Below are 56558 nucleotides of genomic sequence, written 5' to 3'. Positions count from 1 at the left end.
CTGCCCGGTCGTGGCTGGATCAGTGCGGCGGCGTTGCTGATGCTGATCACGGTGATTGCCGGGGTGGTGATTGCGCATTACACCCGGTTCGGGCGCAATGTCTATGCCATTGGCGGGGACCGCCAATCGGCGGAACTGCTGGGCATTCCGGTGCAGGGCACGATCATCCGGGTTTATACTTTGTCGGGCTTTTTCAGTGCCTTGGCCGGTGTTGTTTTCGCGTTTTATACCGCGTCGGCCTATCCGCTGGCGGCGGTCGGGGTGGAGCTTGACGCGATTGCGGCGGTGGTGATTGGCGGGACGCTTCTGACCGGGGGCATGGGCTTTGTGGTCGGTACGTTCTTTGGCGGGATCATCATGGGGGTGATCCAGACCCTGATTGCGTTTGACGGGTCGCTTAATAGCTGGTGGACCAAGATCATGATCGGGGCGCTGCTGTTTGGCTTTATCGTGCTGCAACGCCTGATTACCCGGTCATTTTCGGGCATGCGGGCCGGGGCGGGGTGACCTGAAACTGGTCACGTCATAGCGTAAAATTCGGGCCGGGGCGGTGTTGCTGCTTCGGCCCGAATTGTTTTCAGGGGCGTTTATTCCGGCGGTCAGAATGCGGCTTTGCGATCCGGTTTTTTATGAAGTTATTTTTCATAATCAATCCGATTTTTCATTTTTGGTGAATAATGGATCGGCGACGGGGTTGGCGAAGATCGTGACCGTCCGTTTCGGACACAAAAAACCGGCTTTTATTTGTGTGAGGAATACGGGTTTTGGCCGTTATGAGACGAAAAACGGCTTTTTATTTGTATGAGGAATGCAAAAGGGGCCGTCCTGATGACAGCCCTGTTATTGTGTTTTTCCGCTGTCTGGGGGCGATGACATCGCCGGGTCCGTGAGGCAGGATCAAAGCGATATCCAAAGCGATATCACGGACCGGTCAAAGTAGTATCAAAGCCCGATCACGTCCCAGTCATGTTCGCTTTTCATGCCGAGCTGCTGGCGGAGTTGCAGCATGGTGCGGCTGAGCAGGTTGCGCATGGCTTCGCGGGCGTCGCCGGGTTCGCGGTGCGCGATGGCGCGATAGACCGCGAAATGGTCGGGCAGGGATTTGACATGCGCCTTTGGCCCGCCCGAAGACAGGCGGAACGAGCCGATGAGCGCGGTTTCAATCAGCATGCCGAACGATTTCATGAAATCATTGCCCGACGCATCCAAAATCGCCTGATGGAAAACAAGGTCGGTGATATAGACGGCCTCGGTGCCCAGTTCGGCATTTTCCATGCCGGTATAGGCCGCCTCGATGGTGGCGAGCTGTTCCTCGGTCGCGCGTTCGGCGGCCATGGCGGCGGTGTTGGGCTCGATAATCATGCGGGTTTCAAACAGGCCATACAGAAACGCCGGATCGGGATCGGGGAAATGCCAGGACAGAACATCGGGGTCCAGAAGGTTCCAGCTTGTGCGCGGTTTGACGCGCGTGCCGGTTTTCGGCCGGCTTTCGATCAGCCCCTTGGCCGAGAGGATTTTGATCGCCTCGCGCAGAGCCGTGCGCGAGACATCAAGCGATTCACTCAAGGCCGCCTCGGTCGGCAGGACATCGCCCGGTGCCAGTTTGCCCGAAACGATCCGTGATCCCAGATCATGGGCAACGATGCTGTGCAGGCTGCGTTTGGCATAGGTTCGTGACATGGACGATGGCATTCAAATTCCTCCGGTGCGGTCTTTTGATATCTGTGTAAAGCGGTGGCTGGGTCGGTGACCGCACTCTGACATTATTCATATAATATGAATTTATTTTAAGGGCAACTTCCGTGCGCCCGACAATGCCTTGTGCTGCAACGCATATATTTATTTCGGTGGCTGTGCGCCGCGGGTGATTGCACCCTATCGGAGGTGTCATTTTTATAGACCACTTATCACCAAATAAGAAGCAGTGAGTTTGGCATTGTCCCGGACCCGGATGTTGCCGGTTTGCGGCTTGACAGCAAGCCACATCCTGATAATTAATGTTATTGTATGAAGAATAAAAGAACAAGACTGTCAGGAGGAAGCGCCCCATCGTGCGGCAACGGGTATTGCAAACGGAGATCATAATCCGGCCCGAAAGATGCGCGATTGTGGATTTTCGCAAAATTTGCGGGCAGGCGGGCGATGTGTTTTGCATTTACCCGATCACCCGACGTGATGTGATGCGATGCCCCTTACGTACCCCTTATCGGGTGCATCCTGCCAGTTTGAACCCTGATCCCCGATCATGGCGTGCCGGAGGGAACCGGCACCCGGATCAGGGATCGGCACACAAAGACCAGATGACGGGAGAGCCGACGATCATGTCCGATCGCATGCCAACGAACTATACCAGCCTTGCCGATAAATCGGTTTTCATCACCGGCGGTGCCACGGGCATTGGCGAGGCGCTTGTAACCGCCTTTGTCGAGCAGGGGGCGAAGGTCGCCTTTGTCGATATTGCCGAGGAAGCAGGCCATGCGCTTGTTGAAAAGCTGGGCAAGACCGCGAAAAACAAGCCGCTTTTCATCACATGCGACATTACCGATATCAAGGCGCTTCAGGATGCGGTGGCAACGGCGGCCAAGGCCAACGGCCCGATCACGGCACTGCTGAATAATGCCGCCAACGATACCCGCCATAAATGGCAGGACGTGACGCCGGAATATTGGGATGAACGCCAGGCGATCAATATCCGCCCGTCGTTTTTTGCCATTCAGGCGGTCGCACCGATGATGCAGAAGGCCGGTGGCGGGGCGATTGTCAATTTCGGGTCGGTGAGCTGGATGATGGGGCAGGGCGGCATGCCGGGCTATACCACGGCAAAAGCCGCAACCCATGGATTGACGCGCGGCATGGCGCGTGACCTTGGCAAGGACGGCATCCGGGTCAATACGCTTGTGCCCGGCTGGGTCATGACGCAGCGCCAGCTTGACCTTTGGGTCGATGAAGCCGCCGAGCGCGAGATTGACGAACGCCAGTGCCTTAAAAACAAGGTCATGCCAAGCGACATCGCGCGCATGGCGCTTTTCCTGACCTCGGATGAAAGCCGCATGGTCACGGCACAGAACTTTATCGTTGATGGCGGCTGGGTCTGATCGCGGTCTGATTGACCGGAAAATACCCCCGATTTTACGAACAGAGACATTATCAGGACAGATTTCATGAGACTGGTTCAATACAAGGATACCGCCGGCGCGCAGCATGTGGCCGTGGTCGAGGATGCCAAAACCCTGATCCCGCTTAAGGCGGTTGCCTCCACGCGCGAGCTTGCCAGTATCGCGATTTCGCAAGGGGTGACGATGATCGAGGCGGCAAAGGCCCGCCTGGGCGACACCAACGTTGATTATGACGAAGTCGCCAAATCCGGCCGTCTGTTACCGCCGATCACCCATGCCGATCCGGCGCATTTCCTTGTCACCGGTACGGGGCTTACGCACCTTGGCTCTGCCTCCGCACGGGCGAACATGCACAAGGCCGATAACAAGGCCGCCGACGAAACGGATTCCATGAAGATGTTTCGCATGGGGGTCGAGGGCGGCAAGCCGAAGGCCGGCGAACAGGGCGTGCAGCCGGAATGGTTTTACAAGGGTGATGGCTCGGTCGTGGCCAATCCGGGCGCGGATATCCCAAGCCCGTCCTTTGCCCTTGATGGCAGCGAGGAACCCGAAATTGCCGCGATTTACGTGATTGACCCCGAAGGCAATCCGGTGCGCATCGGCTTTGCGATTGGCAACGAGTTTTCCGACCATGTGATGGAACGCCAGAATTATCTTTATCTGGCGCATTCGAAACTGCGTGCGTGTGCGATGGGGCCGGAACTGCTTCTGGGTGATCTGCCAAGCCATGTTGAAGGCACGTCACGGCTTTATCGCGATGGCAAGGTGATCTGGGAAAAACCGTTCCTGAGTGGCGAGGACAATATGTCTCACTCTCTCGCCAATCTTGAATATCATCACTTCAAATATGATCTGTTCTGCCGCCCGGGTGACGTGCATGCGCATTTCTTTGGCACGGCGACGCTTTCCTTTGCCGATGGCATCAAAACGCAGGATGGCGACGAGTTCGAGATCGAGGCCGCGCTTTTTGGTCGTGCGCTTCGCAATCGCCTCAAAACGCAGGCGGAACGCAAGGTGATGATCAGGTCGATCTGATTGATCAGATCGCCAAGGGATATCAGGGTTTTACCAAGGGGCCACGATAAAAGCCCCGTCTCCCTCCAGAGCACTTCGTGCCCCGGCTCATGTTATTGGGCCGGGGTTTTGTTTTTGGAGTGGTTTTTCTCATAGTCAATTCAGTAGCTGCTGATTGAATGGCGGGAATAATACCGGAACATTTTTCTGTATAAGTTGTGTTCGCTATTTGAGGTGATCATCATGAATGTTACTAAATAAGAACAAACTAAACTTCATCAGGGCTTGTAGTGGATTATGCTGGAAAAACTCTCCAAATTTTGGATGTCTGTAGTCAGTTGGTTCAAGAACTCTGTTCCAGACAATTCTGACTATGTCGATCTTGCGCCCACAGACAAAGCCGATCCTGACGGAATTTATTCGGACGCTCTGCTTCATGCGACCAAGAACCCGAATGTGTATAATATTGCTCTTACCGGGCCTTATGGTTCGGGAAAAAGCAGCATCATAAAGACCTTTCTCAAACGATATAAAAAATATTGGTTACTCAAAAAGCCAGTGCTGCAAATCTCTTTGGCCGCCTTCTTGCCGGAAGCGGCTGCACCCGATGGAGAAGTGACCAAGCAGGAGATTGAGCGAAGTATCTTGCAGCAGATGCTTTACGGGGCAGATGCGAATAGTCTCCCGCTATCAAGATTCAAACGCATTCGGTCGCCAAAGTGGTGGTCTTGGTTTGTGTGGCCGTTTGCTATTGTTGGAATGCTGGCGTGCTGGAAATTAATAGATCAGCGAGCCGCGATCTTGGATCTTTCGTTTTTTCAGCCACTAGATGAAACCAACTGGTTCAACCTAAGTTGTTTTAGCTTGGGGATGGTATTCGTTTGGCTGGTATTGCATCAGATATATGTCAAAAGCCTCGGAATTTCTTTAAGGAGCATTTCGCTCAAGGATATCGAGATCAAGCCTCATGCCACCGAGCAAGAGTCCATTCTCAATCGTCATCTGGATGAGATCATATATTTCTTCCAGTCCACGGACTACGATTTGGTTGTGATCGAAGATTTGGATCGCTTCAATAATTCCGATATTTTTGTGACCTTGCGTGAGATCAACAGTCTCATCAACGCCAACGCAGGTGTCAGAAGGCAGATACGTTTTCTCTACGCGCTCAGGGATAACATGTTTGTGAACACGGATCGGACCAAGTTCTTCGAGTTCATTATTCCCGTAATACCGATCATTAACAGCTCTAATTCAATTGATAAGATCATTGAACAAGGCAAGCGGTTATCTCTGGACAAGCGTCTAAATAGTCAGTTTTTGAAGGAGGTCTCGCGCTATCTCAATGACCTTCGCCTCATCCAAAATATCTTCAACGAATATGCCATCTACCGCAAAAATCTGGATACAAATGAAGAGAATATTCTCGATCCGAACAAGCTCCTTGCTGTTCTGATTTATAAAAATGTTTTACCAAGCGACTTCGAAGAATTGCACCGGGAAAAGGGTAAGCTTTCTGGGATACTCCGCAGGCATGGTGAACTTATCACCAAAGCGGAAGACCGCTGTAGGTTAAAGATATTAGAGCTTGAGCAGGATATTAGTGAAGTTGAAAGGCGAGTGCCATCCGATCTCGCCGAACTTCGCAAGATTTATGCTATGGCTTTGATAGATAAGCTTCCTCAGGGCTGCGCGTTTATTGAATTCAATGATGCCTCACATATCCCGATTCAATCTCTTTGGAATCATGAGAACTTTAACGAGCTATTGGAGAAGCAAGTAATTTTTTGCCGCTCACCGCAAAACCAACGACACCGCGTACCTCTCGCGGGCTTGCAGGAAGAAGTTAATCCCGACAAAACCTACAAAGAACGAAAACAAGAGATTGAGCACCGATCTTACGCACTCAGAAATAGTAACTATAAGGCGATCAGAGAACTAAGAACCACAATATCGTCTCTCAGAATGACAACATTCAGTGAAGTCATTCGAGCAGATACAGAAGGTGCAGAGGAACTATTTGATGTCTTTGGTGAAAACAAGGAGCTTGTCAAATTTCTCGTTTTTGAAGGATTTCTGGATGATTCCTACTATCAGTACACGTCTCTTTTCCATTCTGGTCGCCTCTCACCTAATGACAACAAGTTTCTGATTCAAATCCGGGCTTTCAATAATCCAGAGCCAGATTTTCAAATCGATAATCCGCAGGAAGTCATCGATGAGATGCGCGAAGACGACTTCCGTCGGCATTTCGTTCTCAACCTGATTCTTGTTGATTGCATACTGAGCAATCCAAACAAGTACGATCAGCAGATCACACGGCTCGTGGAATTTATTTCTTCAAACTTTGACGACTGTGATGAATTTTTCCAAACCTATTATGAAAGGGGAAAACGTATTTCTGAGCTGTTATCCGAACTGATTGGAAAATGGTCTGGATTTGTAACAACCGCACTCGAAAGCTCGGATAACGTCACTCATGTTGCAAGGTTTATCGCTCATCTACCCGAAGGGTATCTCACGTCTCTTTATCAAAAAGATGTCCAAATATCGGAATTCCTCTCGACGAATTTGTCCGAGGTTTTGGCGCGGGGAATTGATTTCAAGCCTGAGCGTCTCAAGCTGATTCCTTTCAATGCGCAAGAACTAAAGACTATCCGTCCATATCCGGCAGTAGCTCGGTTACTTGCCGATGAAGGGCTATACAAAGTTTCTATCCAAAATATTGAATTTATCTTTAGAGATGTATTGGGGTTGCCCTCCGTGGAAGAGCTGCAAACCAAGCACTACTCGACTGTTTTAAAAAGCGGCAACACAGTCCTGATCAACAAAGTTGAAGATGACTTCGAGCACTATCTAAAAAGCATTCTTCTCGCGCTTGAAAATAATACTGAAGAGGATGTTGCAACGATTATCAATGTGCTTAAGCACGACAAGATCGAAAGCGAACACCTTGAGGTATTCCTCGAAAAGCAATCAGCAAAGCTGCCTTCACTCGATGATATTCCACCGCGTTTTTATAAGCCGATATTCAAGTTGCAGAAGATCGAAGCATCATGGGAAAACTGTCTCGCGTTTATTACTAGCGAAGCGTTTGACGCTGAAACTCTCACGGAATTCCTGCAAACACATGATGCAGAATCCGAGTTATCTTCAATGCCGATTGACGGAGGTGACGCCACGCTGCCGTTGCGGAAATTCTTGTTCAATAATAATGAATTGGAAGACGGCTTTTACAGGACTTATGTTCGCGCACTTCCGAGAAAGTTCTCGCAATTTCCAGCCGATATCGGCCCAGAAAAATTGTTAATCCTAGTTGAGGAAGAAAAAATTATCTTTTCTGAGGCTGCCTTTTCCCATTTGGCAGATTACCAAGATTATCAGGTACTTTTCATTGTCAAAAATATCGATAACTATTTTGATATCAAAGACGAACTATCACTTGATGATGACTTCCATGAAAAGTTGTTGAATTCTCAGATAGTCGATGCTCAAAAGTTAAAAATCGTCGACGATATGGATTTAAACTTGCTTGCTGGTTTGCCAAGCCGTGCTTCTGTAATCGGAAACCTGTTTCATCGCACCGGCTTTGATATTAGTGGTTTGACGGCAGAGGCCGCTCAAGCATTGATCGTCAATACTGATCCGATCGAGGTGCAAGTCTCACTGTTTAACAAATGTCACAAGATTTTATCTGATGATCAAATCAGGCAGATATTAGAGCAAATGCCAGAACCCTTCTCTGACTTCAAACCGGGAGGGGGGCACCCAAGAATACCTATTACGGAATCTAATGTTGAATTGGTGACATGGTTGGATAGGCGCAAAATCATCTCATCTTGGAAAAAGCTATTTTCTAGTATTTGGGTTTACAACTACAGGTCGTGAAATGAGAACGAATATTGCCCAGCGCGACGTTACAGCACGGCTGAGACATGGATTCCCGCTTTCGCGGGAATGACGGGGTGGGGTGGTTTGGTTCGGCATGGCATGGCTTGGCTTGGCTTGGCATGTCATGATGTCGGGATGGCTTGGCGGTTCTGGGTGACTTGCGGGGCGGTTGGGGGCAAGCTGTGTGTGCGGCCTTGGGCTTTGCTTTGGGCTCCGTTCTGTGTTCCGCTTTTGGCGACACAGCGTGGCGGTTCGGGGGACTAGCCGGATGGTCGCGGGCGCGCCAGTCTGCATCATCGCCATCGGGCCGTCGCACCGGCAGAGCCGATAAAATCGCCATACCCGTCCAAGACCCGCAAAAGGATGACGCCATGAGTTGGAACCCCGCACTTGAACCCGGCTGCCCCGATATTGTCGATAGTGACGCCATCGAGACCCTGATCATTCCGCGGTCCCGCGATCTGGGCGGGTTTGAGGTCAGGCGGGCCTTGCCCGCGCCAAAGCGCCAGATGGTCGGGCCGTTCATCTTTTTTGATCAGGCGGGACCGGCCGAATTCCTGACCGGGCAGGGCGTTGACGTCCGGCCGCATCCCCATATCGGGCTGGGTACGGTGACCTATCTGTTTCGCGGTGATTTCCATCATCGCGACAGCACCGGGGCCGATCAGATCATCAAGCCAGGCGAGCTTAACTGGATGGTGGCCGGGCGGGGTGTTTCGCATTCCGAACGCACATCGGCCACGGCGCGAAGCGGCCCCAACAGCCTGTTTGGCATCCAGACGTGGCTGGCCCTTCCCGAAGCGCAGGAAGATATCGCCCCGACATTCGCCCATCACGGCAAGGGCACCTTGCCGGTGATTGAGGAAGATGGCGTTTCGGTGCGCCTGATCCTTGGTACTGCCTATGGCGCGGTGGCCCCGGCGACGATGTTTTCCGAAACCTTCTATGCCGATGTGAAGCTGGATGCCGGGCGGATGTTGCCGATGCCCGATGATCACGAGGATCGCGGGATTTACATCGTCGAAGGTTCGATTTCGGTCGCGGGGCAGGATTTTGAGGCCGGGCAGATGATGGTGTTTCGCCCCGGTGACAGGATTACGGTTGTGGCCGGGGAACGCGGCGCGCGGCTGATGATCCTTGGCGGGGCGACATTTTCAGGCCCGCGTTATATCTGGTGGAATTTCGTGGCCTCGTCCAAAGAGAGGCTGGAGGAAGCCAAGGCCGACTGGCGGGCGGAAAACTGGGGCAAGGGGCGGTTTGACCTGCCGATTGATGACCGGGATGAATTTATCCCGCTGCCAGAGTGAACTAGCCGAGTGAATTGGCATAAAGAAACCCCGGCAGTGGTGACACTGCCGGGGTGCACTGGGCCCGCCTGATCAGGCATCAGGGTGGGGGTTGGGGCGATGCCTCGGTCCTGACCTCAGGCCTGTTCGGTTGCGGGAACAGGGCTGGTCCGCAGACCCAGTGTAACGATGATCGATGCGCCCACCAGCAACATGCCGGCGATTGTAAACACGCCAAGCGCGCCGCTGGCATCAAACAGAAGGCCGCCAACGCCAGAGCCCGTCGCAATGGCAAGCTGGAAACCCGCGACCAGAAGGCCGCCGCCGCTTTCGGCTTCGTCCGGGACGGTGCGCGTGATCCAGGTTGACCAGGCAACCGGAACCCCGCCAAAGGCCATGCCCCAGATCGCGACAAGCACGGTGGTCGGGACAATCGCGCCCTGAATGGTGACCATGCCGATCCCGGCCAAGCCGATGATCATCGGCATCAGGGCAATCGTCATGCGAAGGGAGCGTGCAACCAGCGCGCCGCCGACATAGGTGCCGATGAAATTGGCAAGGCCAAAGCCCAGCAGAATGCCCGAAACGCCCGCCGTCGCAACGCCGGTGATGTTTTCAAGGAACGGCCGGACATAGGTGAACAGGGCGAAATGGCCGGTAATGATCAGGACCAGCGAAAACAGGCCGAATTTCATGCGCGGGCGGCTGATGACTTCGACCAATGTGCGCAGCGTTGCGCGGCCCCGCGGCGGCATTTTCGGGAGCGTCAGGAACTGTACGACAAGCGCCAGCACGCCCAGCAGGGAGGCGAGCAGGAAGACATCGCGCCAGCCAATCACATCGCCAAGATAGCTTCCGAGCGGGGCGGCAAAGATGGTGGCAGCGGAAACGCCGCTAAACAGGATGGAGAGCGCACGCGGAATGCTTTTTTCCGGGACAAGCCGCATGACGGTGGCGGCCGACATGGTCCAGAAACCGCCAAGTGCGATCCCCAGCAGAACGCGACCGGCCAGCAGCACCGCAAAGCTGGGTGCGGTGGCGACCATGATGTTCGAAATGGTCAAAAGGATCGAAAAGCCCAGCAGGACATAGCGGCGGTCAATGCTGCGCGTGACGGTCGCGGTCAAAAGGCTTGTGATCAGGGCCAGAATGGCGGTGGTTGACATTGCCTGACCGGCCAGGCCTTCGGTAATTTGCAGATCATCGGCCATCGGGGTCAATAGGCTTACGGGCAGGAATTCGGCCGTGACCAGCCCGAAAACCCCCAATGTCATGGAAATAACCGCCCACCAGGCCGGCGCGCCTTGCGCAGCAGCAGCCGTGGGCTTATTTACTGTCTCAGTCATCGAATGTCCTCTCGGATAGAGTGTTTGTGCATTGCAAACAGAATAGGGTGGACTTGCCGGACGGGCTATGCCAGTTTCTCCTTGATTATTGATCAATCGTCCGAAATAACACCGGAACGGATGACACGCAGATGCTTTCCAGTGACCTGATCAGTGAGCTTTTGCTCGGCATGCGGCTTGACGGGCTGCATTACAACCGCATCCAGATTTCCCCGCCCTTTGGTGTGCGATTTGGCGATGATCCGACGCGCGCGCAGTTCCATTTCATCGCGCGCGGGCGGGTTTACCTGCGCACCGATAGCGGGGTTGTCCATACGCTTGAGGCCGGTGATGCGGTGCTTTTGCCGCGCGGGGGCATTCATGCGTTGCTGTCTGATCCGTCCATCCCGTGCCTTGATGTGACCGATTACAGTGTCACGACGATCTGCCGTCGGGTGGATGATATCCATGCCTGCAAGGCGGAACTTTGCCGCAGCACCGATACGCTTATTTTCAGCGGCTGCATGGAGTTTGACCTTGGCGGGATGCATCCGCTGGTCAGCATGATGCCCGAGGTGATGCAGGTCGGCACCCTGATTGATCGAAACCCCGAACTTTTACCGGTGCTGGAAGCGATGGCGCGCGAGGTTTCGACCGAGCGCGCCGGTTTTGCCGGGATCCTGACGCGGCTTGCCGATGTGGTATCGGCATCGATCGTGCGCGACTGGGTCGAATGCGGATGTGGTGATGCGCAAGGCTGGGTCGAGGCATTGCGCGACCCGCGCATGGGGCGTGTGATTGCCGCCATCCATCGCGATCCGGGTCGTAACTGGACCGTCGAGGCGATGGCATCGGAAATGGGCAGTTCGCGCTCGGTCTTTGCCGAACGGTTCCTTGAAGTCACCGGGGTGACGCCGCTTCGTTATGTCACGGAACTTCGCATGCGCCTTGCCAGCCAATGGATCACACGCGATCGCATGGCGATTGATGTGGTGGCCGAACGGCTTGGCTATGGCTCGCAGGCGGCATTCAGCCGGGCCTTCAAACGCACAACCGGCAAATCACCGGGCACGATCCGCAGCACCAAACCGGCCCGTGACGGGGTGCCGGTTCAGGTTGCCTGAGGCGGGTCTTTGCGGTGTTCCTATGGCAGCGACAGCAGGGCCATGGCAAGGGATGCGATCAGCAGGGCGGCAAACAGGATATTGATCAGCCGCCCGAAACGCGGATCGGAAAGCAGGCGCGCAAAGCCCGCCCCGAAAACCAGCCACAGACTATTGACCAGCACGATCACCAGCGCCAGAGCCGCAATTTTAAGGGCGTTATCAAGCCATAGGGAATGTGGCGTGATGGCATGTGCGGCATAGACCGCGCCGATGGCGGCGAAGGCCTTTGGATTGGTGATTGCCAGCATCACGCCGCCGCGGAAATCGGGGGCCTTGGCTTCAGGGGTGGTTTCGGGCGATCTGTCGGATGTTGCGTGGGCGGGCCTGATCGGGGCGGTGGCGATTTTCCATGCCAGATAAAGGATATAGATAGCAGCAATCACCGTCAGGACTTGCCCGGCAATTGGATGGGCGAGAAGGGCGGTGGCAATGCCGGTGGCGACCAGCAGCAAAACCGCAATCGTGCCGATGACGATCCCGCCGAGATAGCCAAGGCTTGGCCGAATGCCAAAGGCCGAACCACTGGCGGCCAGGCTTATGGTGGCGGGGCCGGGGCTTCCCATCAGCGGCAGGGCCGCCAGCCAAAGCAGCAGCAGATTTTCAATCATCATTTTGCGCGCCTTTCCGGTTTTGGGGCCATTGCCGGAAATGTCGCATGGTTTTCCCGATGTCGTCTTGAACGATTGTGACGATCAGAAATGCCCGTAAAGGGCGCGTGTGGCGTTTTCGGCGGCGTCGCGCAGGGCCGTCAGAATGTGATCGCGTTTCTGTTCGATCAGGGTCGGGGAGGCGCCAAAGACCGAAATGGCGGAAACCATGCGGCCATGCTGGGTCAGGATCGGGACGGCGACGGCGTAAATGTCGCTTTCGCGTTCGCCGTTATTCATTGAAAAACCCTGTTCGCGGACGGTGCGAAGTTCGGATTTAAGGGCCGTCAGATCGGTGATGGTGCGTTCGGTCATGCCGGTCAGGCGGATGCTCTCGAAATAGCGGTCCTGCTGATCCGGGCCCATGAAAGCCAGCCATAATTTGCCATGGGCCGTGCAAAAGGCATCCAGCCGCGATCCGATGCGGATATCGACATAAAGCGACCGATCCGGCAGGGCCTTGGCGATGCAGACCGCCATGTCGCGATCAAATTCGGTGGCCATGCAGGCCTCGCCCACAGTCCGCGCCAGATCGTCCAGCACCGGCTGGATCAGGTTCGGCAGGCTGCCATCGCGCAGCACGCGATCCCCCAGATCGGCAAAGACATAACCCAGCCGGAAGACCCCGCGCGCAACCATGCGAAGCGCGCCGGCCTGTTCCAGCGTATGCAGGAACCGGTGGGCAGTGATGGTGTTGATGCCAAGGGCGGTCGCCGTGTCGCTGGCGGTCAGCTCGGTTCGTCCCTCGGCAAAGAGTTCGAGGATGCGGAAGGCCTTGAGCACCGATCCGTTAAGCTGGCTTGTCATGATCCGTTCTTTCCGTGAGGGGCAAAAGGCAGGCGCAAAAATCGGACAGCTTGACCTGCGTCCGATTTCAATAATAAACTATATTATAAATTAAATTTCAAATATAGAAATATGGCAGGAACGTCAAATGAAAAATGACAAGGCGCAAATCACGCTCACCGCAGGCGGGGCCGTTCTGGCGCGGATGAAGGCGATCGGGGTGGATTATATCTTTGCCAATTCCGGCACCGATTTTCCGCCGATCATCGAAGGGCTGGCGGAAGCCAATGCCAAGGATATCGAGCTTCCCCACGCGCTTGTCATGCCGCATGAAAATGCCGCGATGGGTATGGCGCATGGCTATTACCTTGCGACTGGCAAAACCCAGGCGGTGATGGCGCATACCAATGTCGGGCTGGCCAATTGCGCGATTGGCGCGATCAATGCCGCGACCGAGCATGTGCCGGTGATCCTGATGTCGGGACGCACCCCGGTTATGGAACAGGGGCGGCTTGGCGCGCGGACCGTGCCGATTGGCTGGGGCCAGGAAATGCGCGATCAGGCGGCGATGGTGCGCGAGGCATCGAAATGGGAATATGAACTTAAATTCCCCGAACAGGTGCCAGACGTTGTTGACCGCGCCTATGCGATTGCATCGTCCGTGCCCAAGGGGCCGGTTTATGTATCCCTGCCGCGCGAGGTTTTGTGTGAACCCTGTCCGGGGGATGCGATTGACGCGCCGCTTCGCATGCAGCCGGTCCGGGTGATGCCACCCAGGGAAAGCCTTGAGGATGCGGCGCGCATCCTTGCCAATGCGAAAAATCCGGTGATCATTGCCCAGCGTGGCACGGGCACGCACGAAGCCTTTGATCGCCTGTCGTCACTGGTGGATCAGTGGGGCATTCCGGTGGTGCAATATTGGGCGATCCAGCTTGCCCTTGGCACCGATCATCCGATGATGGCGGGGATGGACCCGGCACCGTGGCTCAAAGATGCCGATGCGGTTCTGGTGATTGATTGCCTGGCCCCGTGGTCGCCCGATATCCATACGCTGCGCCCCGATTGCAAGGTGATCCAGATCGGGCAGAACCCGCTTTATTCCCGTTTTCCGGGGCGCAATTTTGCCGCCGACCTCTCGCTTACCGGGGAAACCGGAGATGTGATGATGGCGCTGGCCGACGTGCTGGATCGTCATCATGGCGATCATCGCGAAACGTGCACGGACCGGCGTGAAAAGGTCGCGGCGATCAATGCCGCCACGCGCAAAAAGGCGCTGGCGGCGGCCGATGCCGGATCGGTTGATCCGATGAGCAAGGCGTTTGTGTCGCGCTGTCTTTCGGATGCGATTGCCGGGCGGCCGGCAACGGTGTTTTCCGAGCTTGGCTGCCCGCTGGAGCCGCTTTCGCTTTCGGAGCACAGTAGCTGGTATCAGGAACCGCATTCCGGCGGGCTTGGCTGGTCCTTCCCGGCATCGATGGGTTATCAGCTTGCCGACAAAAACAAGCTGGTGATCGCCACCATGGGCGATGGATCATATATGTTTGCCAATCCGACGGCATGCCACCAGATCGCCGAGGCGCTTGAGCTTCCGATCCTGATCCTTGTTCTGAACAACAATGAATGGGGCGCGGTGCGCCAGTCGGTGACCGGGATGTATCCCGATGGCTATGCCGCGAAAACCAACCAGATGCCCTTGACCGGCCTTAAACCCAGCCCCGATTTCACCAAGGTCGCGGAAGCCAGCCGGGCATGGACGGCGAAGGCCGAACGGGCGGCCGATTTGCCGGAAATCCTGCGCCAAGCGATCAACCATATCGACACCAACCGCACCCATGCGCTGGTCGAGGTGACGATTGCGCCGTAAGGGACGGTGATACTGAGCCGATGATGAAACCGGGTATCAAGGTAATGGTGCCCGGTTTTTTATGATTTAGGCGCATCATCGGCCTATGATTTACCGATTACGGAAATCAATCGACGCGGGAGCGTTCGCATAACATGGAAAATCTGATGGAAAAACATCCGGAGAAAAGCGTGCCCGCCAAGGATGTTCATGACGGGGTGAAGCTGCTTGATAGTGGTGTGAATTTTGTCGGCGAGCAGGTGAGCTATCCCAAGGGCAAGGCCAAGATCAGATCGGTGCTGGCGACGATGGCACCGGGGCAGAAAACCGGCTGGCACAAGCATGGCGTGCCGACCTATGGATATATCCTTGAAGGGCAGATCACGGTTGATTACGGCGACGGGGGAAAAACCACCTATCGCGCCGGGGAAGGGGTGCTTGAGGCGATGGATTACTGGCATGAAGGGATCAATGATGGTGATATTCCCGCGCGGGTCGTTGTCGTCTTCATGGGGGCCGAGGGCGCGGAAAACGTGATCTACAAGCCCGAAGATGCATCCGACTGAGTTTTGATTTTATGGGAAAGAGAGTAGCTTGCTTGGTTCTTTTTAGTGAGGGAACAACCGGGCAGCGATTTCACTCCTGTAGGCAGTTGCAGGTAGCGATTGAGCCGTTAATTAGCAAAAACAAGCTAATCATAAGATGGGGCGATAGATGGCCTCGCTTTTGGGAATTATTGTGCTTGTTAAATCTTTCCCTAATAGAAGTTGCTGGCAGGGTATTGTTATAAGGTCGTCTACGCATGTCTCGTCATTGAGTTGCGTGAGTTTTATTGCATAAGACCATTGTTTATCGTGCCAGTAATTTGTCTTTGCTGGCCAGCAAAAGAGCGTACCTTGTTCGAGAAATACGCTTTTATCTTCGGATGTCCAGTAAACGCATGAATACATACCTTCGCTAAAACTAATAGGTGTGTCCCATAAATTAATATGAACTAAAGGTTCTTTGTCTTGGTTGTCCGCCGTTTCAACCGCATCTCCAGCTAGGCTTATTTGATATGAGAGATATCTTTTGGGATTTTTCTTTCGAGGAGGGGATAGTCCCAAAGATCCTGATATGTCAGTGGAGATCCAATTGCTCTCGGAATCACGGAAAGATGTAATCCAATCTGATGTAATTCTAATCTTTTCATCAGATTTTATATTATTGACCATGTTGAATAATTTTTGTTGAATAATTAATTCAAGGCTATTTATTTCGATGAAAAATTTTTCAATTATATCAATTGATGTTGATAATTTTTTTCCTAAATCTTTCATTTCAATGTTCTTTTATCTTTTAAAGAAAATAACTGGGCTGATGGCAGGTTCAGAAAAGGGGATATCTTTTTCTAAATTTGAAAACCCTCGAAATGGGCGGATTGACAGGAAGTCCATTGTTTTTGTTATTTGAGTTATCCATGGGAGAAGTCCCTCTGCATTGTGGTCATTTCTTAATTCATGTAAAAATGACAATGTTTTTATCCAAGTGGCTGCTATGAGACGAGGTCCCCATATGTCCTCTAAAGACCGAGCAGCTTCAGCGGCGACGGTGGTGGGAGCAAGAAATAAGTGAATGCCTGTCTTTCTTTCTTCTTTGGATAAAAATTCCAACCATTGGCGGTGCAATTGATCTTCGCCGCTTAACCCGGATCGCCACTTTAATTCAACCAAAATACTGGTGGTCGAGCTATCATCCCAGTGTAAGTTAACAAAGATATCTGGTTCTATTTTTGTTGAAGGACGTCTAGGCCAAAATGACATGTCAGCAGACATAGGTTCTTTAGATGGCAAGTGACCGCCCAAAAAAGAAATAAAATTGGACCAGAAATAAGCCACGGACTTACTGGGTAGTAAAGACAAGGGGCCGAGTATGAGAGAGGTGATCTCATCTTCCTCGTGTACCCTTCTTTCTCCGCTTTCTCGGTGGCCCAGATATCTTAAATGAAGGCGGGTTTTTTTATGATTTATAGCGTGGAGCAAAGCGCTTGATCTCCCTAAAACATCCTGTGAATTATTTTCCAAAATTTTCGTAACTTCCAGTTAATTCGCTGATTTTTGTCGCTGCTGAATTCTGAAGTTCAAGTTCGATATTTGATTTGTGCCTGCTTTGTTAGCACTTTGAAATCGTTGCTTGCATCATAGGCAAAATCATTATTTGATTAAGGTGAATTCCTGATTTGCCTGCCCAAAGGAGCCAGCATGGATCGTGTCATCGGAACCTCGGGGCGTATTGCGTTCGCAAGTGCAATGCGCAATCTGCTTGCGGATGTGTATCCGGAACATGATCACGCCGATCTGGTGCGCCGGGTGTTTGAGGTGCTGGGATTGCCGCTTGAGGGTGACGGGGCGGAGCCGTGCGAGGAATATCTTCGCAAATGGGATCAGCGCGATGCGTTTCTGATCACCTATGGCGACAGCATTTCGCGCGACGGGCATCACGGTTTGCAAAGTCTTGGCGATTTTTATCGCACGTGGCTTAAGGATTGGCTGACGGGGATTCATATCCTGCCGTTTCACCCCTTTACATCCGATGATGGTTTTTCTGTAAGCGATTTCAGCAGCTTGCGACCGGAACTTGGCACATGGGATGACGTGAAGGCATTGTCCAAAGATGCCACCGTGATGGCCGATCTGGTGGCGAACCATATTTCGGCGTCCCATGTCTGGTTTCAGCAGTTCCTTGCGGGCGACAAGCCCGGTGTCGATTACATCAAGACCGCCAGCCCCGATGATGATCTTTCCGATGTGGTTAGGCCGCGCAGTCATCCGCTGTTAAGCAAGGTCACGACATCGGACGGGGAAAAGCATGTCTGGTGCACGTTCAGTTATGATCAGGTCGATCTGGATTACGGCAACCCGGATGTGTTTTTTGAAATCCTGAAGATCGTTCTGGAATACCTTAAACATGGCGTGCGGGTCGTGCGGCTGGATGCCATCGGCTTTATCTGGAAGGTGGCCGGGACCAGTTCGATCAACCTTGATCAGACGCACAAGATCATCAAGGCATTGCGGCTTGCCACGACGGCGGTGCATCCGGATGTGCTGTTTATTACCGAAACCAATCTGCCGCTGCTTGAAAACCTGTCCTATTTCGGCAATCAGGACGAGGCGCATCTGATTTATAATTTCAGCCTGCCGCCGGTGATCATTCATGGGTTGCTTTCGGGGCGGAGCGATTGCATTCGCAAATGCATCATGTCGATGCCACCAGCGCCTGCGGGCTGCACATTTTTCAATTTCACCGCCAGCCACGATGGTATTGGCCTGCGCCCGGCCGAAAACCTGATCCCGGATGCGGAGATCGATGCCATGACCGACCATGCGCGCAAAATGGGCGGGCAGGTGAGCTACCGGTCGCTGAAGGGTGGCGGGCAGAAGGCCTATGAGCTGAATGTCACGCTGTTTAGCATGCTGGCCGAGAACTTTGCCGGGGATCGTACCTATGGGCTGGAACGGTTTGTGATGAGCCAGGCGATTGCCATGTCGCTTGAAGGGGTTCCGGCGATTTATGTGCAGTCGATCTTTGCCACCGAAAACGATCAGGCGGGATATGAGGAAACCGGCATTCCGCGCCGGTTGAACCGCAAAATCTGGCAGCTTGAGGAGGCTGAGGCGCGGCTTTCGGAGGATGGCATTGCCCGGAAGGCGTTTGACCAGTTGCGTGCCCTGATGTCGATCCGCATGGGGCAGCCAGCATTCCATCCAAATGCGACGCAATATACGCTTAACCTTGGCCGTGAGTTGCTGGGCGTCTGGCGGCAAAGCCATCTGAATGATCAAAGCATTTTCTGTGTGTTCAACCTGACCGATCAGGTGCAGGACCTTGATCTTTCAAAGATCAACCTGATCATGACCGAAGGCTGGACCGATCTTTTGTCGCAGCAGGTGATCGAGGATTTCAACGGTATTTTGCCGCTGGCACCCTATCAGATCGTGTGGATTTCAAATATCGACGGGCGCAATCGCATCGATAGCCGGTTGCTGCAACGCTATCGCGATACGATGCCGGTTTGAGGCCGGTTTTCGACGCTGAGTAATCCGCTGTAATACTTAAAATCAGAAAATCATGATGTTTGCGCCTTGCATTGCGTTGTGATGCGTTCCTATGATCGATACAGAGTGAATGGACGTGTCGGGGAGCTTATTGCGCGATGGCCTATGCGCAGGAAATTCGGCTGGATGACCTGCCGGACGATGTGGACGGGCATGTTTCCCGGTTGCTTGCGCTTTGGCAGGATGCCTGCCGTGACGGGGATATTCCCGACCGGCGTGATCTGGGTTCCGACATGCTGGCTCCATGGTGCGATGATATCGGTATTTACGAATATCAGCCTGATCGCAATGATTTCGTCATTCGCCGCGATGCGCCGAACATGATTGCGGCCAGTGGCGAGAATTATCAGGGATCAACCCCGCGCCAGATTGATCTTGATTTCGGAACGGCGGTCTATCCGACCCTGTGCGAAGTGATCAAAACCGGGCAGGCGCAATTCCACATGATCGGGGTCGAGCGCAAGCAGTGGGAAAACTGGCTGCGGTTGATGTTGCCGGTGCGAACAAGATGCCGGAAGGGTGATCCGGTCATTCAGGTTCTGGTGGTGCATTTCCTATACAGGGTGTGAGGCGGTGATTTAGAGCTCGTCGCATCTTGTTATTTAATCGCTTATTTCCCAATTCACTTATATTGGGGAATGGGAAGGTCACCGAAAGAATGGCCGAAGCTGCCGATTTCAAGCTTGAAGAATTGCCCGGCGATGTGGGTGACCATGTCATCGAACTTGTAGAGCTCTGGCATGCTGCACATCAGGAAAATCCCGACGAAATTCTGCCGACACGCGACGTGTTGAGTGCAGAGCGACTGCGCCCTTGGGTCGATGACATATCGATATATGAATATCAGTCGCTTAAAGATGACTTTCTGATCCTGATCCATGCGGCATCGGCTGTCAGGCTTTACCGGGAAAGCTTTCAGCGGGCCAGCCCGCGCGAGATCGACATGAAGTATGGCAGCTGCCTGTCGGCGGCGCTGTTTGATACGATGATGCGCGGCAATCCGACATTCCATTATGTGTCGTTCGACATGTATCCCGATCAGCACTGGATACGGGTTTTATTGCCGGTGCGTACGCGTGATCAGGATGGGAACACGATCGATCAGATCTTCGGCGTTCTGTTCGAATATGAATACCAGTATCAAATATGACCTGCGGCGGTGTTGGAGGTGATTGATCAAGCCGTGCGGCGATGTTCTTTCACAAGGTCGATAAAGGCGCGCAAGGCCGCAGGAACGTGGCGATGCCCCGGATAATAAAGATGCAGACCGGGGAAGGGCGGTGTCCAGTCTTCGAGACAGGTGACGAGACGACCGGTTTTGAGATGTTCGGCCACAGAATGTTCAATGACATAACCCAGCATTTTTCCGGCAAGGACGGCCTCGGTGATCAGTTTTGAACTGCCGATGGTCAGCGGACCATTGACGTCAATGCGCATCTGTTCACCCCGGCGTTCAAATTCCCATCGATAGATGCTGCCACCGGGCAATCGCAGCCTTGCGCAAGCATGGCTGGTGAGATCGGTCGGGATTTTCGGTGCCGGATGGGATTTGAAATAGTCAGGCGTGCCAACAACGACAAAACGCTGTTCCGGTCCGACGGGGATGGCGATCATATCCTGGGGGACGTTTTCAAGCAGCCGGATACCGGCATCGAAGCCGTCAGCGACGATATCGATCAGCCGTCCTTCGGTGACGATGTCTATTTTGACGTCGGGATAGCGCGCGAGAAAATCATTGATGATCGGCATCAGGGTCAGGTTTGCGGCGTCTTCGGATGTGTTGATGCGCAGTGTGCCAATCGGCTTGTCACGATAAAGATTGGCGGTTTCCATGGCCGCCGAAATATCGTGAAGGGCGGGGGTGATACGGTCAAGAAAGGCGGTTCCGGCATCGGTCGGCGCAACGCTTCTGGTCGTGCGGTTAAACAGCCGCACACCAATGCGGGTTTCGAGCATCGAAATCGCATGGCTGAGCGCCGAGGGCGAAATCCCCAGTTCCTGTGCCGCGGCCCGGAAGTTGCGATGTGCTGCGACGGCGGTAACGCCATGAAGTTCCAGAAGGCTTGCGCGGTACATTGTGCGACATCCTGCATTAGTTCATGCAATAATATCGCAATTATCAGAATAATAAAGGTTGCCTAACTTTGGCGTGACAAATTGCCAAAGGAGAAAGCAATGCCAAAGACGGTTTTGATTACTGGAACGTCATCAGGGGTCGGGTATGCATCCGTCGACCTGTTTGTCGAAGCGGGCTGGAACGTGATTGCGACCCTGCGTGATCCGGACAAGAAGCCGGATTTCCAGCAAGCCGATCAGGTGATGGTATTGCGGTTGGATGTCGAGGATATTTCATCAATCACGGCAGCGGTGGATGCCGGTATCGCCCGGTTTGGGCGCATTGATGCATTGGTCAACAATGCCGGTTTTGGCCAGTATGGTTTGTTCGAGGCCCTTGACCGTGACCGGATACAGCGCCAGTTTGATGTGAATGTGTTTGGCGTGATGGATGTAACGCGTGCCATCTTGTCGCATTTCCGGGCGAAAGGTGGCGGGGTGATCGTGAATGTCAGTTCCGGTGCGGGGATTTTCGGATTGCCGATGATTTCGGCATATTGTGCGAGCAAGTTCGCGCTTGATGGCTTTACCGAAGCGCTATCCTATGAACTGGCATCCCAGAATATCATCGCCAAGCTGGTCATTCCGCATGGCGGGATTGATCAGACCCGTTTCCACGAAAGGTCTGCGGCGGACTTCGTTTCGGATGACCGGCTGAAAGACTATGATGCGTTTCTTGCCAGAACCCGTGCGATGTTCGGGAAAATGGCCGGTGGCCGATTGATGAGTGCACGTTATGTTGCAGGGTTTGTCGTACAGGCCGTAACCGATGACAGCCGTCAGCTGCGGTATTTTGTTGGTGACGATGCGCGCGGTTTCATCAAGGCGCGGCAGCATAACAGCGACGAAGATTACATGGCCCATATGCGTGGTTTCTTTGAGGCCGACATGCCGGGTTAAGGGGGCCATGGGCAAAGAAAAAGGGCAGCCTGCTGGCTGCCCTTTTTGGTTTTTGGCGTATCAGTTTTTGCCAATTCCGGCATCGTTCAGGTCGTCTTCGACGGCGCCCGAGAGCTGTTCGAAGATGTCGCCCATCGCACTTTCAACGCGCTGCCAGCTTGGAATGAAGGGGCTTTCGAGTGGGTTGTCGAGGTAATGCTGTCCCGCGCTCATGATGACTTCGGCCAGTACCTCGACGCATTTTTCTTCTTCGTCGCGATTGATTTTAAGGCCGTTAAACAGCGCGTCCGCGCGGTATTGTTCGATCAGGTCAAGGGCGGTGCGATAGTAGGTTGCCTTGAGCGTGCGGAAGGTTTCGTGTGAGAAAACGGTGCCTTGGGTGGCGAGTTTGCGGAACAGGGATTTGGCGATGTCGCTTGCCATGCGTGACAGGCCGTCATCCTTTTCGGCCGGGTCAAATTCGCGGTGTTTGTGGTCATAGATATCGGCGATATCGACCTGCGCCAGACGATGGACCGTATGGTTGCGATACATTTCTGACAGCATCGAAACTTCGAGGCCCCAGTCGGATGCGACGCGAAGTCCATAGGCGACGTCGGTACGGATGGCCATTTCACCCGAGAGCGAATAGCGGAAGCAATCAAGGTAATTGAGGAATTCGGTTTTGCCGACAACCTGTTTGAGTGCGCGGATCAGCGGCGTTACAAACAGGCGGCAGACCCGGCCCTTGAGCGTGCCATTGGCAACGCGGGCATAGTATCCCTTGGCGAAGGCGAAATTGAATGCCGGGTTGGCAATCGGATACATCAGACGGGCGGGCAGATCGGGCTTATAGGTTGCGATGTCGCAATCATGAATGCCGATCACAGAACTCCGCCCCGATGCCAGCGTATAGCCAAGGCAATACCAGACATTGCGGCCCTTGCCCGGTTCGTAGCGCGCCAGATCATATTCCGCGAGCCGGTCATGGACGCTGCGCAGGCGCGGGCCGTCATTCCAGAGGATGCGGACATGTTGCGGCAGGTCTTTGAAAAATTCCCGGGCATAGGCGTATTGGGTGGCGTCCGCCCGGTCCAGCCCGACGACGATCTGATCGATATAGGTGGCCTGTTTCAATCCTTCGAGGATCGTGGTCATGGCCGGGGTTTCAAGTTCGGAATACAGGCAGGGCAGGATCAGGGTTTGCCGACGCTGGCGGGCGAAGGCGGTCATTTCATAAGCGAGTTCTTCGGGGTTGCGGTCGATGATGCGGTGCAGGGTCGTGATCGGCCCGCCCTGATGAAAATCAGCCATGAAGTACCTCGCTTTTGTTATTGGTATTGGTCAATTGATCGAGAAGGGAATTGACGCCCGCGTTCCAGCCCGAAGGACCCGGTTTCGGGGCGATGATCAGTTTCTGATCCTTTATCAATGCGGTTGTTGCAGATGCATGTTTTTGCGGTATCTGGATCGGGAAATCGGCCGCGGCCAGCATGGTCGCGTCATTGGCGGAATCCCCCAGGGCGATTGTGCGTGGCGTTAAACCCGTTGAAGACAGAACGCCGTTTTGGGTCAATAGTTCCACCATGCGTGCCATGGCGGCCCCCTTGTCGGTCGGGCCGCAAAGGGTGTGAAAACGCCCGCCCTTGACCAGTTTCAGGCCGAATGTTTCGGCAATGGTCCGGGCGGTTGCGATATCGGCATCATCGGGTTGCCAGATCAGCGGGTCGGAACAGAACCGATCCCCGGCGCGCGCGGCGTCATCAATCGCAAGCCCGGTGGCATCAGCGATGATGTCGGGTGATACGGTGCGGAAGCTTTGCACCGGGACCGCGACGGCTGCCCGGATCGCATCGCGGGCGGCATCGATGGTTCTGGTTGCGGGACCGGGTTGTTCTGTCTGATCACCCAGGCGGATGACACCGCCATTTTCGCCAATCAGGCCATCGAACAGATCGTGTTCGGAATTGATGTATGACAGTTCGGCCAGCGTTTTTGACGAGATCGCAATCAGTGGAATGCCAAGCTTTTTTACGCGGGCAATCGCCGGAGCCGCCGGGGCCCAGGAATAGGTGTCATGATCAAGCAGGGTGCCGTCAAGATCGGTGAAAATGGCGCAGTGGCTGTGTTCTGTCATTGTCCCGTTTGGTCGGTTTCAAAAGGCTTTTGACGGGGCCGGTGCAATAACCGGAACTTACCTTAGCATACAGGTCAAGACAGGGCGACAGTGGAAAGGTTAAATTTTATGCGTCGTTACATGCTGATGAAATTAAAGGCATTTTGATCCGGTATCGTGATCGCACGTATGAAAAATAGCGAATTTGGCGTTTAATAATCCGTCAGGCTTATCAACATAAGATAAGTTCAGAAAAAACAATAATGTGACCTATCGGGGTAAGGCGGCAGCATATGCCGCAACCATGCAGGAGTGTGGTGTGGGGAAAAGATGGACGGGTGGTATCGCGCCTTTGCTGGCGTTGATGGTTCAGATCACGTGGGCCGTTGTGTGCGTGGTCGTTCCGGGATTATCCGGGGCGGTCGCACAGGAGGCCGGAAAAACCGCAGAAACATCGGCGGAGAAGCCGGAGGTCCTGTTTGCGATTGGCGAATGGCCGCCGATGATTACGGAAAATGCCGACGGGTACGGCATCCACACCAAGCGCGTTACCGAGGTGTTCGAGGCGTTGGGATACCGGGTGCGGTATGTTTTCGTGCCGTGGCGACGGGCCTATGAGCAAACCATTGCCGGGGAATATGCCGGGACATTCAGCTGGATCTGGACCGAAGAGCGCGCCGCAGAGGCGTTTTATCCGCGCTATCCGATCGCAAATGCACACCAGAAAGGTTTTTATCGCAAGGACAGGTTCCCTGCCGGGCTTGATATCGACGAAATCGCCGATCTTGGTCCGCTTGGACTGCGTCCGGTCGGGGTTGCCAGTTACTGGTATGAAGTCGAATTTCGCCGTCAGGGCATTCCGGTTGATATCGTGACGACATCGGAGGCCGCGTGGCGGTTTCTGGATGCCGGGCGGGCCGATATCTATATCGAGGAAGAAGAAGTCGGCCTGTTGGATATGGCGCGCGTGCTGGGCGAGGATGCGTTGACGCGCTATGAGATGACCGACCCGGTGCAGTCGGACAAGATGTTCATCCTGTTTTCCCGCAAAAATCCGCAAGGGGCCGTGTTGCGCGATGCATTTGACGGGTTCCTTGATACCCCCGAAGGTCGGGCCATGTGCCGTGGCTGGGGTGTGTGTGAACAAACCGCAAGTGCCACGCCCGGACCGAAAATGGCGGTTAACGGGCCGGGGAGCGGGCAGGAGAGCGTGCAGGGAAATCCGGTCGGGGCAGATCAGGTGGGGGCAGATCAGGTTGGCGGTTTCTGACCATCGGCGCCCCGATCAAAACCATCGGGATATGTTGCGATAACCATTGCGGTATAGATGTTCGATTTGTCCTATCCTTTTCCCGGTTTGTCCATTCTTCCCATGTGAAATCAGACGTATTCTTTCCTTATTGGAACGGTTCTTGTTCCGGAAAACCAATAAGAATAGTCAAGTGAGGTTTACGTCATGCATGTCCCTGTTGCCATTATCGGCTGCGGTCCTTCGGGGTTGCTGCTTTCGCATTTGCTGCATGTGCAGGGAATTGACAGCGTCATTCTGGAACGCAAGGACCGCGCCTATGTCGAGGGGCGCATCCGGGCCGGTGTTCTTGAGATGGGGACGGTCGGCCTGATGGAGCGGGTCGGCGTTGATGCCCGCATGAAGCGCGAGGGCATTATTCATGGCGGCATCTATATCAGCGTCAATGGCAAGCGCCAGCATGTGAATATCGAAGAACTGACCGGTGGCGCGACCGTGATGATTTACGGCCAGACCGAGGTGACCAAGGATCTGATACAGGCACGCCTTGATCATGGCGGCGAGATCGTGTTCGAGGCCGAGGATGTCAGTCTGCATGATATCGAAACAGCAAAGCCGCGTGTTCGATATGTCAAGGATGGCAATCCGGTTGAACTGAGCTGTGATTATATTGCGGCCTGTGACGGCTTCCACGGGGTCGGGCGGCAGACGATGCCGTCATCGAAACTTCGGACTTATGAAAAGGTTTATCCGTTTGGCTGGCTGGGTGTTCTGGCGAAGGCCAAGCCGGTGGCCGACGAGCTTATTTATGCCAGCCATGACCGGGGATTTGCGCTTTGTTCGATGCGATCCGAGAGTGTTGTGCGCCATTATGTGCAGGTGCCGAGCAGCGAGAAGATTGAAGACTGGTCCGATGACCGGTTCTGGCACGAGCTTCGGGTCCGGCTTGGTGAAGCGGACGGGGAACTGGTCAATGAGGGCGAGGTGTTTGAAAAAAGCATCGCACCGCTTCGAAGCTTTGTTGCCGAACCGCTAAGCCACGGGCGTCTCTTCCTGGCGGGCGATGCGGGCCATATCGTGCCGCCGACCGGGGCCAAGGGGCTTAACCTTGCGGCAAGCGATGTGCATTACCTGTCAGAGGCCTTGATCGGCAAATTCAAGCGGAACCGTGATGATTTGCTTGACGCCTATTCCGATACAGCGCTTGCGCGCGTGTGGAAGGCGGAGCGGTTTAGCTGGTGGATGACAACGATGCTGCACACCTTTGATGATCATCACGATTTTGACGGCCGTATCCGCCGCGCCGAACTGGAATATATCCTGTCATCGAAGGCAGGTTTGACGACGCTTGCAGAAAACTATGTCGGTTTGCCTTACTGATTATCTTGCTGGTCGGCATGGTTTGGAGCCCCACACTCCGTAATCCGCCCGGATATCTGCAAGGGATGAACGGCCCGTTCCCACGACGGGCCGTTCTTTTTTGCCAAAAGCGGATTTCTGTCGGAAAAATGTGCTGGCCGGGGCGGGCGGAATGCCGCGGTTTGATGCGGGTGCCTCCAAATGATCACAATCTTGTGTGGAACTTCTGTGGGGTCCGGTTCGTTATGAAAGTGTCGAATAAGTTAATGGATAACCACAGGAGTTAATGATGGTGACCAAGACTGATACGGATAATGCAAAACTTCAGGCCGATGTCGAGGCTTTGCGCAAGGATCTTGCCGAAGTCACCAAGACGCTCAAAACGATGGGGAGCGAGCGGGCCAATTCCGTCGCGCAATCCGCCGCAGAGCGCGTCCGCGAGGTTTCCGGCCAGGTTCATGACCAGTTTGACCATGCACGCGGCGTTGCCGTTGATCAGGTGCGCGAGCGCCCGCTGACCTCGGTTGCGGTGACGTTCGGCATTGGTATGCTGGTTGGCGGTCTGCTGCGTAAATGATCGATCAGATCGTTGAAGCGATCACTGAAATCGCAAAGGCCGCCGCCGTAAAGCTGGCGGTTTTTGCGGTTATCGGGGTAACGATCCTGATCGGGATCGGGTTTCTGCTGGCGGCGGTGTTTATTTATCTGGCCGCGCAGTTCGGGACACTTGGTGCTGCCCTTGGTCTTGGGACGGTTCTGGTCGCGCTTGGCTTGGTGGCGCTGGCGATTGTTCTGCAACGCGACCCAAGTGACGGGATCGCACGCGAAGACAAAGCAGGTGCCGACCCGGCCCGCAGTGAGGATGCGCTTTTATTTGATATGCTGATCCATGCGGCCCGCGCCGGTTACGCAACCGGGCAGGGTGACAAACCGCAAATGCAGGATGGCCTTGAACGCCTGTTTGCCGATTTGTCCGCCCTTGGCGTGTTTGATCGGCCGGTTGGTGCGACAACAAGCCCCGCCGAACAACCGGGGACGCCAGACCAGCCGGAAAACAGCAGCACGACATCAGATTCAAAAATGGCGGGATAACCGGATGGTTCCCGCCATTTTTCATTTCAGATTGCCGAAGCCTTATTCGCCGTGGAAATGCACCGTGCCGATAAAGGGCAGGTTGCGGTTGGCCTGAGCGTAATCGATGCCATAGCCGACGACAAATTCATCGGGAATGTCAAAGCCGCAATAATGGATCGGAATTTCGACTTCGCGGCGTGACGGTTTGTTCAGAAGGGTACAGATTTCAAGCCGGTTCGGATCGCGGGTTTTAAGCAAACGGACGACTTCGGACAGGGTATAGCCGGTATCGATGATGTCTTCGACCAGAAGCACGTCCTTGCCGCGGATCTGGCCGTCCAGATCCTTGACGATACGGACATTGCGCGAGCTTTCGGTGGAATCGCCGTAGCTTGAGGCGACCATGAAATCGACTTCGACCGGAACGGTCAGCTTGCGGGCCAGATCGGCGATGAAAACGAACGATCCGCGCAGCAGACCGACAACGATCAGTTTTTCGGTATCTTTGAAGTTTTCATTGATCTTGGCGGCAAGCGCATCGATCTGCGTGGCAATTTCGTCCGCCGTTATCAGCGGCTTGACATCATAATCGGCCATCAATCTCGGTCCTGAAGCGTTGTGGGATGATTTCCCGCTTGCTATCACAAGCCGCCCCCCATGACCAGCCCGTGAATGGTAACAGAAGTATAATCCCGTAGAATTTCCCCCCGTATTCCGGCACGTTTGCACGTTTTGATTGTTCAGGCCGCTTTGAATATCACCGGTTCATCGCCTTCGTGCCATTGGTCATATTTGACCATCGCGTCCGCAAACCAGCGCGAATTCAGGAAATCGTCAAGCCAGCGTTGCAGATGGACAAACGGCATCGCATCAAAGGCATCCGTGTCGGTATTGGCGAACTGGCGGATGAAGGGCGCAATGGCAAAATCGGCAAGGGCCGGGCGGGTGCCAAACAGGTATTTGCCAACCGCCAGACGGCCATCAAGCCGGTTGAGGATTTTTTCCGCATCGCGGCGATGTTCGGCCGGATCGGCGTCCTCGTAGCGGTTGAAATATTTATAGCGGTCGAGATGATGTTTGAATGGACCGTCATTTTGCGAAATCAGGGCGAGCATGTCATCAAGCGTGCCGCTTTCGGGTTCAAGCCATTTTTCCGGATCATTTTCGGCCAGCGCCCAGACCATGATTTCAAGGCTTTCGTCGATCACGCTGCCATCGGGCAGGATCAGGACGGGTACGGTTGCCTTTGGCGAGGCATCGATCATGGATTGCGGTTTGTCACGCAGGACAACTTCGCGCAGTTCGACATCGATCCCGCTTGCCAGCAGGGCCATGCGGGCGCGCATCGCATAGGGGCAGCGGCGGAAACTGTATAAAACCGGGCGCGGTGCCCGTGATGATACAGGGGCAGATGATGCAAGAGGGGATGCGGGGGCTGGTGCGTGATCGGTCATAGTATTCGATTAGCGTTTGGGACGGCGCATTGCAACCGCTTATCGGGCACAAATCGCAATGTCACGCGTTAGACATTCCATCATCGCCACCCTATGTTTAGGAACAGAAGGGGCCGGGACGTTGCGGGCCGGATATCGTATCGGCGGCCTGTCGAAGCTGTATTACGGGAACAATCGGCTTTGCGCGATACAAAAAATTGGTCGAGAGGGGCCTTTTTTGCGCAAGCAGGGTTGATTTCATGGCACAGTTTGTGAAAGGACAATGCCCGTTATTTATTTCGCAAGACCGGTTGGGGGACGTGCTGGCGCGAACAAGCTGCGCCGTTTGCCCCGAACACGGTTCAAAGACCAAAGCCGATCTGACAGAAGCAAGGGACCAGTTACATGACACCGACCGAAATCGCCCGCGTTACCGATTATCTGCGCCGCACCTTTGATAATCCGAAAATTGCCGTCGATGCGCCCAAGCGCAAAGGCCACCCGATTGAAATGCGCGTTGGCGACGAGTTTGTCGGTGTTGTGCACCGTGACGAGGACGAAGGCGAAGTCAGCTATTCGCTGAATATCGTCATCCTTGAAGAAGACCTGCCGCCGGCCGTTTAAGGTTGCGGCATTGCCGATACAAACGCCCCGTGCCGATGGCCGGGGCGTTTTGCATTGGGTGATCTGGTCGCGATCGGGTCCTGATGTTGATGCGATGTGAAACAAAAACGTGTCGGGCACGTTGGGAAAAGGGGCGAGCACCCGTTACCGGCTTTGTTTCATTTCAAAGGACAGGCATGATTGACTGGATCGAACAGCACAGCACATTGCTTCAGACCGCGGTCAGCCTTGCGACTTTGCTGGTGTGGATTTTCTATGCGCAATTGCTGTTTCAGAATTACCGCCGGGTGCGGCGGCCCAAAATCGTGATCAACCAGATGCTGGGGAATTCGGAAAATGCGCGGTTCCTGATCAGCAATATGAGTCAGGAAGCGATCCATATCGAAACGGTGGTGATGTGCCTTGGTGGCGGGGAAAACCGCGTTTGCCAGCTTGTGACCGATGCCGACCCGGATGATGGCACGCGCCAGAATGAGCAGAATGACCAGAATAAAAAGACGGCCCTTTCGGCACGGCTGGACGAGGTGACATTGCAGGGGCCGTTGCCATCGGGGCGGTGTATTGAACTGGGCGCGATGCAGCGCCTGTTACGGCGGTTTGATCACGCGACCCGGCGTGATTACGAAGATGCGGTGGCCTGCAATCCGGTCCGCAACGGCGAGGATTGCCGGGTCGAGATTATCGTGATCGGGGTTTATAGCTCGGAAAAAGGGGTGATCGGGGCCAGCCGGAGCTTTATTTACGACCGAAACGGCCAGTTGCGCCCCGAAGAAGTCCAGACCACCCAGCATACCGGCTTTTTCGCCCGCCGCCGGATGGCAAGGCTGCATTCGCGCTATATCTGAGGTCGGATCACGTGAATGTTGCAACCGCAACTGCCGGTGACGGCGGGCGCAAAGGCCGGTCAAGCGTCAAAATCCGTTGATGTGGTGACGTGTTCCCACGTGTTGAACTCGGCTTGCAGGTCATCAAGTTTGGTGCGCACCAGCGACAGCGCATCGCGCCCCAGCAGCAGATGCACCGGCGGATTGGGGGCATTCAGGATATCCATCACCGCCTTTGCGGCCCTGGCGGGGTCACCGGCCTGATTGCCGCTTTTCTTCTGCCGGGCATCGCGGATCGGATCAAACAGGGAGTCATAATCGGAAATGCTGCGGTCGGAGCGGACCATGGAACGCCCGGCCCAGTCGGTGCGAAATGATCCCGGCTCAATCGCGGTGACATGAATGCCAAGCCCGGCGACTTCGCTGGCAAGCGTTTCGCTGATGCCTTCGAGGGCGAATTTGCTGCCGCAATAGTAGGAAATGCCGGGCATGGTGATGAAGCCGCCCATCGAGGTGACATTGAGGATATGGCCTCGTTTCCGACTGCGCATATGGGGCAGGACGGCCTTGATCATCGCGACCGCGCCAAACACATTGACCCGGAATTGGGCTTCGAGTTCGGCAAGCGGGGATTCTTCAAGCAATCCTTCGTGACCATATCCGGCATTGTTGATCAGAACGTCAATCGGGCCGATATCGGTTTCGATCTTCTTGATCGCGTCGGGGATGGCATCAAAATCCGTCACATCAAGGATGATGCCGGTGGTCTGTGCCGGGGACAGGGCGGTGAAGGCGGCAAGGTCGGCCTGTTTGCGGACCGTGCCGATGACATGGTGGCCTTCGGCGACTGCCGCCGTGGCAAAGGCGCGGCCAAAGCCGGAACTGACACCGGTAATCAGGATGTTTTTCGGATTTGTATTCGTGGTCATTCGCGATGGTCCTTTGTGCAGTCAGGCAAGCCAAGCGAGGCAGGCCTGGGGACGTGATCTGTCGTGATGTGATGACCAAGGCTAGTGATATCTGATTGTTTGGTATATGGGTTAAAGTCTGCATGGACTGTTTAAAAAGGAATGCATTATGCGCGGGCGGGAATATGCCGAACTTGAAGCCTTTGTCGCCGTGGTCGAAGAGGGCAATTTCAGGCGTGCGGCGGCACGGCTGCGCATTTCGGCATCGTCGTTAAGCCAGACAATCGGCAATCTTGAAGACCGGCTGGGTGTGAATCTTTTGCAGCGGACCACGCGCAGCACATCACTGACCGAGCCGGGAAAACGGCTTTTTGAACGGTTTCGTCCGGCGATGGCCGAAATGGCCTTTGCGGTCGAAGATATCATGCAGTTTCAGGGGCGACCGGCGGGGACGGTGCGGCTTTTGCTGCCAAGGCTTGCGCTTGCCACCCAGATCGAGCCGTGGCTTGGCGCGTTTCACGAAAAATATCCCGATGTGGTTCTGGAACTTGTGATCGAGGATGCTCCGCTTGATATCGTGGATGCCGGATATGACCTTGGCATTACGCTGGGCGAATTGCTGCAAAAGGATATGGTCGCGGTCAGGCTTGGCCCGGATATCCATCAGCTTGCCGTGGCGTCGCCCGATTATCTGGCGCGATATGGTGTGCCGCAAACACCAGCCGATCTGCACGGGCATAAATGCATCAATTGGCGCAAACCGGGGCGCAGGAAGCTTTATAACTGGGAGTTTTGCGTTGACGGGCGATGGATCAGCGTTGCGGTTGATGGGCCGTTGATCGTGTCGCACCGTGATACGGCGTTGAAAGCGGCGGCACAGGGGGTGGGGATTGCGTTTGCCTATTGGTCGTCGCGCTGGATGCAGCCGATGATCGATGACGGGTCGCTTGTGCCGGTTCTGGAAGAATTTTCACCGCCCTTTCCGGGCTGGTATCTTTATTATCCGAAGCAGCGGGCGACACCGCCCGCTGTTCGTGCCTTGATCGATTTTCTGCGTCATTGCCATCAGGAAGGCCGCGACGCATAGCCCGCATGTCAGGCGGCCTGCGCGTCCTCGGCCTTGATGACCTTGTGGTTGTCTTCGTTCAGGCCAAGTTTCCAGTAGCTTGAGATATAAAGATCATCCTTGCCAAGCCCGCGGTCATTGCGGAAATGATCGCGCAGCATTTTCATCGCGGTAAATTCGCATGCGGCCCAGACCGACGGGCGGCCATCGGCCCAGGGCAGTTTTTTGACGACATCGGGCAGGGCATTGGCATTTTCGCCCGGATGCGGGTTGATCACCCATTCGATGGTGACGTTTTCGGGCTTTTGCAAATCCTGCATGTCGGCCTCGGACGCGATTTCGATCACGGCGTAACCGCGCGCATCGGGGGCCAAGGTTTCCAGATTGACCGAAATGGCGGGCAGGGCCGTCATATCGCCGACAATCAGGAACCAGTCGGCGGTGGGATCAACCAGCTTTTTCGGGCCGGGGCCGCCGATGGTGATCAGATCACCGGGTTTGCAATTGACCGCCCAGTTCGAGGCCGGGCCGCCGTGATCGTTATCATCGGAACCATCGCCATGCATGACGAAATCGATGTCAATCTCGCGGCCCTGATCGGTGGTGCGGTCATGACGCACGGTATAGGTCCGGCGCAGAACGCGATCCTTTTCGTCGCCGTCAATCGGGAAGATCAGTTTGACATAGGCGCTTTCCTGATCGTCGGGGAAGGATGCGATGCCGTCACCGCCAAGCGTCACGCGCAGCATATTGGGCGTGACATAGGTTTTTCCGATCACGGTCAGATCGCGGGGTGCTGGTCTGTTCATTCCAAGCTCCTGTAGGGATTATCTGTTTTCAGGATTCCAGATTGTCGGCCATCAGGCTGGCAATTTCGTTGAAATCCGTGATTTGTTTCTGGCTTAAACCATTGGCCATGCGCGTGCGGATTTTGGCTTCTACGGCACGGTATTCTTCCATCAGCGCATCGCCCTTTGGCGTCAAATGCAGTGTCTGGCTTCGCCCGTCTTCGGGATGGGGGCGGCGTTCGATCAATCCGTTTTCTTCGAGTTCCTTGATAAGCCGCGTGATGCGGCCCTTGTCCTGCCCGGTGCGGGTGGCGATTTGCTGTGCGGTGACGCCGGGGCTTTTGATGATCCATTTCAGCGTGCGCATCTGCGAGATCGGAAGCGGCATATCGGCATCCTGCAAACCTTCGCGCATGGCACGCTTGAAGGCATGGACAAGCCGGTGAAGGGTTTCGCCGGGGACATGCGCATTAGGTGTTGTTGGCGTTTCCATTGGCTTACTCATCGATATGTTTCTGTCTTGCCAGTGCGCAAGGTGTTGCGGGGTTTGTCATGACTGCTTGGCGACGGCATCCGCACCATGCGGGGCGATGATGCCGGTGCGGATCGCATATTTGCGGCCCTCGCAAATGGCGGCCGAGATCAGGGCAAAGCCCGCCGCAACCCCCATGATCGCGGTCAGATCAAACGCACCCCCCGTGCCGATCAGGATTGCGGCAAGGGCCGCACCAACCGATTGTCCGGTCAGACGGGCGGTGGCGAGCATGCCGCCGGCACCGCCGCTTCTGTCCCGTGGGGCGCTTGTCATCATCAGACGGTTATTGGGCGACTGGAACAGGCCAAAACCAACGCCGCAGATCATCAGGCAGGCAATGATCGCAAGGGCGGTATGCGGGCTTCCGGCCGGGATCAGGGTGACGGCAAACAGGCCGATGGCAAAAATCCCCATGCCGATGCCGGTCAGATGGATCGGCGAATATCGATCGGCCAGCCGCCCGGCAATGGGGGCGATGATGGCGGTGGCGACGGGCCATGGCGTCATCAGAAGGCCGGTATCGACCGCGCTATAATGCAGCACGTCATGGAAATAGAATGGGAGTGCGACAAAGGCGATGAATTGCGCGCAAAAGCCCGCGATGGACGACCCGATGGAGCAGGCAAAGACCGGACGGGCGAGCAGATCAAGCGGCAGCATCGGGCGTTCGCGCGAAAACTGGCGGCGGACAAGGAAGAACCCGGCGGTGATTGCTATCACGAACTGGCCCGCGATCAGCATCGGGTGGCTTTGGGTGCCGACATTGCCGAGCGCCGAAATCAGCCCGCCAAAGGCCAGCACGTTCAGGAACGCACTTATGTAATCAAACCGGGTGCGGGTCGGTTTGGTATAGGGCAGGGCAAAGGTGCCAAGGACAATGGCGATGATCGAAATCGGGATATTGATCAGAAACAGCCAGTGCCATGTCGTGACCGCCAGAATGGCCGAGGCGATGGTCGGCCCGGCCGCAGCCGAGATCGACACCACCATGGCAATCAGCCCGATGGCCCGGCCAAGCTTTGCCTGCGGGACGCTGTGGCGCATAAGGGCTGCGTTGATGCTCATCAGCGCCGCACCACCCAGACCCTGCAACACGCGGGCGAAGGTCAGGAATTCGATATTGGGGGAATAGGCGCAAAGCGCGGACGCAATGCCGAAAATCACCATCCCGGCCAGATAGACCTTGCGAAAGCCAATCGCCTCGCCAAGGGCGGATAGCGGCAGCAGGGCGACGACAACCGCCAACTGATAGGCGGTGATGACCCAGATGGCGTGCGCCGGGCTGACATTCTGATCCTGCGCGATGGCGGGTAGGGCGACATTCATGATCGACCCGTCAAGCACGGCCATCATGACGGTCAGTAACACGGCGATCATGGCGAATGACCGCTGGGGCTGCGGCAATCCGTCGGCGTGGATGGTTTTTGATATCTTCATGTGGGGCAACATTCCGAAAACAAAGCGTGCGATGGCAAGAGGCGGCGCGAGGAGCGGGCAAACGGGGCAAAATGCCACCCGATATCGCGGTTGCGGGCACAGCTATATGGTTGACTTTATCAACTAATATAAAATGTGGTTGATTTTGTCAACTTGTTTTCGGGGCTGTCCTTAGGGGTAGTATTCGAAGGTATATTAGAGGTGTATCATTCAGGGCGAATAAGGGAGGACAGATTGATGAAGATAATGATGGCTTTAGGGATCAGTGCGCTGTTTGCGATGGGGGCCGCGCCGGTGTCGACATATGTCGCACAGGGTTCAATCGCGTTTGATCAGGCGGTTGAACATGGCGGCGGCTGCCGCAAAAGCTCCCCGCCGGGGCAATGTTGCCATATGGATAACAAGGCTGGGTCGGTGCATTGTCATTGAGGGGAATAGCTAACTGGTCGTGCTGGGGAGGATAAATTTGCTCCTGCTCGGTTGGGCTTTTCGGGGAAATTCGGGGGCAGGATATTGGCAAAGCTAACTTTCACTTTGTATTTGGTTAAGTCGGAGATCGAAAATTTCGAAGACACACTAACCGAAACGGCTAGAGGAAAAATTCGCTTTTCTAAGGAACTCCCCCTTTATGGTGAAGGTGGGAAGCTATTTGTTTTTCAAGGGCACGAGCAGGTTCCTGTTTGGTATAAGCGCTTGGCGCACCACTTTGAAATTGGTTTTGAAATCGGTACCAAATCAAGCAGCGCTGTCCTGATTTTTAAAGCTGCCGGGAGAGTTTTTGCTTGTACGTTTGCATTCGGCTGGATGTATCTGGATGACAGAAAGCTTGAAGCAGATTTTGGGCTGAGAGCTGCAATTAATGCCCTTGATGATAAGCGTTTGCAGAAGCTGGAGCGTGCTAATCTAAGCGATGCCATAAGAGGGATGGAGCTTTCACCGTTTAAGCGTGATCTGAACTCATTTGGCCTAGAGGCTGCCTTAAACTTGGTTCGTCGTGTTGGCGGAGATGCTCTTGAAGACAGTGCTGCCGAAACTATGTCGGGTGCGCAATCCCTAAAACTTACTGGTGAATTTGAACTATCCGACTTGCCTGCTCTAGCTGAGGAAGCTCTGGAGCTATTTGGAGCAGAATTTTATAAAAAAACCAGCTTTGTAGCTTTGGACGTCATTCGTCCAATAAGGGACAAGGGGGTTGTGGACATACTGGACCAACAGACAGTTCAGCACATCAAAGATCAGCTCGGTGACTTTGAGTTTGGTTTGCCAATAACTCTCGCAGACGAGTCAATTATGTACAGTTTTCAGGGGCCTAATTTGAAAGGCGGTTATCCAGACTTACGTCTCAGTGATTATTTGGAGGCTCTTGGAGATAAAGTTGAAGAACTTTCGACGGACATGCTTAAAAAGCATAAAGTCATAGCTCTGTTTCAGGAAGAGGATAGACCGAACAGAACTTGGTCTTTGCGTCAGTCCTTAGTTGGGAGCCTTATTCATGAAGATGGCCTTTATGCTCTCAATGAAGGTGAATGGTACAGATTAGACCAAGCTTTCCAGAAGGATGTGGTTCAGGTATTCGATACTGCCCACAGAAACTGGGCGGGCGTGACCCGACCGCGCCCTCTAAAGGGAATATATGGTGGTAATGGTGACGGGGTGTATGAAGCGGAAGGCGACTACAATGCTTCAATTGGTAAGGAACTTGACTACGTAGTTTTTGACACGGTTATGATAAAAGTTCCTTCAGTGCCAAACTCCGGTTTCGAAGTTTGTGATTTACTAGATATAAAAGGGAGGCGGTTAATTCATGTGAAGAAAAGCTCACGTCGATCAAGTGTTCTGAGCCATTTTTTCAAGCAGGGTTCTAACTCCGCCCGAAACATCAAGTGCTTTCCGTTGGTAAGGCAAGCAATGGTACAGTACGTCCGTGAGAATTATGGTGACGACAAGGCAGATCAATTGCATTCCGCGATATTTGATGAAAATGAGAAGTGGACTGTCGAATATTGGATTGCTGATCGACCGCGCGCTAATAACGAGTTCAGTATACCTTTTTTCAGTAAGGCAACATTTAGTGAAGAATCTCGGTACATTCTGACGATGAATTATGATGTTGTCGTCCGGTTCATCTCGCTGCATTGATTTATATTGTTAAGCACCCACTCAACAAATACCCCCCTGTCGGCGCTTCCCAATCGACCATCTCGCCCAGGCAATAGGTGCCGGGGCGTTTTTTGAGTTGGAAGGTGTCGTCGAGTTCTTCCCATGCGACGCCGCCCGCCGTGCTGATTGCTTCGTCAATCGGGCGGGGTTTGGTGATTTTAAGCGGCAGGGCCTTGATCGCGGTTGCGAGTTTGGCAGGGTCGTTCAGGGTTTCGCGGGGGGTGACTTCGAAAACGAGGGCGGTTTTGGTGGCGTCCAGACCGAGCGTTTTGCGCAGGTGATTGCCAAGCGAGTTTTTGCCGCGTGGTTTGTTTAAGCGCGTGGTGACGTCGGCCAGGTCGCGGTCGGGTGTTAGGTCAAGCGTGACGGTAGCATCGCCGGTTTCAAGCCATTGATCGCGAAGGGCTGCCGAGATGGCATAGACGGCACTGCCTTCGATCCCGGTTCTGGAAATCACGAATTCGCCGCGCACGGTTTGCGGGCCGGATTTGGTTTTAACCGTCAGCGTCACGGCCTTGACCGGGGCGCCCGCGCATTTTTCGGTCAGATGATCGGTCCAGGCGACGTCAAAGCCGCAATTGGCCGGTTTGAACGGGTTGCATCTGATCCCGGCGGATTTAAGGATTTCCATCCATTTGCCATCCGATCCCAGCCGTTTCCAGCTTCCGCCGCCCAATGCCAGAACGGTGATATCGGCCGTTGCAGTCACTTCGCCGTCCGGGGTTTTGAAAACGGCATTCTGGTTTTCATCCCAGCCGGTCCAGTAATGGCGGTAATGGATTTTGCAACCCAAACCATCCAGACGCCTAAGCCATGCGCGCAAAAGCGGGCTTGCCTTCATCGCGGTCGGAAAGACGCGGCCAGAGGAGCCGACAAAGGTTTCGATGCCAAGCCCGGCACACCATTCGCGGATTTCGTTGGGGCCGAATTTGCGTAAGTGCGGTTCGAGCCGTGCGCGCGAGGTGCCATAGCGCGACAAAAACGTTTCGAGGTCTTCGGCATGGGTGATGTTGAGCCCCGATTTCCCGGCCATCAGGAATTTGCGCCCGGCACTTGGCATGCCTTCATAGATCATCACGGCATGACCGGACCTGGCCAGCCGTTCAGCCGCCATCAGCCCCGCCGGACCCGCCCCAATGATCATCGCGGTTTTGCCGTTTGGTTTTGGGGTTGGGGTGTCCGGGTTTGATGACATGCGGGGCCTTTGAGTGCTGGGTTTGTGTCTGGCGGTTTTAGCCGGTTTGGCGGGGGATGGCAATTTGCGGGATTGTTCGCAGACGGGGAGCGGGAAGGGCGGGAGACCCGCGCAAATTCGACCTTGGCGGAAATAGGGTTCGCTGTGACTTGCGCATTAAGGGTGAAATCGACCCTTTTGGCGGAAAAATGCGGCAAAGATTGGCAATTTGTCGATAAATCGGCTAACAAAATTCCGAAGGTTATAATGCATTCAAAAAAATGATCCTGTGGAGGAAACATGCTTTCGATGAGGGGAATGGCTGGCGCGGCACGGCTGGCGCGTGGATCGGTTGCCGCACTGGCGATGGGGGCGAGCGCCCTTGTGGCGTTTGGCGCACAGGCCGCACAAGCCAATGAGAAGGTTGATATTGCGGCACTGGCGTTTGTTTCAAGCGCGCCGTTATTTATTGCCAAGGAAAAGGGTTACCTTGCCGACGAGGGCCTTGATGCCGAGATTTCGATCTTTCAGGCGGCCCAGCCGGTTGCGGTTGCGATTGCATCGGGCGATGCCGATTTTGGCGTGACGGCGTTCACGGGCGGTTTCTTTAACCTTGCGGCCAAGGGGGCGCTTAAGGTTATTGGTGCGCAGTTGCATGAAGATCCGGGTTATGACGGATCGGCCATTCTGGCATCCAATGCGGCGTTTGAGGCCGGGCTTACGTCGGTTGATAAATTGCCGGGTCATAGCTTTGCCCTGTCGCAGGTCGGATCAAGTTTCCATTACATGATCGGCAATGTGGCGGAGAAGGCCGGGTTTGACCCGGAAAGCATGTCGCTTAAACCGTTGCAGTCGGTTCCCAACATGATCGGCGCGCTTAAAAGCGGGCAGGTCGATAGCATGATCATCGTGCCGCATATCGCAAAGCCGCTGGCCAATGCCGGGGCGGCGCATATTATCGGCTGGGTGAAGGATTACGTGCCTTATCAGGTGGGTGGTCTGTTTACATCGACCGAGAATGTCGAAGAAAACCGCGAGATGGTCGAGAAATTCGTGCGCGCCTATCAGAAGGGTGTGGCGGATTACCGCGCAGCCCTTCTGGCGACCGATGCGGATGGCAAGCTTGTTGAGAGCGACACCACGCAGGAGATTTTGGAGATCGTGCATAAATATGTCTATGCCAACGATCCGGCGGACAAGGCCTATCCGAAAATCCGCAATGGCGCGATGTTCATGACCGAAGAAGCCAGACTTGACGTTGCCGATGTGAAGGCGCAGGTCAAATGGTATCAGGATCGCGGCTTTGTTTCCGCCGATGCCGATCCGGCGAAATTCATCGATACCAGCTTTATCCCGGCCTTGACCGAGTAAGCCGATATTTTCCCGACCGGGCCATCTTCTGGCCCGGTCGTTTCATTTGTAGATTTCAGATAAACGGATTGTGCCATGCGGCTGCAAATCAAGGGCATTTGCCATTCATATGATCAGGTCGAGGCGCTGCGCGATATCGATTTCGGGATCGAACCGGGCGAGGTCGTCGCCCTGATCGGGCCGTCGGGCTGCGGCAAATCGACATTGTTATCGATCATTGGCGGGTTGTTGGCCCCGACACGTGGCGAGATTCTGATTTGTGATAAGGCGACGCCGGACGGCTGCCTTAACCCGCTGACTTATGTGTTTCAGGATTTCGCGCTTTTGCCGTGGCGGACGGTGGCGGGCAATATCAGCCTTGTGCTTGAAGACCACGGATTATCCAAGGCGGACCGCGATGCGCGGGTGGCAGAGGTTCTGGAGCAGACCAATCTTTGGGATTTCCGTGATGCGTACCCGAAGCAGCTTTCGGGCGGGATGAAGCAGCGGGTCGGGATTGCGCGTGCGTTGGCGGTGCGCCCGGCGGTTTTGCTGATGGACGAGCCGCTATCGGCCCTTGATGCGCAGACGCGGATTTTGCTGCTGGATGAATTTGCCGCCCTGTTTGCGCGGACCGGCATGACGGCGGTTTATGTGACGCATAACCTGAACGAGGCGGTGCGACTGGCCAACCGGGTGGTGGCATTGCGCCGTCGCCCCGGCACGATCAAGGAAATCCATACAATCGATATTCCGATTGCAGAGCGGCGCGAGGGCATGCCGGAGCTGATCGCGCATGAGAGCGCCCTTTGGAACCTGATCCGGGATGAGGCGATTGCGGCCGATAAGGAGCTTGAAAATGTCGCATGATATCAGCGAAGTCCGGGCAGAACCCCAAAGTGCGGCGTCACCGGCAAGCCATGTGCGGTTTCGTGCCACGGGCTTTAACCCCAAGGCCAATCCGGTGGCGGCATGGGGCTTTTTTGTGGCCGTGATTGCGCTTTGGCAATTGGGATCAAGTACGGGTGTGATCAGTGAACTTGCGATGCCAAGCCCGGTTGCGGTCGCCAAGGCGCTTTGGCAGTTGATTGTCACGGGTGATCTTTGGCTGCATCTTGGCGCATCGTTGCAGCGGCTTGTTGGCGGCTGGATCATGGGGACGGTGGCCGGGCTTTTTGTCGGTTTTCTGGTCGGGATGTTTAGCTGGGCGCGGTCGCCCGGCGTGGCGTTTGTATCGGCCCTTTTCCCGATCCCGAAAATCGCGCTTCTGCCGCTTTTCATCATCTGGTTTGGCATTGGTGAACCATCGAAATTTGCCACCATTGCCTTTGGCGTGTTTTTCCCGACCGTGATCAATACATTCGGCGGGGTGGATAACGTGCAGCGCAACCTGATCCGCATGGGGCAGAGCTTTGATCTGCCGATGTGGTCGGTGATCCGCAAGATCATCCTGCCCGGTGCGTTGCCGACCATCCTGTCGGGGTTCCGTATTTCATCGTCGATCGCGATTATCCTTCTGATCGCGGCCGAAATGATCGGGGCGCAATACGGCATCGGGGCGCTGATCCTGGCAGCCGGGAACCTGTATCAGACCGATCAGCTTATTGCCGGTGTGGTGGTTTTATCGCTTTTGGGTTTATGTGTTTCGTGGTTGCTGGGGCGTCTGGATCGCTGGTTGCTGGCGTGGCGATAAGCCGATCCTGATCAACGATATCAAAGGCCGGTTCGGACATGCGGACCGGCCTTTTTGTTCTGTGGCCTGATGTTGAAAACGACTTTTATGGAACCTTGATCGGGTGGGGGACGTTCCGGGGACAGTCGCAACAGAAAGGCAGGTTAATATGCATAAAAACCAATGGATACTTGTTGCCGACGGCGGTCGCGCCCATGTGGTGGCCGTCACGTTTGATGCCGAAGGACGGCATCTGGAAACGGTCACGGAAATGCAGGCTGATAACAGGTCCAGCCGGGAAATCGCCAGTGACAAACCGGGACGCGGTTTTAACAATCCCGGCGGCAACCAGCAGCGCCACGCCATGCCACCATCGACCGACCCGCATGAACATGCGCAGATGGAATTTGTCGATGATGTCGTCAATTACCTGACCGACAAGCGCAAGCATGGCAAGTTCGACAATCTGATCGTGATTGCCCCGCCCAAGGTGATGGGTGAGGTGCGTAATAAAATGCCCAAACCCCTGGCCGAGGCGCTTGACGGGGAAATCGTCAAGGATCTGACCAAGATACCGCTTGATGACTTGCCCAAGCATCTGAGCGGGACGGGTGGCTGGCTTTAACCCGTAGTCCTTAAACGGCATATCAAGGCCGGGATGTTATCGGTGATCCTGTCGGAATTGCATCGGTGACATCGCGGCCTTTTTGGCGAAAAAGCGCGAAAAATATCCGGCATCGCGAAAGCCCAGTTCATCGGCGATCTGCTGAACCGCGATGTCGGTATAGATCAGGGTGCGTTTGGCTTCCAGGATCAGGCGATGATGGACGACTTCGATGGCGGTCATGCCATAGATGTCCTTGGCAATGCGGTTTAGCTGTGTCGTGGTGATGCCGATTTCGCGGGCGTAGAATTCCAGCGGTTTGTGCTGTTTGTAGAAGGTTTCGATCAGCGACTGGAATTTGCGGAACTTGGCAGTTTTCTGTTCCTTGCGGCTCAGCCGCGCCGGGTCGCCCGACGGGGCATCGCGGCCGATGCCGAGCAACAGCAACCCCAATATGTTGCGCAGTGCATATAACCGCCCGGTATTATGTCCGTAATATTCTGCGACCAGTTGGCGGATCAGGAAATCGGTAGGGCCGGGCTGATCGGCGGTTCCCGATGCATCGACACAAAGCGGCCGGTCAAGGCGCGCAAGCAGTTTGGGGGCGGGGGAAAGGATTTCCTGCAAATGGTAATCGGTCAGTGAAATGACCCAGCCATCGATATCGGGGCTGAAGCGAAAGCCGTGAACGGTGCCGGGCGGCATGGTGAGGATCTGCCCGACCTGCATGGTGAATTGCCGGTCGTCAAATTCGATCCCGGCATGGCCGCGTGTGATGTAAAGCAGCTGAAACAGATTGGCATGACGGTGCGGCTGGATGTGCAGGTCATGCAGTTTGGATCGCGACGGGATGCTTTCGAGATGGAAAAATTCCGGTTCGGAAATGGCAATCTGTTCGGCGGTTCCGGGCGCGGTTTCGCCGGTTTCACCGTAAAGCTTGTAGACCGGAATGCTGTTGCGGGTTGCGACCATGATCATGTTTTGCTGTTTGCTTTGGGACAGTCTAGCGGTTTTCGGGTTTGACCAAAAGAAAAGCCCGCCAGATCGGGCGGGCTTTTCGGAAGCTTATGATGCGCGTTGCTAACCGCCGAGCAATGTCGGCACAAACAGGGTTAGCACCGGCACAAAGATCAGCAGCAGAATACGCAGAATTTCCGCGGCAAAGAAGGGCATGACACCGCGGAAGGTCTGGCTCATGGGGACGCCATCGGCAAGGGCGTTGATGATGAACACATTCAATCCCACCGGTGGCGTTATCAATCCCAGCTCCACGACAATCAGGGCGAGAATACCGAACCAGATTTTAAGGTCTTCGGCCCCCATGCCATAGGCCGCCGTTGCCGCCGTTGCCCAATCCCCGCCATTGATATCGACCAAGGCCGGCCAGAAGAACGGGATGATCACAACAATCATCGACAGGCTTTCCATGAAGCAGCCCAGAACGATCAGGGCGAGCAGCATCAGAACCATGATCAGCCATGGATCAAGTCCGCTGGTCGCGGCGGCCTCGGCCATATAGGCCGGAAGGTTGGCACGGCTGAAGAAACCCTTGAGGATTTCGGCACCCAGCAGGATGAAGAAAATCATCGAGGTGGTGACAGCCGTATCGCGCAGCGACTGTTTCAGGCCGGAAAATGTCAGGCCACCCTTGCCACGCAGGCGCATATAGGCGCCGTAAACCAGAATGGCAAACACACCCACACCGGCCGCCGGGGTCGGGGTGAACAGACCAGCCCCAAGACCGAGAATGATCGAGCCGAAAATCACCATGACCGGGATCAGGCGCAGTAATGCCTCGCGGCGTTCGGCCGGTTCCATCGGTTCGGGGATCGGGGCAAGGCTTGGGTTCAGGCGGACCTGAATGGCGATTACACCCATAAAGAACACCACCGCCAGCAAACCGGGGATGATTGCCGCCTGGAACATCTGGATGATCGATGCCTCGACCGTGACGGCGTAAATCACTAGTGCGACGGACGGCGGGATCAGAATGCCAAGCGTGCCGCCCGCTGCCAGCGTGCCGGTGGCAAGGCGCGGCGAATAATTCAGGCGGCGCAATTCGGGCAGGGCGACCTTGCCCATGGTCGATGCGGTCGCAAGCGATGATCCGCAAACCGCGCCAAACCCGGCACACGCCCCGATGGCGGCCATGGCGACACCACCCCGGAAACGACCCAGAATGGCGTTTACGCCCTGAAACAGATCGCGTGACAGGTTGGCCTGACTGGCGAGGTAGCCCATCAGGACAAATAACGGCACGACCGACAGTTCATAGTTCGAGACAATCCCGTAAAACAGGGACTTGAACTGTTGCAGATAGGGTTCAAAGCGCAGGAACGGGAAAAACAGGCTAAGCACATAGTTGCCGCCGATCCCGACACCGATCATGGCAAGCCCGACCGGAACGCGCAGCGCCAGGATAAAGAACAGCAGTCCGAGACCGCCAAGGCCGATTAATTCGCGTTCAGACATTGGCCGGGGCCTCGCTTTCGAAAATCTGGCTTGCGGCAATCAGCGCCCACAGGAACATCGATACGATGCCCGGCACATAGAACGGCCAGATCGGCCAACCCAGAATTGCCGACAGGGTATTGTCGCTGCGGACTTCGATCAGGCCGTGGATCATCATATAGCCAAGGAACAGGGCCAGAAGCGTCATCAGGACGCCCGAGATGATATCCACGCCGCGCGCGAACCATTGGGGAAACATTTTGATAAAGACATCGACGGCGACATGGCCGTAGCGGGTCTGGCAATAGGGGAAGAACATCAGGGCTGCCGAGCTGACAATCATACTGACGAAGTCTTCATAGCCGATAATTGCCGGGAAATTCGCACCAAACAGGCGCGCGAGTTTGTCCAGGCCGAATGCGGTAACGTTGACGATGGTTACCACCGCGATCAGCAGGGCCAAAAAACCACCCGCCACGGCAAGCCATGATGCGGCCTTGTTAAGCACGTGTTTCATCTGTCATTCATTCTCGCGGGCAATCTTGCGGGAAAACGGGGTTACGTAACGTGATGATACGTAACCCTGTCAGATTTGCCAGTAATCTGGAGAGATTACTGCTCGGTATGGGCGAGAACGGCAGCCTTGGCCTTTTCGACCAGTGCGGCACCGTCGATGCCGTTCGATTTGGCTTCTTCGATCCAGCGATCAACAACCGATGCGGATGCATCGTCAAAGGTCGCTTTTTCTTCGGGCGTCAGTTCAACAACCTGACCCTTGCCATCGTTGATCATTTTCTTGCCGACTTCTTCGACATTATTGAAAACATCACCGATCTGGGCGGCAAAATCGCGGCCGGAGTTACGGTCGATGATTTCCTTGAGATCGTCGGGCAGGCTTTCGTAACGGTCCTTGTTCATGGCGAACAGGAAGACCGAGGTACCGAAGCGGGAATTAACGCCCTGGCCTTCGACGGAATAGGAAACCAGTTCAGCCAGTTTCAGCGGCGGGACGACTTCGAACGGAACAAGGCCGCCGTCAACCACGCCAAGCGACATGGCCTGCGGCAGGGCCGGGACCGGCATGCCAACCGGTTCTGCGCCCCAGGATTCAATCACCCAGGAACCGGTACGGGTCGGTGTACGCAGTTTGAGGCCTTTGACATCGGCAACGGTGCGGACTTCTTTCTGGGTCAGGTGGATGGCCTGACCGGCATGGACGTGGACAGCCAGCGGATGAATGTCTTTAAGGTCCGGTGCCATGTCTTCCATCATGTCCCAGATCGCGAGGTTGGTCGCGCGTGCATCCCCCAGATGAACACCCGGAAGTTCGAAAACTTCGGTGCGCGGGAAGACGCCCGGGGTGTAACCCGGCAGGGTCCAGACGATATCGGCGACACCATCACGGACCTGACGATACAGTTCCGGCGGGTTGCCGCCCAGTGACATGGACGGGAAAATTTCAAACTTGATGCGGCCGTTTGATTCTTCTTCGATCTTTTTGGCCCACGGTTCCATCATCTGGGCCTGTGCCGGTGCTTTCGGCCCCAGGAAGTGCTGGATGGTCAGTGTGACTTCCTGTGCGTGGGCGCCAAACGACACCATGGTCGCGACGGCGGCACCTGTCAGCAATTTCGTGATGTGTTTCATTTTTCCTCCTTTGAACGTCCCGTGGCGTTGCCAAACGCCATCAAACGTCTCAGCCATGATGCGTTTTTTTATCTGCAAAGTTTTCCTGAAGTTTTTTTTCTTGTTGTTTTTATTATTCTTTTTGTTCGCATGTTTGCCGTTTACGCACAGCAGTCATGCCAATTTGTAATCAATCTAATGGTCGTCGCATGGTTATGTATAATGATATTGGCGCTTGTTTTCATAACCATATGATTATGTATCATGGCGGGCATGGGTCGCGTGATGCAGGGTGGCTTCTTCGCGGACGGCATTGATCAGCATTTCGACCGGCGGGGATACCGGACTGTCGATGCGGGTGGTCAGACCTACCGGGCCAAAGGTATCGCTGGTATCAATCGGCAGTTCGACAAGATGGCCTTCGGCAATATCGGATGCCACAGCCCCGTTCGAGATGATCCAGATCGCATCGGTTTCGCGGGTAAAGGCGCGACCAAAGGATGTCGAAACGGTTTCGATCCGGTCGGGCAGGGCACCGATCCCGTGGGCAATCAGCATTTTATCGACGGTCGGGTGGATGATCGCCTGTTTGGGGGGCACCAGAACGGTAAATTCGCGGATGCGGGTGATGTCCGGGTTTTTATCGGCCAGCAATGGATGACCGGGCCGCGCAACCAGCGAGATATGTTCGGAATATAGATGTATGAAGGACAGACCCGACATCTGATCGGGTTCGGCCAGGCGACCGACCACCAGATCAAGTTCGCCGACGCGCAACTGCCCCATCAGCATGACGTTTGGCCCGGCGACGACCTTGACCGTTGTATCGGGGCTTAGCGCCTTGAACCGGCGGATGGCGTTTGGCATGACGCTGGCGGCGACGGTTGGCAATACACCAAGATTGATCGAAAGCCCGCCCTGCATGCGCACCTGACTGATACTGTCGACACCCTGACGCAGGGCGGTGACACTGGCACCGGCATAACGCAGGAACACCTTGCCGAAATCGGTCAGTGTGACGCCACGTTTGGAGCGGTCGAACAGACGGGCATCAAGATGTTCTTCGAGCTCGCGGATGGTTTTGGAAACGGCCGGCTGGGTGATGGATAATGTGTCGGCGGCCTTGACGACGCTGCGCTGGCGCGCGACCTCCAGAAAGCAGGTCAGATGGCGGAATTTAATGCGTTGATCAAGCATGCGTACCATTCCAGAAATCAAATCTTGCAAGTTTATATAATTGTATAGTTATGCAATTAACGCAAATCCTCATTTTACATAACCAAAACTGCCTGCCAGATTATGGGGAACAAGTCAGGGTGGAAAACATGAGTTTACAAGTCGCCCCGATCAACGGGACACATATCCATTATTGCCAGACCGGCCCGAAAGACGGCCCGGCTTTGGTGTTTTCAAATTCGCTGGGTACCGATCTGCGTATCTGGAACGATGTTGCCCCGGCCTTTGCCGACCGGTTAAACGCCATAACCTATGACAAGCGCGGGCATGGTTTATCGGGCATTGGCGGGGCGGATTACAATATCGACCTGCATGCCAATGACCTGATCGGGCTTCTGGATTATCTGGGCGTCAAGGACGTCATCATCTGCGGTTTGTCGGTTGGCGGACTGATTGCGCAGAAGGTCACGGAACTGGTGCCAGAACGTGTTCGCGGCCTGATCCTTTGCGATACTGCGCCGAAACTTGGCGATGCGGATGGCTGGAACATGCGCATCAATGCCATCAGGGAAGGTGGTATCGAGGTTCTTGGCGATGCGATTATCGAACGGTGGCTGTCGTCGACATATCGCCGTGAACGGCCGGTTGAAACCGCGATGTATCGCGACATGCTGGTGCGGACCACGGTGGATGGTTATGTCGGAACGTGCGTTGCCCTTCGTGATGGTGATCTGCGCGATGCCGCGACCCGCATTTCTGTTCCGGTCCTTTGTGTTTGCGGATCGGATGATCTGGCGACACCGCCCGATGTGGTGCGCGAGATGGCCGGGATGATCCCCGGTGCCCAATTCGAACTTATAAACGGGGTCGGGCATTTGCCGTGCCTTGAAACCCCGGAATTGCTTTCCCGGTTGATCGACCGATTTATCAAGGAGAAGAACCTTGTCTGAGAACCGGTATGAAGTAGGTATGAAAACCCGCCGTTCCGTTCTGGGCGATGCCCATGTGGATCGCGCATCGGCGAATGTCACGGAAATCGATGCCGGTTTTCAGCGTTACATCACCGAGAATGTCTGGAATGGTGTCTGGACCAGCGATGCGTTCACCAAACGCGAACGCAGCATTGTGACCATCGCGCTTCTGGCCGGGCTTGGCCATGAAGAAGAACTGGCGATGCATATCCGTGCGACGCTTAATACCGGTGCCACGCGTGAAGATATCCGTGAAGTTCTGATGCATGTTGCGGTCTATGCCGGTGTTCCCACCGCCAATACGGCATTCCGCATTGCCAAACAAACCTATGCCGAGATCGATGCGGCCGCCAAGGGAGAGTAAACGCCATGTCCACCTTTAAACCGCGCGACTGGGGTTCCCACGCCCCCTTTATCGCACCCGGTTACAAATCGACCATTCTGCGTGGTCCGACCCGTGCACCGCTTGCCATCAAGTCGGGTCTGACCGAGGGCGCCGGCCCGCGTTTTGCCCCGGCATCGGTGCGCAAGCTTGACTTCGATCTGACGAAAAACGGCATCACCAATGGTGAACCGCTGGGCGAACGTATTGTGGTGCATGGCAAGGTCATGGATACCGATGGCCGCCCGCAGCCCGACATTCTTGTCGAAGTCTGGCAGGCCAATGCGGCGGGGCGTTATGTGCATAAGGTGGATCAGCATGACGCGCCGCTGGACCCGAATTTCCGCGGATCGGGCAGGTGCATGACCGATGCCAACGGCAATTATGTTTTCTATACGATCAAGCCGGGGGCCTATCCGTGGGGCAACCATTTCAACGCATGGCGTCCGAACCATATTCATCTGTCGCTGTTCGGGCCGGGATTTGCCACGCGCCTTGTGACCCAGATGTATTTTCCGGGTGATCCGTTGCTCGAACTTGATCCGATTTTCCTGGGCACCGAGGACGCCGCGGCACGCGAACGCCTGATTTCGAAATTCTCGATCGAGAAGACCGAGGAAGGCTTCGCCCTTGGTTATCAGTTTGACATCGTCCTGCGCGGACGCAATGCCACCCCGATGGAGAATTAAGTCATGGCATATGGTGAAACCCCCTCGCAGACGGTTGGTCCGTATTTCGCCTATGGCCTGACTGCCGGGCAATATGCATACGACTTTACCGACATTGCCGACACGACCATCGCCGGACCGGACGCGGAAGGCGAACATATCCGCATCATCGGTCGTGTGCTTGATGGCAACGGCGATGTCGTCAATGACGCGATGATCGAAATCTGGCAGGCCGATGCCAACGGCACCTATACCGAAAATCCGGTGGATGTTGCATCATCGGATTTCCGGGGCCTTGGCCGTTGCGGTACCGGCACGGACGCGCAGAACCGATTTTATTTTGACACCGTCAAACCGGGGGTTGTTGCCGATGGCACGGCCCCGTTTGTCAATGTCATCGTGTTCATGCGCGGCATGCTGGTTCATGCCTTTACCCGTTTCTATTTCGATGACGAGGCGGAACTTAACGCCAAGGATGACATCCTGCAATCGGTTCCCGCCGATCGCCGTGACACGCTGATTGCCAAGCGTGTCGAAACCCGTACCGGGGTTGAATACCGGATCGACATTCACATGCAGGGGGACGCGGAAACCGTGTTCTTCGACGTGTAGGTCGCTTCGGTCCGGATGGCTGTGTTCGCTGCTTTGGGGAAAGCCGGTAGGCGCAGCCATCCAAATCATTCCAACGCATCCGGCTGAGATATGCCGCGTTTTCTTGTTCTGGTTACCACAGGAGTTTTACCGTGGTTGCACGTTTCATGTCGCTTAAAGAGGCTGTCGCATCCTGCATCAAGGATGGCGATACCGTCTCGATGGAAGGTTTCACGCATCTGATCCCGCATGCCGCCGGGCACGAGGTCATTCGTCAGGGGATCAGGGATCTGACCCTGATCCGGATGACGCCCGACATGATCTATGATCAGCTGATCGGGGCCGGTTGTGCAAGGAAACTGGTGTTTTCGTGGGGCGGGAACCCCGGTGTCGGGTCTTTGCACCGGTTGCGCGATGCGGTTCAGGAAGGCTGGCCGCACAAGCTTGAGATCGAAGAACACAGCCACGCGGCAATGGCCAATGCCTATGACGCGGGGGCGGCAGGTTTGCCCTGTGCGGTGTTCAAGGGATATCGCGGGGCGGAATTGCCGCGCGTGAACAAGAATATCAAATTCATCGAATGCCCGTTCACTGGTGAAAGCCTGGCCGCTGTTCCGGCCATTCGTCCGGATGTTGCCGTGGTCCATGCCCAGAAAGCCAATAAAAAGGGCGATGTCCTGTTTGAAGGCATTGTCGGTGTTCAGAAAGAAGCCGTTCTGGCGGCGAAAAAGTCGATCATCACGGTCGAGGAGATCGTCGATAACTTTGACGATGTTCCCTACAACGCCGTGATGCTGCCGAACTGGGCGGTGACCGCGATTGTCGAGGTGCCGGGTGGGGCACATCCGTCTTATGCCCAAGGCTATTACAAGCGCGACAACGCGTTTTACAAGGCGTGGGATAAGATCGCCAATGATCGTGACAGTTTCACCGCGTGGATCGATGAGCATGTCATGAAGGGCGGCCCCGAAGATTTCGCCGCCAAGCGCGAAGCGAACAAAGGGTAAGCGGAGGAAAGATCATGGTTGACTATACCCCTACCGAAATGATGACGGTTTCTGCCTCGCGCGCACTCAAGAATGACGATGTGTGCTTTGTCGGCATCGGCATGCCGTCGGCGGCGTGCAACCTTGCACGGTTGACGCATGCGCCGGAACTGACCCTGATTTATGAAAGCGGCACGATTGGCACGAAGCCGGACGTATTGCCACTATCCATCGGTGATGGCGAGCTGTGCGAAACGGCCGTCAATACCGTGCCGGTGCCGGAAATGTTCCGTTACTGGTTACAGGGCGGCAAGATTTCCGTCGGCTTCCTTGGCGCGGCACAGCTTGATAAATACGGCAACATCAACACCACCGTGATTGGCGATTATGACGATCCCAAAGTCCGCCTGCCGGGTGGTGGCGGGGCGCCGGAAATCGCGACGAGCTGTGGCGAGGTGTTTCTGGTGATGAAACAAAGCAAACGCGGCTTTGTTGAGAAGATCGATTTCGTGACCTCGCTTGGTCATGGCAAGGGCGGGGATGACCGCGCATCTTATGGTGTTGATACCAAAGGTCCGTCGCGTTTGATTACCGATCTTTGCATCATGGAACCGCATCCGGTTGGCAAGCATTTCATCGTGACATCGATCCATCCGGGCGTGAAGCGCGAAGATATTATCGAAAACACCGGCTGGGCTGTTGAATTTGCTGATGAACTCGCCGAAACTCCGGTGCCCGACGCGCACGAGCTTCAGGTCCTGCGTGACCTGCATGCCCGCACCGCCAAGGCCCATGAAGGCCAGCAGTAAGGACTTTGAATATGGCTGATGCTTATATCTGCGATTTTATCCGCACCCCGATTGGCCGTTTTGGCGGCAGTCTTTCGTCGGTTCGTGCGGACGACCTTGGTGCCATTCCGCTGAAGGCGTTAATCGAACGCAACCCGAATATCGATTTCGGCGATGTCGATGACGTGATTTTCGGATGTGCCAACCAGGCCGGTGAAGACAATCGCAACGTGGCGCGCATGTCGTCGCTTCTGGCCGGGTTGCCGGAAAATGTGACCGGCACGACGGTCAACCGTCTGTGCGGATCGGGTATGGACGCGATCATCATGGCCGCACGCGCGATCAAATCGGGCGAGGCCGATCTGATGATTGCCGGCGGTGTCGAAAGCATGTCGCGTGCGCCGTTTGTGATGCCAAAGGCCGAAACCGCCTTTTCGCGCAATGCGGAAATCTATGACACCACGATTGGCTGGCGTTTCATCAATCCGGTGATGAAAAAGCAGTACGGCGTTGATTCCATGCCGGAAACCGGTGAAAACGTGGCCGAGGATTTCAAGATCAGCCGTGCTGATCAGGATGCCTTTGCCGCCCGGTCGCAGGACAAGGCGGTGGCAGCACAGGAAAACGGTAATCTGGCTGCTGAAATCACGCCGGTCACCATTCCGCAGCGCAAGGCCGACCCGATCATCGTCGACAAGGACGAACATCCGCGTCCGGGCACGACAGCCGAAAAACTTGGCAAGCTGCCGACCCCGTTCCGCGAAGGCGGTTCGGTGACGGCGGGCAACGCATCGGGTGTGAATGACGGTGCGGCAGCATTGATCATTGCATCGGAGGCGGCGGTCAAGAAATACGGCCTGAAACCGATTGCCAAGGTGCTTGGCGGTGCAACGGCGGGTGTCCCGCCACGCATCATGGGTTTTGGCCCGGCACCGGCCAGCAAGAAGCTTCTGGCGCGTCTTGGCCTTACGACCGATCAGCTTGACGTGATCGAACTGAACGAGGCCTTTGCCTCGCAGGGGCTGGCGACATTGCGCGACCTTGGTCTTGCCGATGACGATGCGCGTGTGAACCCGAATGGCGGGGCGATTGCCCTTGGTCATCCGCTTGGCATGTCGGGCGCACGTATCACCGGGACGGCGGCGATGCAGCTGAAACGTACCGGTGGTAAATATGCGCTGGCGACGATGTGCATTGGCGTCGGGCAGGGCATTGCCATTGTGCTTGAAGCGGTCTGATTGATCGTTTGATTTCAAAAGGGCCCCTGTGCCGTTGAAGAACGGGCAGGGGCTTCTTTTTGTGTTGTTGACCGAACGCAATAGCGGCGCGACACTAGGGTTCTGACCCCTGCCAAACTGAAATAACACCTGTTTAAACGGTGGACCAAACCAGATGACGATTTCGCCTTTTGATTCTGCGATGCTTGGCAATCTGTTTGCCGATGCGGAAATTGCCGCGCTTTTTACCGATGATGCGCAGATCGCATCGATGGTGCTGTTTGAGGCGGCATTGGCATCGGCCGAGGCACGCGCGGGCGTGATCCCAGAAGCAAGTGCAAACCGTATTGCCGATATCTGCCGCGAATTTCGCCCCGATCCCGCAACATTGGCGGCGGGTACGGCAAGTGCCGGTGTGCCGGTGCCGGCATTGGTCAAGGCACTTAAGGCCGAGATCGGCGGGGATGATGCGCGTTATGTCCATTTTGGTGCGACAAGTCAGGATGTGTTTGATACGGGGCTTGTGTTGCGGCTTCGCGATGCGGTGGGGATTATCCGCCGCCGGACGCGCAAGCTGATCAAGGCATTGGTTGCGCAGGCCGAAACCCACCGGGCGACGGTCATGATCGGACGGACCCGTTCCCAGCAGGCCGTGCCAACCACATTCGGGCTTAAGGCCGCCGGATGGCTGGCACCACTGGTGCGGATTGATCAGCGGATTGATACGTTATGTTCTGACCTGTTCCGGTTAAGTTTTGGCGGGGCGGCGGGGACGCTGGCATCCATCGGGGACAAGGCGATCGAGGTTGAACGCAACCTGGCCGATGAACTTGAACTGCCGCCGACCGATATGCCGTGGCACAGCCAGCGCGATGTTCTGGTCGATTTTGCCGCACAGTTAACCGCACTTAGCGGTGCGCTTGGCAAGATGGGGCAGGATTTGGTTTTGCTGGCGCAATCCGAAATTGCCGAGGTCCAGCCGGGCAAGGGCGGTGGATCATCGACAATGCCGCATAAATCCAATCCGGTTCAGGCCGAGATGCTGATCACGCTGGCGCGGTTCAATGCAGGCCAGCTTGGCACATTTGCGCAAAGCCAGATCCATGAACATGAACGTTCTGGCGCAAGCTGGTTGCTGGAATGGCTGACATTGCCGCAGATGATCATGGCAACCGGGGCCGGATTGGCGCAGGCGGTTGATATGGTGCCGAGCCTTAAGGTCAATACTGACCGGATGGCGGCCAATCTTGAGCTGTCGCGTGGTGCGATGCTGGCGGAGGCCGCGACCTTTGCCCTTGCCGAGCATCTTGGGCGTGACGGGGCGGACAAGCTGGTGAAAGACGCGTTGTCGCGATCTGCCGCCAATCAAAGCAATCTGTTTGAAGAATTGCCAAAACTGACCGATGTCGGGATCGACTGGGCCAGGTTGCGCGATCCGGCGCATTATATCGGGCAGGCCGATGCCTTTGTCGAGCGGGTGGTGACAACCGCCCGTCGGGCGATCAAGGACAGTTGATATGAAAAGGCGGTCGGGAAATGACCGCCTTTTGATTTTGCCCGCCATCAGGTCACAGGACGCAGGCGTTTTTCAACGGCATAGTTATGGATCGGGACCCCGGCGACTTCAAAATCGCGGCGTTCAACCACGTGAAAGCCCTGTTTTAACAGGAAGCCCTTGGCGAGTTCGCTGGCTTCAGAATAGAGCTTTGCGATGTTGCGGTCACGTGCCGATTTTTCAAGGGCGTCATAAAGTGTCGTGACCGCACCGGTCCCGGCAAGTTCGGGCAGGGCATACAGAAAATGGATATGCCCGTCGGCTTCGAGATCGCAAAAGGCGACGGCCCGGCCGTTTGCATCGGCCGCAATCAGGCGCAGCCGACCATCATCCATCAGTTCGGCAAACCGTTCTGCGGTTGGGGCGAGAGACGTCCAGATGCCGACCTGATCAGGGTTATAGGCACGTGATCCCAGTTCCGTGACGGAACGGGTGTAAATTTCGGTCAGGACCGATGCATCGGTTGCGCGATACGGGCGGATGGTGATCACGTTTGTGAACCCCATGCCGCGTCAAAGAACCGGACTTCAAGTTCGGTTGCCTCGCGAAAACAGGAGAGACAGTTTGCACGGGCCGTGTCATCGAGTGTCGGTCCGGTTTTATCGAGCTGATCATTCAGAAAGGCGACGACACTTTCGAAATAGTCCCCCATATGCAGATCAAGCCATTCGGCGTACCAGAATTCTTTGGGGTGGCTTTTGATTTCATTGTGAACCCGGTCCGCCCAGCCAAGATAGGTGCCTTCGGCCACGGCCAGAACCGCCAGCATGCTGGCGTAGTCGTTGCTTTCCATGGCGGTGCGCATCAGGTCCTTGAAGTCCGAGGTGACGTCCCAATCCGGCATTTCGCGGCGTTCCTGTTCGGTGACGCCAAGCGCATCAAGTGATCGTTCGAAATAGGTGTTTTCCGGTCCGGTCAGAAGGGCGAGAAACTGGCAGGCCGGAATCCGGTCGGGCAGCGTTGGCGCACGTGATACGGCACCGGCCAGAAGGGCAACAAACCGGTCGATAAAACGGTGGTCCTGAATCAGATAGTTTTTGAGATTGCGGTCGGGAACCGCGGCCTTGCCCCAGGCATCGGTAAAGGGATGGTGGGTGACCTTGTGCCAATCATCGGCAACACACGTCTTGAGCCACTGGGAAAATGTGCCCGCCGGATTTTGTGCCTGCCAGACAGGCCAATCAGGTGTTGAGGCGTTTTCGGGTTGTGATGCAACGTTGTCGGTCATGATCCATCCCCAGAAATTTTGATTTGAGAGGGGCTTAGCACGCGCGGGAAAGGACCGCAACCGGGCGCTTTTGTACATTGCATTGCGATGGATCATTTTTAACACAAAAAAATGATAAAATTACATTTGATTATTATAATATTTAATTATAACCTTTGAGCCAGAGATTATTCATCCATTTAAAAAGCGGAGTTTCGCGATGAAAGCCAATGTTGGAACATTTGATCGTGTGGTACGGATCATCCTTGGTCTTGTACTGATTGTATTGCCGTTCATCCTTGCGACCGAGGCCGGTCCGTTTGCCACCCTTGGCGGTTTTGGCTGGCTTGCGATGATTGTGGGCGCGGTCATCCTGTTGACCGGGGTTATGCGATTCTGCCTGCT

General features: G+C 55.3%; 58 protein-coding genes (2 of these 58 cut by a window edge). 35 read left to right on the top strand and 23 right to left on the bottom strand.

Annotation, left to right across the window (positions count from 1 at the left end; genetic code table 11):
* Both yjfF and TH468_RS09680 read left to right on the top strand, forming a co-directional pair.
* Window positions 1-507 carry the 3' portion of a galactofuranose ABC transporter, permease protein YjfF gene (yjfF, locus tag TH468_RS09685; protein ID WP_062953028.1) on the top strand. The gene continues 471 nt to the left of window position 1, outside the view, so only the last 507 of its 978 coding nucleotides appear in the window; the start codon falls outside the window, past its left edge; the stop codon is at window positions 505-507.
* Window positions 508-553: 46 nt separating this feature from the next.
* Window positions 554-805: a hypothetical protein gene (locus TH468_RS09680; protein WP_139834677.1), complete on the top strand. Its 252-nt coding sequence runs from the start codon at window positions 554-556 to the stop codon at window positions 803-805.
* A 137-nt stretch (window positions 806-942) separates the two neighbouring features.
* On the opposite strand, the gene TH468_RS09675 is transcribed toward TH468_RS09680, so the two are convergent.
* Window positions 943-1692, bottom strand: coding sequence for a FadR/GntR family transcriptional regulator (locus tag TH468_RS09675; RefSeq protein ID WP_007092507.1), 750 nt, complete (start codon window positions 1690-1692; stop codon window positions 943-945).
* A 629-nt stretch (window positions 1693-2321) separates the two neighbouring features.
* On the opposite strand from TH468_RS09675, the gene TH468_RS09670 reads away from it, so the two are divergent.
* From TH468_RS09670 to TH468_RS09655, 4 genes are all read left to right on the top strand, one after another.
* Window positions 2322-3095: an SDR family NAD(P)-dependent oxidoreductase gene (locus tag TH468_RS09670; protein WP_085643664.1), complete on the top strand. Its 774-nt coding sequence runs from the start codon at window positions 2322-2324 to the stop codon at window positions 3093-3095.
* A 66-nt stretch (window positions 3096-3161) separates the two neighbouring features.
* Entirely contained in the window at window positions 3162-4151 is a 990-nt protein-coding gene (gene araD1, locus TH468_RS09665; RefSeq protein WP_085643599.1) for an AraD1 family protein, read from the top strand.
* A 276-nt stretch (window positions 4152-4427) separates the two neighbouring features.
* Entirely contained in the window at window positions 4428-8018 is a 3591-nt protein-coding gene (locus tag TH468_RS09660; protein WP_085643597.1) for a DNA-binding protein, read from the top strand.
* 374 nt (window positions 8019-8392) lie between these two features.
* Entirely contained in the window at window positions 8393-9328 is a 936-nt protein-coding gene (locus TH468_RS09655) for a pirin family protein (protein WP_085643595.1), read from the top strand.
* A gap of 116 nt (window positions 9329-9444) precedes the next feature.
* Here TH468_RS09655 and TH468_RS09650 read toward each other — a convergent pair whose 3' ends face one another.
* Window positions 9445-10653 (bottom strand): MFS transporter, encoded by a 1209-nt coding sequence (locus tag TH468_RS09650; protein WP_085643593.1) that lies wholly within the window; start codon window positions 10651-10653, stop codon window positions 9445-9447.
* Between the two features lie 131 nt (window positions 10654-10784).
* Between TH468_RS09650 and TH468_RS09645 the strand changes: the two genes are divergently transcribed.
* Entirely contained in the window at window positions 10785-11756 is a 972-nt protein-coding gene (locus TH468_RS09645) for an AraC family transcriptional regulator (protein WP_085643591.1), read from the top strand.
* Between the two features lie 20 nt (window positions 11757-11776).
* On the opposite strand, the gene TH468_RS09640 is transcribed toward TH468_RS09645, so the two are convergent.
* On the bottom strand, window positions 11777-12409 hold the full coding sequence (locus TH468_RS09640; RefSeq protein WP_085643589.1) for a LysE family translocator: 633 nt from the start codon (window positions 12407-12409) through the stop codon (window positions 11777-11779).
* Between the two features lie 81 nt (window positions 12410-12490).
* Window positions 12491-13252, bottom strand: coding sequence for an IclR family transcriptional regulator (locus tag TH468_RS09635; protein WP_085643587.1), 762 nt, complete (start codon window positions 13250-13252; stop codon window positions 12491-12493).
* 127 nt (window positions 13253-13379) lie between these two features.
* On the opposite strand from TH468_RS09635, the gene TH468_RS09630 reads away from it, so the two are divergent.
* Both TH468_RS09630 and TH468_RS09625 read left to right on the top strand, forming a co-directional pair.
* Window positions 13380-15095, top strand: coding sequence for a thiamine pyrophosphate-requiring protein (locus TH468_RS09630; RefSeq protein ID WP_085643585.1), 1716 nt, complete (start codon window positions 13380-13382; stop codon window positions 15093-15095).
* A 146-nt stretch (window positions 15096-15241) separates the two neighbouring features.
* The gene (locus tag TH468_RS09625) at window positions 15242-15640 is read left to right on the top strand and encodes a cupin domain-containing protein (RefSeq protein ID WP_168177110.1); all 399 of its coding nucleotides are present in this window, start codon (window positions 15242-15244) and stop codon (window positions 15638-15640) included.
* Window positions 15641-15769: 129 nt separating this feature from the next.
* Here the strand turns inward: TH468_RS09625 and TH468_RS09620 are convergent, their stop codons facing one another.
* Together TH468_RS09620 and TH468_RS21170 are read right to left on the bottom strand one after the other, a co-directional pair.
* Window positions 15770-16393, bottom strand: a complete 624-nt coding sequence (locus tag TH468_RS09620) for a hypothetical protein (protein WP_085643581.1) — start codon at window positions 16391-16393, stop codon at window positions 15770-15772.
* Window positions 16394-16405: 12 nt separating this feature from the next.
* Complete coding sequence (locus TH468_RS21170) at window positions 16406-17137, bottom strand: hypothetical protein (protein ID WP_139834676.1); 732 nt, start codon at window positions 17135-17137, stop codon at window positions 16406-16408.
* Between the two features lie 177 nt (window positions 17138-17314).
* Here TH468_RS21170 and TH468_RS09615 point away from each other — a divergent pair, with 177 nt between their 5' ends.
* From TH468_RS09615 to TH468_RS09605, 3 genes are all read left to right on the top strand, one after another.
* Window positions 17315-19129: an alpha-amylase family glycosyl hydrolase gene (locus TH468_RS09615; protein WP_085643579.1), complete on the top strand. Its 1815-nt coding sequence runs from the start codon at window positions 17315-17317 to the stop codon at window positions 19127-19129.
* 137 nt (window positions 19130-19266) lie between these two features.
* Window positions 19267-19737, top strand: coding sequence for a hypothetical protein (locus tag TH468_RS09610; protein WP_085643577.1), 471 nt, complete (start codon window positions 19267-19269; stop codon window positions 19735-19737).
* Between the two features lie 89 nt (window positions 19738-19826).
* On the top strand, window positions 19827-20318 hold the full coding sequence (locus TH468_RS09605) for a hypothetical protein (RefSeq protein WP_085643575.1): 492 nt from the start codon (window positions 19827-19829) through the stop codon (window positions 20316-20318).
* Window positions 20319-20344: 26 nt separating this feature from the next.
* Here TH468_RS09605 and TH468_RS09600 read toward each other — a convergent pair whose 3' ends face one another.
* Window positions 20345-21244 (bottom strand): LysR family transcriptional regulator, encoded by a 900-nt coding sequence (locus TH468_RS09600; RefSeq protein WP_085643573.1) that lies wholly within the window; start codon window positions 21242-21244, stop codon window positions 20345-20347.
* A 99-nt stretch (window positions 21245-21343) separates the two neighbouring features.
* Between TH468_RS09600 and TH468_RS09595 the strand changes: the two genes are divergently transcribed.
* On the top strand, window positions 21344-22183 hold the full coding sequence (locus tag TH468_RS09595) for an SDR family oxidoreductase (protein ID WP_085643571.1): 840 nt from the start codon (window positions 21344-21346) through the stop codon (window positions 22181-22183).
* A gap of 60 nt (window positions 22184-22243) precedes the next feature.
* On the opposite strand, the gene TH468_RS09590 is transcribed toward TH468_RS09595, so the two are convergent.
* Together TH468_RS09590 and TH468_RS09585 are read right to left on the bottom strand one after the other, a co-directional pair.
* The gene (locus TH468_RS09590) at window positions 22244-23476 is read right to left on the bottom strand and encodes a glycosyl transferase (RefSeq protein WP_085643569.1); all 1233 of its coding nucleotides are present in this window, start codon (window positions 23474-23476) and stop codon (window positions 22244-22246) included.
* The gene (locus tag TH468_RS09585; protein WP_085643567.1) at window positions 23469-24299 is read right to left on the bottom strand and encodes a mannosyl-3-phosphoglycerate phosphatase; all 831 of its coding nucleotides are present in this window, start codon (window positions 24297-24299) and stop codon (window positions 23469-23471) included. The genes TH468_RS09590 and TH468_RS09585 overlap by 8 nt, the downstream gene beginning before the upstream one ends.
* A gap of 298 nt (window positions 24300-24597) precedes the next feature.
* Between TH468_RS09585 and TH468_RS09580 the strand changes: the two genes are divergently transcribed.
* From TH468_RS09580 to TH468_RS09565, 4 genes are all read left to right on the top strand, one after another.
* Window positions 24598-25548, top strand: a complete 951-nt coding sequence (locus TH468_RS09580) for an ABC transporter substrate-binding protein (protein ID WP_168177109.1) — start codon at window positions 24598-24600, stop codon at window positions 25546-25548.
* Window positions 25549-25734: 186 nt separating this feature from the next.
* Window positions 25735-26907 (top strand): 4-hydroxybenzoate 3-monooxygenase, encoded by a 1173-nt coding sequence (gene pobA, locus TH468_RS09575; protein ID WP_085643563.1) that lies wholly within the window; start codon window positions 25735-25737, stop codon window positions 26905-26907.
* Between the two features lie 268 nt (window positions 26908-27175).
* A complete protein-coding gene (locus tag TH468_RS09570; protein ID WP_085643662.1) occupies window positions 27176-27463 on the top strand; it encodes a YqjD family protein in 288 nt (95 codons plus the stop codon).
* Complete coding sequence (locus TH468_RS09565) at window positions 27460-27978, top strand: hypothetical protein (protein ID WP_085643561.1); 519 nt, start codon at window positions 27460-27462, stop codon at window positions 27976-27978. The genes TH468_RS09570 and TH468_RS09565 overlap by 4 nt, the downstream gene beginning before the upstream one ends.
* A gap of 42 nt (window positions 27979-28020) precedes the next feature.
* Here the strand turns inward: TH468_RS09565 and hpt are convergent, their stop codons facing one another.
* Window positions 28021-28557: a hypoxanthine phosphoribosyltransferase gene (hpt, locus tag TH468_RS09560; protein WP_063091850.1), complete on the bottom strand. Its 537-nt coding sequence runs from the start codon at window positions 28555-28557 to the stop codon at window positions 28021-28023.
* Window positions 28558-28700: 143 nt separating this feature from the next.
* Window positions 28701-29414 (bottom strand): glutathione S-transferase, encoded by a 714-nt coding sequence (locus TH468_RS09555; RefSeq protein WP_085643559.1) that lies wholly within the window; start codon window positions 29412-29414, stop codon window positions 28701-28703.
* Between the two features lie 384 nt (window positions 29415-29798).
* Between TH468_RS09555 and TH468_RS09550 the strand changes: the two genes are divergently transcribed.
* A complete protein-coding gene (locus TH468_RS09550) occupies window positions 29799-30017 on the top strand; it encodes a DUF3126 family protein (RefSeq protein ID WP_007089297.1) in 219 nt (72 codons plus the stop codon).
* Between the two features lie 176 nt (window positions 30018-30193).
* The gene (locus tag TH468_RS09545; protein WP_085643557.1) at window positions 30194-30862 is read left to right on the top strand and encodes a hypothetical protein; all 669 of its coding nucleotides are present in this window, start codon (window positions 30194-30196) and stop codon (window positions 30860-30862) included.
* A 59-nt stretch (window positions 30863-30921) separates the two neighbouring features.
* On the opposite strand, the gene TH468_RS09540 is transcribed toward TH468_RS09545, so the two are convergent.
* On the bottom strand, window positions 30922-31770 hold the full coding sequence (locus TH468_RS09540) for an oxidoreductase (protein ID WP_085643555.1): 849 nt from the start codon (window positions 31768-31770) through the stop codon (window positions 30922-30924).
* Window positions 31771-31918: 148 nt separating this feature from the next.
* Here TH468_RS09540 and TH468_RS09535 point away from each other — a divergent pair, with 148 nt between their 5' ends.
* Entirely contained in the window at window positions 31919-32836 is a 918-nt protein-coding gene (locus TH468_RS09535; RefSeq protein ID WP_085643553.1) for a LysR family transcriptional regulator, read from the top strand.
* Window positions 32837-32844: 8 nt separating this feature from the next.
* On the opposite strand, the gene TH468_RS09530 is transcribed toward TH468_RS09535, so the two are convergent.
* The 3 genes from TH468_RS09530 to TH468_RS09520 are packed head-to-tail and all read right to left on the bottom strand — an operon-like array spanning window position 32845 to window position 35575.
* Window positions 32845-33624, bottom strand: coding sequence for a siderophore-interacting protein (locus tag TH468_RS09530; protein ID WP_085643551.1), 780 nt, complete (start codon window positions 33622-33624; stop codon window positions 32845-32847).
* 28 nt (window positions 33625-33652) lie between these two features.
* The gene (locus TH468_RS09525; protein WP_085643549.1) at window positions 33653-34108 is read right to left on the bottom strand and encodes a MarR family winged helix-turn-helix transcriptional regulator; all 456 of its coding nucleotides are present in this window, start codon (window positions 34106-34108) and stop codon (window positions 33653-33655) included.
* A gap of 45 nt (window positions 34109-34153) precedes the next feature.
* Window positions 34154-35575 (bottom strand): MFS transporter, encoded by a 1422-nt coding sequence (locus TH468_RS09520; RefSeq protein WP_085643547.1) that lies wholly within the window; start codon window positions 35573-35575, stop codon window positions 34154-34156.
* 237 nt (window positions 35576-35812) lie between these two features.
* Here TH468_RS09520 and TH468_RS09515 point away from each other — a divergent pair, with 237 nt between their 5' ends.
* On the top strand, window positions 35813-36004 hold the full coding sequence (locus TH468_RS09515) for a hypothetical protein (RefSeq protein ID WP_085643545.1): 192 nt from the start codon (window positions 35813-35815) through the stop codon (window positions 36002-36004).
* An 84-nt stretch (window positions 36005-36088) separates the two neighbouring features.
* Complete coding sequence (locus TH468_RS09510; protein ID WP_168177108.1) at window positions 36089-37714, top strand: DUF6119 family protein; 1626 nt, start codon at window positions 36089-36091, stop codon at window positions 37712-37714.
* Between the two features lies 1 nt (window position 37715).
* On the opposite strand, the gene TH468_RS09505 is transcribed toward TH468_RS09510, so the two are convergent.
* A complete protein-coding gene (locus TH468_RS09505; RefSeq protein WP_085643541.1) occupies window positions 37716-38930 on the bottom strand; it encodes a TIGR03862 family flavoprotein in 1215 nt (404 codons plus the stop codon).
* Between the two features lie 279 nt (window positions 38931-39209).
* Here TH468_RS09505 and TH468_RS09500 point away from each other — a divergent pair, with 279 nt between their 5' ends.
* The 4 genes from TH468_RS09500 (at window position 39210) to TH468_RS09485 (ending at window position 42556) form a co-directional block, all read left to right on the top strand.
* Entirely contained in the window at window positions 39210-40280 is a 1071-nt protein-coding gene (locus TH468_RS09500) for an ABC transporter substrate-binding protein (protein WP_246832277.1), read from the top strand.
* Between the two features lie 75 nt (window positions 40281-40355).
* Window positions 40356-41129, top strand: coding sequence for an ABC transporter ATP-binding protein (locus tag TH468_RS09495; protein WP_085643537.1), 774 nt, complete (start codon window positions 40356-40358; stop codon window positions 41127-41129).
* Entirely contained in the window at window positions 41119-41952 is an 834-nt protein-coding gene (locus TH468_RS09490) for an ABC transporter permease (protein WP_139834675.1), read from the top strand. Before TH468_RS09495 ends, TH468_RS09490 begins: the two co-directional genes overlap by 11 nt.
* A gap of 148 nt (window positions 41953-42100) precedes the next feature.
* On the top strand, window positions 42101-42556 hold the full coding sequence (locus tag TH468_RS09485) for a host attachment protein (protein WP_062953068.1): 456 nt from the start codon (window positions 42101-42103) through the stop codon (window positions 42554-42556).
* Window positions 42557-42592: 36 nt separating this feature from the next.
* Here TH468_RS09485 and TH468_RS09480 read toward each other — a convergent pair whose 3' ends face one another.
* The 5 genes from TH468_RS09480 to pcaQ all read right to left on the bottom strand — a co-directional run bounded on the left by TH468_RS09480 (window position 42593) and on the right by pcaQ (window position 47809).
* Window positions 42593-43513: a helix-turn-helix domain-containing protein gene (locus tag TH468_RS09480; RefSeq protein ID WP_085643535.1), complete on the bottom strand. Its 921-nt coding sequence runs from the start codon at window positions 43511-43513 to the stop codon at window positions 42593-42595.
* A gap of 102 nt (window positions 43514-43615) precedes the next feature.
* Window positions 43616-45007, bottom strand: a complete 1392-nt coding sequence (locus tag TH468_RS09475) for a TRAP transporter large permease (protein ID WP_085643533.1) — start codon at window positions 45005-45007, stop codon at window positions 43616-43618.
* The gene (locus TH468_RS09470; protein WP_085643531.1) at window positions 45000-45503 is read right to left on the bottom strand and encodes a TRAP transporter small permease; all 504 of its coding nucleotides are present in this window, start codon (window positions 45501-45503) and stop codon (window positions 45000-45002) included. Before TH468_RS09470 ends, TH468_RS09475 begins: the two co-directional genes overlap by 8 nt.
* Before the next feature lie 95 nt (window positions 45504-45598).
* Window positions 45599-46633 (bottom strand): TRAP transporter substrate-binding protein, encoded by a 1035-nt coding sequence (locus TH468_RS09465; RefSeq protein WP_085643529.1) that lies wholly within the window; start codon window positions 46631-46633, stop codon window positions 45599-45601.
* Between the two features lie 234 nt (window positions 46634-46867).
* Window positions 46868-47809, bottom strand: coding sequence for a pca operon transcription factor PcaQ (gene pcaQ / locus TH468_RS09455; protein WP_085643525.1), 942 nt, complete (start codon window positions 47807-47809; stop codon window positions 46868-46870).
* 128 nt (window positions 47810-47937) lie between these two features.
* Between pcaQ and pcaD the strand changes: the two genes are divergently transcribed.
* From pcaD to TH468_RS09415, 8 genes are all read left to right on the top strand, one after another.
* The gene (gene pcaD / locus TH468_RS09450; RefSeq protein ID WP_085643523.1) at window positions 47938-48738 is read left to right on the top strand and encodes a 3-oxoadipate enol-lactonase; all 801 of its coding nucleotides are present in this window, start codon (window positions 47938-47940) and stop codon (window positions 48736-48738) included.
* Window positions 48731-49123 carry a 4-carboxymuconolactone decarboxylase gene (pcaC, locus tag TH468_RS09445; protein WP_037991466.1) on the top strand — a complete coding sequence of 131 codons (393 nt, stop codon included), beginning with the start codon at window positions 48731-48733 and terminating at the stop codon, window positions 49121-49123. The genes pcaD and pcaC overlap by 8 nt, the downstream gene beginning before the upstream one ends.
* 5 nt (window positions 49124-49128) lie before the next feature.
* On the top strand, window positions 49129-49830 hold the full coding sequence (gene pcaH / locus TH468_RS09440; protein ID WP_085643521.1) for a protocatechuate 3,4-dioxygenase subunit beta: 702 nt from the start codon (window positions 49129-49131) through the stop codon (window positions 49828-49830).
* A 3-nt stretch (window positions 49831-49833) separates the two neighbouring features.
* Entirely contained in the window at window positions 49834-50421 is a 588-nt protein-coding gene (gene pcaG, locus TH468_RS09435) for a protocatechuate 3,4-dioxygenase subunit alpha (protein ID WP_085643519.1), read from the top strand.
* A 131-nt stretch (window positions 50422-50552) separates the two neighbouring features.
* Window positions 50553-51407, top strand: a complete 855-nt coding sequence (locus TH468_RS09430; protein WP_085643517.1) for a CoA transferase subunit A — start codon at window positions 50553-50555, stop codon at window positions 51405-51407.
* A gap of 14 nt (window positions 51408-51421) precedes the next feature.
* Complete coding sequence (locus TH468_RS09425) at window positions 51422-52195, top strand: CoA-transferase subunit beta (RefSeq protein WP_085643515.1); 774 nt, start codon at window positions 51422-51424, stop codon at window positions 52193-52195.
* Between the two features lie 11 nt (window positions 52196-52206).
* Window positions 52207-53412 (top strand): 3-oxoadipyl-CoA thiolase, encoded by a 1206-nt coding sequence (gene pcaF / locus TH468_RS09420; protein WP_085643513.1) that lies wholly within the window; start codon window positions 52207-52209, stop codon window positions 53410-53412.
* Window positions 53413-53566: 154 nt separating this feature from the next.
* Entirely contained in the window at window positions 53567-54907 is a 1341-nt protein-coding gene (locus TH468_RS09415) for a 3-carboxy-cis,cis-muconate cycloisomerase (RefSeq protein WP_085643511.1), read from the top strand.
* A 47-nt stretch (window positions 54908-54954) separates the two neighbouring features.
* Here the strand turns inward: TH468_RS09415 and TH468_RS09410 are convergent, their stop codons facing one another.
* Together TH468_RS09410 and TH468_RS09405 are read right to left on the bottom strand one after the other, a co-directional pair.
* Window positions 54955-55452, bottom strand: a complete 498-nt coding sequence (locus TH468_RS09410) for a GNAT family N-acetyltransferase (RefSeq protein WP_085643509.1) — start codon at window positions 55450-55452, stop codon at window positions 54955-54957.
* Window positions 55434-56174, bottom strand: a complete 741-nt coding sequence (locus tag TH468_RS09405) for a TenA family protein (RefSeq protein WP_085643507.1) — start codon at window positions 56172-56174, stop codon at window positions 55434-55436. The genes TH468_RS09410 and TH468_RS09405 overlap by 19 nt, the downstream gene beginning before the upstream one ends.
* 199 nt (window positions 56175-56373) lie before the next feature.
* Here TH468_RS09405 and TH468_RS09400 point away from each other — a divergent pair, with 199 nt between their 5' ends.
* Window positions 56374-56558, top strand: the 5' portion of a protein-coding gene (locus tag TH468_RS09400) for a DUF2892 domain-containing protein (RefSeq protein WP_037991445.1). The gene runs 46 nt beyond the window's last position; only the first 185 of its 231 coding nucleotides appear in the window; it begins with the start codon at window positions 56374-56376; its stop codon lies beyond the right edge, outside the window.

It is taken from the genome of Thalassospira sp. MCCC 1A03138 (assembly GCF_002115785.1).
Taxonomy (GTDB): domain Bacteria; phylum Pseudomonadota; class Alphaproteobacteria; order Rhodospirillales; family Thalassospiraceae; genus Thalassospira.
This window is presented reverse-complemented; position numbering and strand designations above follow the sequence as displayed.

Bases quoted from the DNA above. Each gene is read 5' to 3' on its own strand.
- TH468_RS09675 (WP_007092507.1), bottom strand. From the start codon at position 1,692: ATGCCATCGTCCATGTCACGAACCTATGCCAAACGCAGCCTGCACAGC.
- TH468_RS09670 (WP_085643664.1), top strand. From the start codon at position 2,322: ATGTCCGATCGCATGCCAACGAACTATACCAGCCTTGCCGATAAATCG.
- araD1 (WP_085643599.1), top strand. From the start codon at position 3,162: ATGAGACTGGTTCAATACAAGGATACCGCCGGCGCGCAGCATGTGGCC.
- TH468_RS09660 (WP_085643597.1), top strand. From the start codon at position 4,428: ATGCTGGAAAAACTCTCCAAATTTTGGATGTCTGTAGTCAGTTGGTTC.
- TH468_RS09655 (WP_085643595.1), top strand. From the start codon at position 8,393: ATGAGTTGGAACCCCGCACTTGAACCCGGCTGCCCCGATATTGTCGAT.
- TH468_RS09650 (WP_085643593.1), bottom strand. From the start codon at position 10,653: ATGACTGAGACAGTAAATAAGCCCACGGCTGCTGCTGCGCAAGGCGCG.
- TH468_RS09645 (WP_085643591.1), top strand. From the start codon at position 10,785: ATGCTTTCCAGTGACCTGATCAGTGAGCTTTTGCTCGGCATGCGGCTT.
- TH468_RS09640 (WP_085643589.1), bottom strand. From the start codon at position 12,409: ATGATGATTGAAAATCTGCTGCTGCTTTGGCTGGCGGCCCTGCCGCTG.
- TH468_RS09635 (WP_085643587.1), bottom strand. From the start codon at position 13,252: ATGACAAGCCAGCTTAACGGATCGGTGCTCAAGGCCTTCCGCATCCTC.
- TH468_RS09630 (WP_085643585.1), top strand. From the start codon at position 13,380: ATGAAAAATGACAAGGCGCAAATCACGCTCACCGCAGGCGGGGCCGTT.
- TH468_RS09625 (WP_168177110.1), top strand. From the start codon at position 15,242: ATGGAAAAACATCCGGAGAAAAGCGTGCCCGCCAAGGATGTTCATGAC.
- TH468_RS09620 (WP_085643581.1), bottom strand. From the start codon at position 16,393: ATGAAAGATTTAGGAAAAAAATTATCAACATCAATTGATATAATTGAA.
- TH468_RS09615 (WP_085643579.1), top strand. From the start codon at position 17,315: ATGGATCGTGTCATCGGAACCTCGGGGCGTATTGCGTTCGCAAGTGCA.
- TH468_RS09610 (WP_085643577.1), top strand. From the start codon at position 19,267: ATGGCCTATGCGCAGGAAATTCGGCTGGATGACCTGCCGGACGATGTG.
- TH468_RS09605 (WP_085643575.1), top strand. From the start codon at position 19,827: ATGGCCGAAGCTGCCGATTTCAAGCTTGAAGAATTGCCCGGCGATGTG.
- TH468_RS09600 (WP_085643573.1), bottom strand. From the start codon at position 21,244: ATGTACCGCGCAAGCCTTCTGGAACTTCATGGCGTTACCGCCGTCGCA.
- TH468_RS09595 (WP_085643571.1), top strand. From the start codon at position 21,344: ATGCCAAAGACGGTTTTGATTACTGGAACGTCATCAGGGGTCGGGTAT.
- TH468_RS09590 (WP_085643569.1), bottom strand. From the start codon at position 23,476: ATGGCTGATTTTCATCAGGGCGGGCCGATCACGACCCTGCACCGCATC.
- TH468_RS09585 (WP_085643567.1), bottom strand. From the start codon at position 24,299: ATGACAGAACACAGCCACTGCGCCATTTTCACCGATCTTGACGGCACC.
- pobA (WP_085643563.1), top strand. From the start codon at position 25,735: ATGCATGTCCCTGTTGCCATTATCGGCTGCGGTCCTTCGGGGTTGCTG.
- TH468_RS09570 (WP_085643662.1), top strand. From the start codon at position 27,176: ATGGTGACCAAGACTGATACGGATAATGCAAAACTTCAGGCCGATGTC.
- TH468_RS09565 (WP_085643561.1), top strand. From the start codon at position 27,460: ATGATCGATCAGATCGTTGAAGCGATCACTGAAATCGCAAAGGCCGCC.
- hpt (WP_063091850.1), bottom strand. From the start codon at position 28,557: ATGGCCGATTATGATGTCAAGCCGCTGATAACGGCGGACGAAATTGCC.
- TH468_RS09555 (WP_085643559.1), bottom strand. From the start codon at position 29,414: ATGACCGATCACGCACCAGCCCCCGCATCCCCTCTTGCATCATCTGCC.
- TH468_RS09550 (WP_007089297.1), top strand. From the start codon at position 29,799: ATGACACCGACCGAAATCGCCCGCGTTACCGATTATCTGCGCCGCACC.
- TH468_RS09545 (WP_085643557.1), top strand. From the start codon at position 30,194: ATGATTGACTGGATCGAACAGCACAGCACATTGCTTCAGACCGCGGTC.
- TH468_RS09540 (WP_085643555.1), bottom strand. From the start codon at position 31,770: ATGACCACGAATACAAATCCGAAAAACATCCTGATTACCGGTGTCAGT.
- TH468_RS09535 (WP_085643553.1), top strand. From the start codon at position 31,919: ATGCGCGGGCGGGAATATGCCGAACTTGAAGCCTTTGTCGCCGTGGTC.
- TH468_RS09530 (WP_085643551.1), bottom strand. From the start codon at position 33,624: ATGAACAGACCAGCACCCCGCGATCTGACCGTGATCGGAAAAACCTAT.
- TH468_RS09525 (WP_085643549.1), bottom strand. From the start codon at position 34,108: ATGAGTAAGCCAATGGAAACGCCAACAACACCTAATGCGCATGTCCCC.
- TH468_RS09520 (WP_085643547.1), bottom strand. From the start codon at position 35,575: ATGAAGATATCAAAAACCATCCACGCCGACGGATTGCCGCAGCCCCAG.
- TH468_RS09515 (WP_085643545.1), top strand. From the start codon at position 35,813: ATGAAGATAATGATGGCTTTAGGGATCAGTGCGCTGTTTGCGATGGGG.
- TH468_RS09505 (WP_085643541.1), bottom strand. From the start codon at position 38,930: ATGTCATCAAACCCGGACACCCCAACCCCAAAACCAAACGGCAAAACC.
- TH468_RS09500 (WP_246832277.1), top strand. From the start codon at position 39,210: ATGCTTTCGATGAGGGGAATGGCTGGCGCGGCACGGCTGGCGCGTGGA.
- TH468_RS09495 (WP_085643537.1), top strand. From the start codon at position 40,356: ATGCGGCTGCAAATCAAGGGCATTTGCCATTCATATGATCAGGTCGAG.
- TH468_RS09490 (WP_139834675.1), top strand. From the start codon at position 41,119: ATGTCGCATGATATCAGCGAAGTCCGGGCAGAACCCCAAAGTGCGGCG.
- TH468_RS09485 (WP_062953068.1), top strand. From the start codon at position 42,101: ATGCATAAAAACCAATGGATACTTGTTGCCGACGGCGGTCGCGCCCAT.
- TH468_RS09480 (WP_085643535.1), bottom strand. From the start codon at position 43,513: ATGATCATGGTCGCAACCCGCAACAGCATTCCGGTCTACAAGCTTTAC.
- TH468_RS09475 (WP_085643533.1), bottom strand. From the start codon at position 45,007: ATGTCTGAACGCGAATTAATCGGCCTTGGCGGTCTCGGACTGCTGTTC.
- TH468_RS09470 (WP_085643531.1), bottom strand. From the start codon at position 45,503: ATGAAACACGTGCTTAACAAGGCCGCATCATGGCTTGCCGTGGCGGGT.
- TH468_RS09465 (WP_085643529.1), bottom strand. From the start codon at position 46,633: ATGAAACACATCACGAAATTGCTGACAGGTGCCGCCGTCGCGACCATG.
- pcaQ (WP_085643525.1), bottom strand. From the start codon at position 47,809: ATGCTTGATCAACGCATTAAATTCCGCCATCTGACCTGCTTTCTGGAG.
- pcaD (WP_085643523.1), top strand. From the start codon at position 47,938: ATGAGTTTACAAGTCGCCCCGATCAACGGGACACATATCCATTATTGC.
- pcaH (WP_085643521.1), top strand. From the start codon at position 49,129: ATGTCCACCTTTAAACCGCGCGACTGGGGTTCCCACGCCCCCTTTATC.
- pcaG (WP_085643519.1), top strand. From the start codon at position 49,834: ATGGCATATGGTGAAACCCCCTCGCAGACGGTTGGTCCGTATTTCGCC.
- TH468_RS09425 (WP_085643515.1), top strand. From the start codon at position 51,422: ATGGTTGACTATACCCCTACCGAAATGATGACGGTTTCTGCCTCGCGC.
- pcaF (WP_085643513.1), top strand. From the start codon at position 52,207: ATGGCTGATGCTTATATCTGCGATTTTATCCGCACCCCGATTGGCCGT.
- TH468_RS09415 (WP_085643511.1), top strand. From the start codon at position 53,567: ATGACGATTTCGCCTTTTGATTCTGCGATGCTTGGCAATCTGTTTGCC.
- TH468_RS09410 (WP_085643509.1), bottom strand. From the start codon at position 55,452: ATGGGGTTCACAAACGTGATCACCATCCGCCCGTATCGCGCAACCGAT.
- TH468_RS09405 (WP_085643507.1), bottom strand. From the start codon at position 56,174: ATGACCGACAACGTTGCATCACAACCCGAAAACGCCTCAACACCTGAT.